Source organism: Ktedonobacterales bacterium, from assembly GCA_036557285.1.
Lineage (GTDB): Bacteria > Chloroflexota > Ktedonobacteria > Ktedonobacterales > DATBGS01 > DATBHW01.
In genome coordinates this window covers 1-57,671 of the sequence record DATBHW010000073.1, presented here as the reverse complement: position 1 = coordinate 57,671, position 57,671 = coordinate 1, and the positions used below count along the sequence as shown (strand labels likewise).

The window sequence follows — 57,671 nt, the reverse complement described above, 5'->3', positions numbered from 1 at the left end:
GCTGAGGCGCTGCGACTGGCAGCAGAGAATACCACCGCGCCCTTTGATCTCTCGCAGGCGCCCCCGCTGCGCGCCCGCCTCGTTTGCCTGGACGATGAGGAGCATCGGCTGTTCTTAACCCTCCATCACATCATCTCCGATGGCTTCTCTGTCTCGCAGATACTCCTGCCAGAGCTATATGCTCTCTACCAGGCGTATGCGACCGGCCAGCCCTCGCTCTTGCCAGAGCTGCCCATCCAATATGCCGATTACGCCTGCTGGCAGCGCGAAACGCTCGACGAAAGGGCATTGGCAGAGCATCTGGATTTCTGGAAGCATCATCTGGCCGGAGCGCCAACCGATCTTGCGCTGCCTGGCGATCACCCGCGTCCCGTCGCCTCCAAAGGCCAGATGTGCGCGCATTCGTTCACCCTGCCTGCACAGACAACCGCTGCCCTCAAAGCCCTCAGCCAGCAGGGGGGCGCTACCCTTTTCATGACTCTGCTGGCCGCCTACGCTGTCCTGTTGGCGCGCTGTTCCGGCCAGGAGGACCTCATTATTGGTACCCCTTCCGCTGGCCGCAAGCAGGAAGAAGTCCGTGGGCTGTTGGGCGTCTTCATCAATACCCTGGCCCTGCGTCTGGACCTCTCTGGCGATCCAGGCTTCCGGGCGCTGCTTCAGCGGGTACGCGAGACCACGCTCTCCACGCTGGATCACGAGGACATGCCCTTCGAGCATCTGGTCAAAGAACTCCACCCGGAGCGCGCGCCACGGCAGAACCCCTTCTTCCAGACGATGTTTACGCTTGAATCGCCGCCGCCTGCCCTGCCTTCCGGGTGGGCTGCCGCCCTGCTGCATATCGGGGCTGGCCTCGACGCCGGGTTTGACCTGAGCCTCGCCTTAAAGGAGCGGCCAGAGGATCTCAGCGGCACGTTCGATTACAACACCGATCTGTTCGAGGCGGCGACCATCGAGCGGATGGCTGGGCATTTCCAGACGCTGCTGGAAGGCATCGCGGTTGATCCCGACCAACCTATCTCCCAGCTTTTGCTCTTACCAGAGGCCGAGCGAGAGCAGATGCTGGTAGAGTGGAATGCTACCCAAGCCGATTACCCCCAGGACCAGTGTGTCCACTGGCTCTTCGAGCAGCAGGTGGCGCGCGCGCCAGACGCAGTAGCTCTTGTCAGCGAGGGGCGCCAGCTTACCTATGGGGAACTGAACGCGCGCGCCAACCAACTGGCCCATCATCTCCAAAAGCAAAGGGTGGGGCCAGAGACACTCGTGGGCCTCTGTGTGGAGCGTTCGCTGGAAATGGCGGTGGGACTCCTCGGTATTTTCAAGGCGGGCGGCGCGTATGTGCCGCTGGACCCCAGCTATCCCACAGAGCGCCTGGCCTTCATGCTGGAGGACAGCCAGGCAGCCGTTCTACTCACGCAGCAGCATCTGCTGGCGCAGCTTCCCGCGCAGAACGCTCGCGTCATTTGCCTGGATGGGCAGTGGGCAGAAATCGCTCAAGAACCCACGACGAACCCCGTCAGCGCGGTCCAGGCCGACAACCTGGCCTATGTCATCTACACCTCTGGCTCTACGGGGAAACCGAAGGGCGTTCAGATTGCCCATCGCGCGCTCGTCAACCATAACCTGGCCTTTATCAAACACTTCGATGTCCGGCCTGCTGATCGCATCTTGCAATTTGCTTCGCTCAGCTTTGATACGGCAGCAGAGGAAATCTTCCCATGCTGGCTGGCGGGGGCCGCGCTGGTGCTGCGGCCTGTACAGGTTGCCCTGACCTTCGAGGAATTGTTCCGGCTCATAGAGCATGAGCGGCTGAGCATTCTGAACCTCCCGACAGCCTACTGGCATACCTGGACCTATGAACTCGCCAAAGCAAACACACCGCTGCCGGAGAGCCTGCGCTGGGTCATCACGGGGGGCGAGCAAGCCCTGCTACAGCGTCTGACGCTCTGGCAGGAGCGCGTCCCTAAGCGCGTTCGCTGGAGCAACTGCTATGGCCCAACCGAGGCAACCATCGGCGCAACCACCTATGATCTGGTGAGGGAGGGCGAAGATCAGGAGGTTTCCACGATACTCATTGGTCGGCCTAACGCCAACTTGCAGGTTTACGCGCTTGACGCCCACCTTCAGCCTGTCCCTATCGGTGTGCCTGGCGAACTCTATATCGGCGGCGACGGATTGGCGCGTGGCTATCTGAACCGCCCGGAACTGACCGCCGAGCGGTTTATCCCCAACCCGTTCAGTCAGGAGCCAGGCGCGCGCCTCTACAAGACCGGCGATCTCGCCCGCTATCATCCCGATGGCAATCTGGAGTACATCGGGCGCGCCGACTTCCAGGTGAAGATTCGGGGCTTCCGTATCGAACCAGGCGAGATCGAGAGTATCCTGAGCCAGCATCCCCAGGTCCGCGAGGCAGTGGTCGTGGCCCGCGAAGACACCCCTGGCGAGAAGCGCCTGGTGGCGTATCTTGTGCCTGCTGCGGGCCAGTCCCCCACCAGCAGCGCCCTGCGCGGCTTCTTGAAGGAACACCTGCCAGAGCATATGATCCCATCGGCATTTGTTATGTTAGAATATGTGCCGCTGACCCCCAACGGCAAACTGAACCGGCGGGCGCTGCCTGCCCCGGAGGGCGACAGAGAACAGCCAGAAGCGGCTCTTGCAGCGCCGCGCACCCCTACCGAGGAACAACTGGCCGCGATCTGGACAGAACTGCTGGGACTCAAGCAGGTGGGCATCAACGAGAACTTCTTTGAGTTGGGGGGGCATTCGCTCCTGGCGGTGCGCGCCCTCTCGCGGGCGCATGACATCTTCAATATAGAGCTTCCGTTGTCCAGTCTCTTTGAGGCGCCAACGATAGCCAGCCTGGCTATAAGAATTGTGCAGTGTCAGGCCGACCAGATCGAAGATGGAGTAACGGCCCAGTTGCTCGCAGAGCTTGAGCAGCTTTCCGATCATGAAGCGCAAGACATCCTGGTAATTGAGAGCAAGCGAACGGAGAGATGACGTGAGATGAGTGACCTGTCAAAACGCATTGCAGACCTTTCCCCGGAGAAACGCGAAATCCTGCTGAAGCGGCTCATCGAGCAGCAAAAAGTGACGACCACCCCGACGGCGATCCCGCGCCGCAGCCAGGTCATGTCTAACCCACCGCTCTCCTTTGCCCAGGAGCCGCTCTGGTTCATTGACCAACTGACTCCAGGCAGCGCGGCGTATAATCTGCCCTACGCGCTGCGCCTGAGTGGCCCGCTCGACCTCGCCGCGCTTGAGCAAAGCCTGCAAGAAATCGTGAAACGCCACGAGTCCTTGCGTACCACGTTCCCCGCCATCGAGGGTCGCCCGGTGCAGATGATCGCCTCCTCCCTCCAGTTACCTTTTTCGGTGGTAGACCTGCGCGACCTGGAAGATCGCGCGCGCTGGCCGCGAGCCATACAGTCCATCAATGAGGAGATAACGCGCCCATTCGATCTTGCCCAGGGGCCGCTGCTGCGGACCATGCTGTTCCGGCTGACGGAGCAGGAACATATCCTGCTTCTGCTCATGCACCACATCATCTCTGATGGGTGGTCGGTAGGTATTCTGGTCCGAGAACTGACCACCCTCTACAGCGCCTTCACCGCCGGACAGCCATCACCGCTGCCTGAACTGCCCATCCAATACGCTGATTATGCCCTCTGGCGCCGCGAGTGGCTGCAAGGGGAGCGGATGGAAGACCAGCTTACCTACTGGAAACAGCAGTTGGCCGACGCTCCCGCAGTGCTGGATTTGCCTACCGATCATCCACGCCCGGCCATCCAGACCTTTCGTGGGGCCGTCCACAATTTTCGACTCTCCAGGGCGCTCACCGAGCAGATTCAGACGTTGAGTCAGCAGGAAGGCGCGACGATCTTCATGACTTTGCTGGCGGCTTTCAACGTGCTGCTTTCCCGCTATACTGGGCAGGAAGACATCGTGGTGGGTTCGCCTATCGCCAACCGCAACCGCAGCGAGGTTCAGGAGTTGATCGGGTATCTGGTCACGATGCTGGTGCTGCGCACCGATCTTTCGGGCGACCCCGGCTTTCGGGAACTGCTCAAGCGGGTACGCAAAATGGCGCTGGAGGCGTATGCCCATCATGAACTGCCCTTCGAGAAGTTGGTGGAGGCGCTGCACCCCGAACGCAGCCTGAGCCATTCGCCGCTCTTCCAGGTGGTCATTGCCGACCAGAATGCCGCGCCAACCGCTGTCGAGGCTGCCGGGTTGTCGCTCTCTTCCCTAGACGTAGAGATCAGCATGTCCAAGTTCGATCTGACCCTCTACATCTGGGAAGAGGCGGGCAGCCTGGTCGGATCGCTGGAGTACAATATCGATCTCTTTGAGGCCGCCACCATCGAGCGGATGGCCGGGCATTTCCAGACCTTGCTCCAAGACATCGCAGCCAACCCCGACCAGCCCCTTTCTCGGCTGCCGCTGCTGACAGAAGCGGAGCGCAGCCAACTGCTGGTAGCATGGAATGCCACCCAGGCAGCCTATCCTGAGAACGAGTGTGTTCACCAGCTTTTTGAGGCGCAGGCGCAGCGAACACCAGAAGGGGTAGCCCTGGTGTATGAGAAGGAACAACTGACCTATCAAGCACTGAACCAGCGCGCAAATCAGCTTGCTCATTACCTCCAGAAGCTGGGAGTCGGCCCGGATGTGCGCGTGGGCCTGTATATGGAACGCTCTTTGGAGATGGTCGTGGGCCTGCTGGGCATCCTCAAGGCGGGCGGAACCTACATTCCACTGGACCCGGCCTTTCCCCAGGAACGGCTGGCCTTCATGCTGGAGGATGCCCAGGTCATGGCGCTGGTCACACAGCAGCGCCTGACGACACAACTGCCCGCTGGCGCAGCCAAAATTGTTCGCCTGGATGCCGACGCGGCGCTGCTCAAACAGCAGAGCAGCCTCAATCCGGTCTCCCAGGCCAACCCCGAGAACCTGGCCTATGTGATTTATACCTCTGGCTCGACGGGGAAGCCAAAGGGCGTTCAGATTCCCCATCGCGCCGTCGTCAACTTCCTGCTCTCGATGCGCCAGCAGCCAGGGCTGACGGCGAATGATCGGCTGCTGGCTATCACCACGCTCTCATTCGATATTGCCGGTCTTGAACTCTTCCTGCCGCTGATCGTCGGCGCGCGGGTCATCATCGCCAGCCGGGAAACGACTGTCAACGGCGCGGCGCTGGCCGAACTCATGGCCCGTTCCGGCGCTACGGTGATGCAGGCGACACCCGTTACCTGGCGGCTGCTGCTGGCCGCCGGGTGGCAGGGCAGCCCGTACTTGAAGATTCTCTGCGGCGGCGAAGCTTTCCCCCCGGAACTGGCCGCGCAGCTTCTGCCGAGAGCGGGTTCCGTCTGGAACATGTACGGCCCGACGGAAACGACCATCTGGTCTACGCTTTCTCTGGTTCAGTCGGCAGACGATCTCTCGATTGGGCGTCCGATTGCCAACACAGAAATCTACGTGCTTGACGCCCACCTGAATCCAACGCCCATCGGCGTGCCAGGCGAACTCTATATTGGGGGCGACGGCCTGGCTCGCGGCTATCTCAATCGCCCGGAGTTAACCGCCGAGCGATTCATTCCCCATCCCTTTAGCGCCAGGCCAGACGCGCGCCTCTACAGGACCGGCGATCTGGCCCGCTATCGCGCCGATGGGCAGATCGATCACTTGGGGCGCGTTGATTTTCAGGTGAAGATTCGCGGCTTCCGCATCGAACTGGGCGAAATCGAGACGACACTGGTCCAGCACCCGGCGGTGCGGCAGGCGGTGGTGCTGGCCCGCGAGGATACACCGGGCGACAAACGCCTGGTCGCCTACGTCGTCGCGCACCAGCAGCAAGAAATCAAGGCCAATGAACTGCGCAGCTTTTTGCGTGAATACCTGCCGGATTACATGATACCTGCGGCCTTCACCACGCTGGATGCCTTCCCTGAGACGCCCAACGGCAAAATAGACCGACGCGCCTTGCCCGCGCCTGAACTGGACAGCGCGGCGGAAGAACACTATGTTCCGCCCATGTCTATGGTCCACTATCAACTGATCCATCTCTGGGAGGAACTGTTGGAGGCGCGGCCCATCGGGATCAGGGATAACTTCTTCTTCTTAGGCGGGCATTCACTCCTTGCAGCCCGCCTGGTCAATGGCATCGAGCAGGTCTTTGGCAAAAAGATTCCGCTGGCGACCTTCTTTGCGGGGCCAACGATTGAACAGCTTGCCGAGATTCTGTCACAAGACATTACCATCGCCGAAGCGCCGGTGGTGGCGGTTCAATCCGGCGGTTCCAGACGCCCGATCTTCTATATGCACGAGGATCGCATCGGCGGCGCTTACTACTGCTTCCCCCTGGCTGATCACCTGGGGCCAGAACAGCCTTTCTACACCGTCGAGCCGTATAAGTTTGATACCCGGCAGGCTCCGCCCACATTCGAGGCGATGGCGGCCACGCATGTAAGGTCAATCCAGGCCATTCAGCCGGAAGGTCCGTATCTGCTGGGCGGCTTTTGCATCGGCGGTCTGCTGGCCTATGAAATAGCCCGGCAGCTTCAAGGGCAAGGGCAGCAGGTTGATTTGCTGGTTTTGATTGACCCCACACCGCCTGCTCCGGCCTCCGACAAATTGACGCGCCGCGCGATCAGCCTGCCTGGCAAGGCGCTGCGGATCGGAGAATATCGCCAGTTCTATTCGTTCCTGTGGGTACGGCACCTCTATAAGTACCTGCGGTTTGCGCCGTACCGGCGGGAGATGAACAAGGCCGGGCGCAGGCGTGGCAAGGGGAGCGCGGCGTTTCCCAGCCTCCGCGCGATTTTCCCAACCCTGGCGACGCTTTGCCGGGATCGCTGGTCAATGACTGCCTGGATGTTAGCCGCTTATACGCCTGGCGCTTATCCTGGCAAGATCACGTTCTTCTGGGCAAAAGAGGAAGTCGCTGACTCCAGCGAATGGCGCGGGCTTGCCGATGCCGCGCAAGAAACGGAACTGCACGTCATTCCTGGCGATCATCTGAGCTGCCTCACCAAACACCTTTCCAGCCTGGCCGAAGAGTTCAGCGCCTGCCTGGCAAAAGTTCAGGAGGCCGAGCTAGAGCGGGTATGACGCTGAGCGCGCAGGAGTCCCTCTGGAGCGCGGCGCCAGAGCGACCCATCTTAGCATCCGACGAGGCGCATATCTGGCGCGCCAGGCTGAACCTGTCGGCGTCACATATGCAGGCGCTGGAGCAGACGCTCGCTGCCGATGAACGGCAGCGAGCGTCGCAGTTTCGCTTCTCACGGGACCGCGCCCGCTTTATCGCGGCGCGGGGCATGCTCAGAAGCATCCTGGGCCGCTATCTGAGCAGGGAGCCGCAGACACTGCGCTTCTCCTACAACGAATATGGCAAGCCAGCCCTCGCCGATGAAGTAGGGAGTGAGCCGCTGCTTTTCAATCTGGCGCACTCCCACGACCTGGCCCTCTACGCGATCACACGCTGCGGAGCTATCGGCATTGATCTCGAACAGATCAGCCCCGCTGGCGCAGACTATGAGCAAATCGCCACGCGGTTCTTCTCCCCCCATGAGGTGTACGCGCTCCAGGCGGTTGCTGCGCAGGACAAGCAAGAAGCCTTCCTGAATTGCTGGACCCGCAAAGAAGCCTATGTCAAAGCGAGGGGTCTGGGTCTTTCGCTCGACCTGAACCTGTTCGATGTTTCGCTCGCTCCTGGGGAGCCAGCGGCACTTCTGGCGACCAGAGAAGAGGGCCAGGATAGCTCAGATTGGTCGCTCCACGCGCTCTCTCCTGGTCCCGGCTACGTTGCGGCGCTGGCTGTGCAGGGGCAGCCTGCTTCTCTCACATGTTGGCAGCAGGCTGGCGGTTAAACCGCCTACGGGCGTCTGTACCGGTACCGCCGCCATCCCGGCGGCGGACAGGCGGCTGCCTACTTGTAGCGCCGCCTTCCAGGCGGCTAGCCGCTGCGGCTGGGCGAGCGGTTGCCCTGGAGCGCGAACGTTCCGGTAGCCCGACGATGAGCCACCTTCCAGGCGGCGCCGCAAGTGAGCGGCGCTGCAAGTACATACGCTGCGCCTATCGGGGCAGGGCTGGCGCCGCCAGGCGTCTGATGGCAGCAAAAAGCCGGAGCATCAATCCGATGTTCCGGCCAGAAGATGGCTGATTGGTAGTAGAGAGAGCGGGTTATTTCGGCTGGACGCCGACGGGCAGGCTGGCAATGGTATATGATTCAGTCAAACGGCTGAGGAGGCGCACCGCGCGCGCGTGAAGCGGGTGGCGGCTGAATCGCTGAAGCGCACGCTCGTTCTCCACGTAGACAACGAGCAGCGCGTGCCGATAGGACGGAGCGTTATTGACGCCAGAGCGCGTCTCGATGACGCCAGGAATGCCTGCCAGGAGTTCTTTCACATCGGTCAGCGTGCGATCAATCACCTCCCGATTGGTATCACTACGTAGGCGCAAGATGAGTTCATGGCGGATCATCTAATGTTCCCTCCCCCTCGTGTAAAAAACACTTCACCTTACATACTGTAACATGGTTGAGGGCTTTTGCGCAAGCTCGCCCATAAGGGCGGTTCCACCAATTATCGGGGGCCACTTGTAGCGCCGCCTTCCAGGCGGCCAACGCTGCGCCCTGGCGAGCGTTCGCCCTCCAGGCCAGCGGACCAGCAGGCCAACGCTGGCCGCCAGGAGGGACGCGCGAGCGACCACCGGGAGCGAGAGGACGGGGCAACAGCAGCGGCCCGCGACCGAGCGCAGCGAGGGAGAATGCGGGAACCTGGTTCCCGCAAGGGCCGCTCCCCGCAGGGGGAGGCAAGCGGCCCTTCCCGAAGGGAGGCGGCGCTACCAGTAACACGCCTCGCTTGCCAACACCTCAGATTTGGGAGAACCATAAGGGCAGACAAAAAGAGGTGTCAAAGCAGCCGACAAGACAAGGGCAGGCGTCCTCCACCTGTTTTGGAGGACGCCTGCCCTTGTCTTTGCTGCCAGTCTTTAGCGCAGGCCATCAAGCTGGCGCTCGGCCTCATCCATCGAGATAGCGCCGCTGCGCAGTTGTTCAAGAATCGTGCGCCGCCGCGCGTCCTGCTCGTCCTTGTTGGGCGGAGCCGCCTGCTCATCTTGCTCAATTGGCACGCGCTGCGCCTGGCTTCCGGGGCGGGGCGGTGGGGGCGGCGCGTGCGGTGGGCGCGGGGGAGGAGGAGCGCCTGGGCCACCTCGGAACTGCTCAAGCAGATGTTCCATCTCGCCCATCGCGCGCTCGATAGCACTGCGCACATCGCGGCCAACGGATTCCCAATCGGTTTCGCGGGCGCGCTTGGCGGCGCGCTCGGCATATTCAGTGGCGCGCTCGGCGGCCTTGCGCGCGGCCTGAGCGGTGCGATCACTCATCTCGCGGATGCGGCGCTCATAGTCTTCGCGCTGGGTTTCGTCCCACTCAAAAGGAAACTTGCCCTTGCGGCCACGCTCGCGGCGGATGCGCGGATCGCCTGGGCCATCAGGGTCGTCACGATAGCCCGTCGCAAAGGTAAAGCGGCCTGGTCCTCTGTCCCAACGGAGCCCAAAGCCGCGCCCAAAGCGCATTTCGCCGCCTGTAGCAGCCTCTTCCCTGTCCCCAAATGTGTCGTTATACTCGTCGGTCATGAAGTCCTCCTGGGTAGAATCGGCGGCGGTGATCGTGATGTCGCCGCCATCACTCTGCAAAGTCACAACAGCCTCGGCTCGTCCGATAGCCCCCACCAGATGCCGCCGCCGCCCGCGCTCCACCGTAAGCGGCAGGCGTGTATGGATCGTCCCCCCAAGCGTCTGCGCCACAAAGCGAGCGTGCAAGGAGCCACGCACGCGCAGCGAAATGTCGCCCGAAGCGTGAACCGTATAGGCGGCGTCTTTGAGCAGCGGAGTATCCAGACGGACATCCCCGCTGACATGGCCGGTAGCAATGCCGCCGCGCATGTCCGTTGCTTGCAGATCGCCGCCCACGTTATCCAACGTCGCCACCCCGCCGCACTGCCGCAGCTTCGCGTCGCCGTGCATGTTCTGGATATGGCAGAAACCTTCTACCTCTTCTACGTCCAAATCCCCGCCCAGGTTGCTGACCACCACACTGCCCGCCTGGGTGACGCGGCAATCGCCACGCATGTTAGAAACAGCGACATGGCCGACATGGGCAAAGTGCGCGTCCCCATTGACAGTATGCCTCAAGTTCACCTCGCCAACGACATCGTTCACCTGAAGATCGCCGTTGACCGCGCCCGTAATCTCCAGGCTCCCCAGGTTGCGCGCCACCAGATCGCCGGAAATAGCGTTCAGGCGCGCGTCCCCCTGGCAGCCTTCGAGCTGCGTATCGCCGCTGATGGCGCCCAGTTGCACGCTGCCCACGTCCTGTACCTGCACATCGCCAGCCCCCGCGTCCAGGCGCACGTTCCCCCCAATGCCACGGATCACCACGTCGCCCTTGGCACTGAGGATATAGAGGCTGACACTGCGCGGCGCGCTGATGGTCACATCGTCATGCAGACGCTCCAGCCGCAGGACGCCTTCAGTGCCTGCGTAGGGGCTGTCCTCCTCATCATGCCCTACAATACGGATAGTTGGCTCATCCCAGCCCAGCACTTCTAGCTCGCCTTCGGCCCGCCCGATTTCGATACGGTTGAATCCGCCAGAGACGGTTTGTTCGCTGCTCATAATCCCCTCCCTCTGTCGTGTTATTCGTTTTCCGCCGCCAGACGGCGGTGGGCCTCTTCGGTGGTGATTTTGCCCTGGGCCAGTTCCTGCAAGATTTCGCGGCGCTCGCGGCGGCGCTCAGGGTCAGGCATCTCTTCTTCCACCTGGAAACCCAGGCTCTCAATCACATTGTTTAGCCGCGCTTTGACGGTAGGATACGAAATATCAAGAATCGCCTCAACATTTTTGATAATCCCGCGACAACGCAGGAATACTTCAACAAACTCAAGCTGGTCGCGGCTCAGGCGTTCGAGTCGGCCAAAGTAGCTGTCGCCTTCGCCAGCGCCTCGGCCTGAACCATTCACGGTAAACTGCCCCTCCAGGGCGCTGTGGCACGTCCCACACTCCAGGCGGGTAATCGCCATTTGTCCCCCACAAACCGGGCAACGTCCGCTTACGTCGTACATATCCGCTCCTGTCCTTTCTCTGCCTTCGCGCGCTGCGGTGCAGGTCTAACTATTAAGTTTATAGCACTTTGCTTTAATAAAGTCAATAGTAATATTAAGTTTATTTGCCCTCTTTATGGACCAGGCGACTAATCAGCCCTGGTGGCATGGGTTATGCACCCTCTTAGTATGTGTAACGGTGTTGACCCTGCATACGCTCTGGTTTAAGGAGGTGAATTTCATGCAACAAGCACCAGGGTATCAGGAGCAAGAACCCTTACGGAGAGAGTATATACCCCAGCAGCCAAACGTGCCTAACGTGCCTGCCCAGGGGCAGCAACCGCCAGGGGTTTCAGCGGCCTCCAAAAGCCAGGCAGGGCCGCTGGCCTGGAGCGATTGGGTTCGCTGGGGGCCGATCTGGAGTGGATTCTTCACTATTGTTGCGACACTGGCTGTTATCGGTGCACTCGGCACCGCTATTGGGTCAACCGTCTGGGGTTCCGTACCCACTGCTTTTGTTTATGGTTGGGGTATCCTTACTGGCATCGTGGCCTACTTCCTGGGCGGCTGGGTCACGGCGCGCGCCGCTGGCGTGCGCGGCGTGGGCGCGGCCATTCTGAACAGCGCCCTGGCCTGGGCGCTTTCTCTCGTAGCCATTCTGGTTCTGGTGGTTATTGGCGCAGGCGGCATTCTTGGCTTTATGGGCGCCAATATTGCCGTGATATTGAGGACTCCGGGGGGGATCGGCGCGCCTACCATGACTATGGGTGGAAACATGGCGTCCACCGCCTGGGCGATGTTTACTGCGCTGATGATCGGGCTGATTCTGGCAGTATTAGGTGGCATTGCCGGTTCACGACCTTTGCAGGGGTGGCGCGGCAAGAGCCACGCCCTCTAGCGCACTCGCTGCGCCTCAGAGGTTAGCAGGGCCAGTTGGCAAACGGAGCGGTCCGTTTGCCAACTGGCCCCGTTTGTGCTTCGCTCTCCAGCATGTTTCAGTATTCTTCATTGGTACTCATAGCTGTTCACGCTCGCCCACTGATACTCTTGAGGCAGTTATTCGTATCAGTACTTGAGCATAAATGGAGCTTTCGATAGCCAGAAAACGTTCGACGGAAGGAAAACCAGGGAAGATCAGCGCCGATTTCCTGCGTCTCGCGCAGGTTTGCGCGCTGTACCGATGATGAGGTTAGAACTATGCAACATCGCGGCAGTGAAACGGGGGGAGTCGTCCGACACCCAGGCAGCGGCATGAGCGGCCCGCTCGGCGAAAGGCGTACTTCCGGGCCGCTTTCTCCCTCCCACGCGCTTCCGGCATCAGGTGATGGGCGGCCCTCCGGGGCGCTGTCGGCTGGCATGCGCACCTCTGGCCCGCTGCCAATGGACCCCACGTCAGGAGACCGATACCGACGCGGTACGCAAGGGCCGCCGCTTCGCCCGACCACCGTTGGGGAGACCGACCTGGACCCTGGTCTCCTTCAGGAACTGGCGCTGAAGGTGATCGTCAACGCGGGCGGGACGCTGAGCGCCACCGCCGTATCTGCCCAACTGCGCCTGCCGCTCAACGGGGTGCTGGATGATCTGCTGACCGTCTTACGCCGGGATGGGTTGATTGAGGTGGCTGCCGGGGCGACAGACAGCGCCCGCTCCATTGGGATGGGTGTCGGCGGCAGCGCCTTGAGCTTCAGACCCACTGAACAGGGGCGTATCCGCGCGCGCGAAGCGTTCGAGCGCAACGGATATGTGGGACCAGCGCCCGTCTCGTTTGTCAATTATTGTTCTGTGCTTAATGGGCAGGTGCAGGCGCGGCCCGCCGTGATGCGCGCCATTGTGCGCCAGCGCCTCAGCCATCTGGTGCTGGCTGATGATATTATCGATCAGATCGGGGTAGCGATCAGTCGCGGCGGGGCGCTTTTCCTGTGGGGACATCCAGGCAACGGCAAGACGGCGATTGCCGAAGCCATTACCACTATGTTCGCTGGCGGGGTTTTTGTACCCTATGCCATCGAGGTACGCGGCCATGTGCTGCCGGTCTTCGACCCTTCAGTCCATGTGCCGATGTCCCTGGACGGAGCCGATGGGAGCGGGCGCATTGATGAGCGATGGGTCTTCTGCCAGCCGCCGCTCGTTCACGCAGGCGGCGAACTCGTGATCAGCAGCCTCGACCTCCAATTTAATGACCGGCTGCGTCTCTATGAATGCCCGTTGCAGTTGAAGGCGGCTGCCGGGGTCTTCTTGATTGATGATTTTGGCCGCCAGCAGACCCGCCCCCAGGAACTCTTAAATCGCTGGATTGTGCCACTGGAGCGCGGCATTGATTTCATGACCTTGATGAATGGACAGAAAGTGGCCTTTCCCTTTGCCGCTATGGTGGTGTTTTCGACCAACCTGCGGCCAGCCGATCTGGTGGATGAGGCGTTTCTGCGGCGCGTCCCCAATAAAGTCTGGATCAGCGACCCAACGCCAGAGCAGTACCGCGAGATTCTGATGCGCATCTGTCGGTCTATGGGCGTGGCCTTCTCAGATACGGGGTTTCTTCATTTGTTGAGCCAGCACTACCAACAAACACGACGCTCGCTGCGCGCCTGTCACCCGCGTGACTTGCTCAGGCATGTGGTGGCGCTGGCGCGCTATTACGGCGTGGCGGCGGAACTTTCGCCCCAACTGCTGGACGCCGCCGCGCATATGTATTTTTTGGGGAGCGAGCCTGGCAGAGACAGCGCCGCCGCCCTCGGAATGGGGGCATCACACGGGGCAGCGTCAATGCGCTGACGCTGATCCAAACCATTCGATAGATCTATGCCGGGGCTGGGCGCTTCCGCCTGCTGCTCCCCTCGTCTGCAAGGATGATATGGGCCAGGATAATTGCGTGAAGTTGGATTGAGCGGCTATAATTGACACGAATTGGAGTGTGTTGCTAGGAAAGGGCGCCATACCATGAGGATTCTGATCGCTGACGATGACCGCGAATTGGTTGACATGTTGATGTATTGGCTGCGGGCGCATGGGCATCAAGTGACGGTGGCCTTTGACGGTGAGCAGACTATGAAGCGGTGGCGCGAGCAGCCCCCCGATCTGGTTCTCCTTGATATTCAGATGCCCAAATTCGATGGATTTGAGGTGGTTCGTCGCATGCGCGGCGAATCCAATGCCCTGGTCATCGTCCTGACCTGCCTGGACCGCGAGGATGATGAGGTGCGCGCGCTGGAGTTGGGGGCCGATGATTTTCTGCGCAAGCCTTTTCGTCCGCGCCAGTTGCTGGCCCGCATTCAGGCGGCGGCCCGCCGCGCCGTGAGCGTGAGCAGCCCGATGAACGGCTCCTCTATCACCATCGGCCCCATCAGCCTGGATGTCAGCCGCCATGAGGTCAGCCGCAACGGTGCACGCATGCGCCTGACGCCGACAGAGAGTCGGCTGCTGCACCTGCTGCTCACCCATGCCGGGCAGGTGCTAACCACCGATACCATTATCGAGCGCGTCTGGGGCTATAATGAGGTTGGCGACGGCGGGCTGGTGAAGACCCATATCCGCCATTTGCGCCAGAAGGTGGAACCCGAACCGGGCAGCCCACGCTATGTGCTGACGGTCCCCGGCGTTGGCTATACGTTTAGCCCGCCTATATCGGGGCCAGGACAGGATTAAACAGCCTCTCCTGATGGCTTGACAGAGAGCAGCCGATCATGCGCGTCCTAATTTCCGGCGGCGGCATCGCCGGACTCACGCTGGCCTATTGGCTCCATCAATACGCCATTCCCGCAGTGGTCATTGAACAAGCGACAGGTCTCCGTCGGGACGGATATGCGATTGACTTTTTCGGCACAGGCTACGATGTCGCCCGGCGCATGGGCCTCATTGACCGGCTGGCGTCTCAGCAGATTCCGCTGGACACGATTGCCTACGTCAATCGAGCAGGAAAGCCGATTGCGACACTGGAAAGGGCGCTCTTGCAGCGTGTCACGCAGGGAAAGTACCTGGGACTCATGCACTGGACGCTCGAAGAGGCGCTCTATGACGCGCTGGGCGGGCAGGTCGAAGTTCGTTTTGACCGCTCACTCGCTTCCATCCATACCGGCGCTGATGCGGTGGATGTGGCCTTCACCGACGGGACGAGTGAGTCGTTCGATCTCCTCATCGGCGCGGACGGTGTGCATTCCCTGACCCGGGAACTGGTGTTTGGGCCGGAAGACCGCTTTAGCCATTTCCTTGGCTACATGGTGGCGAGCTATCCGCTTGCCGACCGCTATGGCATCGGTCGTAGCTGGCAGATGTACAGCGTGCCTGGTCGCACAGTGGGCGCGTATGTCAGCCGACAGGAAGGCGAGATCATCACCTTTTTCCTGTATCATCAGGCGGAGCCGGATCGGCTGCCGCAAGAGCAGCGTCTGACACGGCTGCGCCAGGTGTTCGCGGAGATGGGCTGGATTACACCGCAGTTGCTTGCTGACGTTTCTCCCTCTGAGCATATCTTCCTCGACGCCGTGAGCCAGATTCGCATGCCTTCCTGGTCTCAGGGCCGGGTGGCCCTCGTCGGCGATGCCTGCGGCTGTCCCACGCTGGTTTCGGGGCAAGGGGCTTCACTCGCTATGGGAGGAGCCTATCTCCTGGCCGAAGCCTTGCGCGAAGCCGCCGCGTATCAGGAAGCCTTTCGCCGCTATGAGCAGCGGATGCGCCCACACGTCCAGACCCAGCAGAAGCACGCGCGCGGGCTTGCCAAATCTTTCGCGCCCACCAGCCGCGTTGGTATTCTGGCTCAGCGCCTGCTGTTGAAAGCCGTGCTGCGGGACGCCTTTACCGGCCTGCTGCGCCGACAGTTCGGCGCGGAAAGTCTGCTCCAGGCGCGCGCGATACGCCGCTGATGATCCCGTCTCCAATACCGCCAGAAAGCTCATCTCCACCAGGGGATTGAGAGTATCACCTGGCGCTTCCCGTTCTCAACCATATCGCAACATACCCTCACCCGGATTACCCCCCCTGTTCACTACACTCTTCTGTAATAGAGCTTGCGGCCAAACCGGTACTGGAGCAGCCAATAGAGAGGATTTCGCCTGGCTTGCCCAACTCTTTGCGGCGGGTGATAACAGCGCCGTGTTCACTTGCGCCACGACGCACTGCGACCCCGCCAGCCTCTATCAAGGTTCTGTGCTGTAGACAAGGAGAGCATCTGCATGGGTACAGAGGTGAGAGATTCTGTTCAGCCCCACTCGTTAGAACCAGGCCCCTATCAGGCGCTGACAGACACTTTGCGATTGTTGCTGGCGACGTGGCCGACGCTGACGTTGCTGGTGTTGGTTGGGGAGGTCTCCGCCGAGGCTGGCGCTGATGCGTGCGGCAAGGCGAAGGCTTGCATGGATGATGTTGAGCAGCTATTGATCGCCTGCTTCCGCCGATCAGATGTCGTCATACGCTGCGGCGAGAGAAGCTGCGCGGCAATCCTCCTGGGCGCTGAAGGCGATGGGGCGCTGCATGCGGTGAGGCGCTTCCGGCGCATGCTCAGTAAATGCAAGCCGCTGACCAGTTCCCTTCAGATAGGGATCGCCTCTGCGCCGGAACAGGCTGCCGAGAGTCAGACCCTGGTGGCTTTGGCATTGAAGCCGCGCCTGCGAATGGTACCCGCGACTGGCGCCGGGAAAGGCACGCTGCCCAGGCTGGATCAGCTTGTCGAGCGCGAGCCAGCCATGACGCTGGCCCAGGGCCAGCCCAGCGCCGCCCAGGAGAAGGCCAGCAAAGCGGCCACCCACCTGCGCCCCCCACTGACCGTACCCTTCGCAGCGGAGTTTTCATCTGAAGCGCGGCTGGCGCTGAGAGGCAGGGAGCCGATGCAGCGGGCCGAGCCGCTCGCGCGGGCGCGGGCGCGGACGCTGGGGGTTCCCTATATAGCGCCGCCACAGCGTATTCCAGGCAGCGTCCGCAATTTGCTCCCGGTGGAAGTGATGCGCCAACTCCAATGCCTGCCCATTGGCCGCGACCGTAACGCGCTGACGGTGGCGCTGGCTGATCCCACCGACAGCGGCGTCCTGCATCAACTGCGCGAGATCACCGGCCTCAACATTTTCCCAGTCATGACCGATCCCGATGCCCTGGAGGCGCTTGCCCAACCCACTCGCTCTCGCCGCGCTAACCAGCTAACCCCTGTGTCTGCGAGATCCTCCGGCAAGTGACGCTCTGTGCGGGCGGTATCTGAGCCTTGTATCCTCCCAACGAAATTAAAGGGAGATGATGGCGACATGAAGAAAAGATGAAAGAAATGTCATCCCAATGTTAGCGAACTACCACCTTACCTATCAGCTTCTCTACCATCTTGCAACGCGGGGATAACCCGATAGACCAGCGGAGCGGGTATTCTATGAAAGATAGGTAGATCAAGTCGGCGTATGGTAGGGAGACATTCATAGATGATACATGAAGAAGTAGTAGATCGTCAGTACCGCCCTCCATTTGGAGGAGGTGAGCGCAGACCTTCGGGGCCAACCGTCGCCATCCCCCCGGCAGCGAACACAACAACAGCCCAGAATCCGCTAGCGGCTGCTGAGTTCCACTCCAGCCGGTTTGCGGTTGTCTCCACACCAGATGAACCCGTCCAGTTGCAGCCCTGGCAGGCTGTGGCGCGAGCCACAGGCCGACCAGGCTATTTTCTCGCAAAACGCTGCCTGGATTGCTCGGTTGCTTTGATCGCCCTCATCGCATGCGCGCCAGTACTCCTGGTGGCAGCCCTGCTGATCCGCCTGACTTCGCGCGGGCCAGCACTCTTTTGCCAGAAGCGCGTCGGCTTTGGCGGACGCCATTTTGTGATGTATAAGTTCCGCTCTATGTATGTCAACTGCGATGAACGCTTACATCAACTGGCCTACGAACAATTTTTACGAGGCGAGCGATCATCTGGCAAAGTTGATGGCGCGCAGGTAGCTAACGAGCAGCCCCAGGCGAATACGCCCAGGCGCGGCGGCGCCCCGCGCGACCCTCGCGTGACGCCATTAGGCCATGTGCTGCGGCACACCAGCCTCGACGAACTGCCGCAGTTGTTCAATGTGCTGCGTGGTGATATGAGCCTGGTGGGGCCACGCCCACCCATTCCCTATGAGGTCGGCCTCTATGATTCCTGGCATCTGAGGCGGCTGGATACCCTGCCGGGGATGACCGGACCCTGGCAGGTACACGGGCGCAGCAGGGTCAGCTTCGAAGAAATGGTGCAAATGGACCTGGAATATATACAAAAGCAATCCTTCTGGTATGATCTGAAACTGCTGGCGCTTACCGTTCCCGCCGTCCTCAGCCGCAAGGGCGCGGAATAACGCGCGTTATTCCGCGCCCCGCGCCGACAACCCTCCTCTTTTCTGTGGGCTGGACAGCATCGGCTATGCTTATTTTAGGAACAGAAATTGCATCAGCCCACATGAGTCTACAGAAAGAGGAGGGTTGTTTATATGCTGAAGCGCATAAGTGCGGCTTCCAGCCTGGTGCTTTTGCTGCTCGCAAGCTGCTCATCATCATCAATCGGGCAGGCACCATCTCCACCATCAGCGGCGACACCCACAGGCAGCCCCCATACGCCCACTGCAACCGCAACCGCTCAGCCTGCCGCTTCAGGGCTTCCCAACTTCAAGCATATCTTCGTTCTCGTGATGGAAAACGAAGAATCCAGCGACGTAATAGGCAATAGTGAAGCGCCTTACATCAACAGCCTGGCCCATCGCTACAGCAGAGCCGCCAATTACTTTGGCATCACTCATCCCAGCCTGCCCAATTATCTCGAACTGCTGGGCGGCAGCACCTTTGGGATAGACAGCGATTGCGAGACCTGTTTTGTGCATGCGCCCAATCTGGTGGACCAGTTAGAGACCGCCAGAAAAAGCTGGAAAGCCTACATGGAGGATATGCCGTCGCCCTGCTTCGTCGGTGACGACGGAGACTATGCCCAGCGGCATAACCCCTTTATCTACTTTGATAACATCCGCACCAACCCGAAACGCTGCGCCAACGTCGTCCCGCTCTCTAGTTTTGCCAGCAACCTCAGAGCGCACGCCCTGCCCAATTTTGTCTGGATCACGCCCAATCTTTGCCATGATATGCACGATTGCGGCGTGGCAACCGGCGACGCCTGGCTGAAAAGCTTCCTGCCCCAGATTCTCCGCTCCCCGGACTGGCAATCGAGCGTATTGTTTCTGATCTGGGACGAAGGCAGCAGCGATGCGGGCTGCTGTCAGATCGCGGATGGCGGCCATATCCCCATGCTGGTGATTTCGCCGCTCAGCAAGCCGGGGTTTGTGTCTCATGTGGCCTATAACCATGCGTCGCTGCTGCTGACCATTGAAGAAGCCTGGGGTCTTGGCAAACTGGGCGATGCCGCCTGCTCCTGCACGCATCCCATGCGCGATTTTTTCGCTGGCGCTTAGAATGCCTCACACAACCGACGGTTGGCCCCACCCCTGCCGCCTGGAAGGACGGCGCTACAACCCCGCCCCTGCTCGTGCGGAGGTTGTGTGAGGTGCGCTTAAGCCTCAGCCCGAAGCACTCCTGACGCCGCTCCCGGCCAACGTTTTCAGCGCGCGTTGAACCTCCAGCGGGACCACCACCCGATAATCAACGTCGTGCATGCTGCGAATGACCGGCGCCAGCACGTTCTTCACCTGTGGGTTGCGCTGAGCGCGCAAAACATAAGCCGCCGTCTCCATCAGTTGGGGCGTATCCGGCGCGCGCAACAACAGGCCCAGCACCTCCTCAACCACCGGAGCGCCCATCGAAGCCAATACTCGTGCCGCCATCCAGGCAACCGCATGATCGCTATCGGTCAGCCGCTCCACCAGAGGAGCCAGGCCACGCGCGTCATGGAGGTCGCCCAACGTGCGCACCGCCTGCCAGCGCACCCAGGCGTCAGGCGCGTGGGCTGCCGCTATCAATGGCGGCACCGATGCCAGGCCAGGCTGAAGCAGCGCCTGATGCGCCTGACTCGCCAGCGCCTCATCATGAGAGTGGAAGGCGCTCACCAGCGCAGCAGCCGTCTGAGGGACATGCAGCCGCCCCAACGCTTTCGCTGCCTGCACCCGCACCGCCGATAGAGGGTCACGCAGCGCCTCGACGAGATCGGGCGCTGCCGCCGGATCGCCCAGCACTCCCAGCAGGTGCGCGGCGGTTGCGCGCACCGCCCCCTGGGGATGGCGCAGCCCGGCGCACAATACCTCTTTGACATGCCCCTCTGGCGCGCCCGAACCAGGCAAAAAGAACGTACTCACCTGCGTGCGAAAATGCGGCTGGCGCATGGCTCGTGGCACAGTAAAAGGTTTCCCTCCCCAGGTACCTACCGCCAACCACTCCAGTAACAACTTCAGCAGGCGCTGGTCTGGAAATCGCCTGATCGCCTCAATGGCCTCGCGGTTATCCTCGCCAATCCAGTGCAGCAAACGCCAGGCGGCGCCACGTTTTCCCTGGGCAGCCAGCTCCACCAGCTCCGCCGGAGGTGTCGTCCCCACTGGAGGCGGAGGCGTTTCAGGGGCCGCGTTCTGGTTCTCTGATGCGCCTGGCTCAATCAGATCGTCGGGCAGATCATCAGAAGGCCGGGAGGATACAGATTCATGACCTGACAGCATAAGAAACCTCCCCTCTGAAAGCGCAAAAGCCGGACAGAAAGAAACGGCTCTCTCCTTCTCTACCGCACAATTCATTCTATCGTAATGCGATATTTTAAGCAAGAAAAACGAGAGGGCAGCGGCCAATACGTAGCCGCTGCCCTCTCGCACACGGAAGCACACAGTAATGTACTGAAGATGATGAAGGAGCAGGTTCCGCCAATGGGGATCACCCACTCCATTGCCCTCTCATTATAGAACACTCATTCTACAGTGTCAAGAGGGCCATCTTGAACCGAACATCTCGTCATCATGGCTGGCGCTTCCAAGATGATACTTCCGTTCGCGCGCGCCAGAATCGGAAAACTTGATGCCGAAACGTCAGAACATGAGAGCGGTATCTGGTCAGCCCGCTTCAGGCGCGCCAGCTTTTGCCCAGCACCCGTAACCAGTTCTCGTGGGTGATTTTGCGCAGGGCCGCGTCATCATAGCCACGCGCCTGCAAGGCGGCCAGCAGCCTGGGCAGCCCTGAAACATCATGCAGGTCTTGTGGGGGAACAATCCCGCCATCATAGTCCGAGCCAAAACCAACGCTGTCTATACCTAGATGCTCTACCAGATACTCCAGGTGGCGAATCAGCACGTCCAGCGGGGTATCAGGGTTCTCAGCAGCGTCCTCGCGCAAATTCGCCGTCTCGAAGATCAGCCCGACCATCCCTTCGGACGCCCTGATCGCCTCCAATTGCTTATCGGTCAGGTTGCGCGTCGAGGGGCAGAGCGCGTGCGCGGCGGCATGCGTCACCACCAGCGGCGCGTCCGACAGGCGCGCCACGTCCCAAAAGCCCTGTTCGTTCAGGTGCGCCAGATCAAGCATAATGCCCAATCGGTTGCAGGCGCGCACCAGTTCACGGCCAGCGTCGGTGAGTCCTGGGCCGGTATCGGGCGAATGGGGAAACTTGAAGGGAACGCCATGCCCAAAGATATTCGGGCGGCTCCAGACGATGCCCAACGAACGCAATCCCGCCTGGTAAAAGACCTCCAGCGCATCGAGGTCCGGGGCAATCGCCTCAGCCCCCTCGAAATGCAAGACAACCGCCAGAACGCCTTCCTGAAGGCAGGAACGAAGGGCATCAACGCCGCGCACCACCCTGACCTGCCCGGCTGACTCGGCCTCCAGCCGGAACAGGCGCGCCGCCACCGCGAGCGTGAATTGCTGGGCATAGGCCGGATCGATGGCCGGGAAGGGCTGGACCTCGTAGCCGGTTTCGCTTGTGGCGAGTTGCTCTTTCATGTGCCGATTTGTCGAAGGAGCAGCCGGAAAGATAGCGAAGAAGCCTCCACCAAACCCACCGAGCCGGGCGCGAGGCAGATCAAGGTGGCCGCTTTCGCTCTGAGTAAAGAAACTCCGTCCGCCCCCGCGCTCGGCAAAATGCAGAGCCAGCAGCGTATCGTTGTGTCCATCAAAGATGGGAAAAGACTTGAAATCCGTCATTGGCGGCTTCGTCTCCTGAGTAGAAAGATGGTGTTCTTAGAAAGATTGTTTCTAATTGTACGCTGCTCGCTGCGCATTGGCAACGTGCTGCAACCCGCGCCGTTCCCTTTGCGTATTCATAGCGCCATATGCTATACTCTCACCAGTGCCTTGTAGTTCATCGTAGTTTACCTGAGCAGGCGTCAGTGTGGGCGCCGCTCCACAAACGCAGGACTTCAACCGAACGGACACCCGCGCACCCCTCGCTGGGCAGGCCCTGGCAAAAACATGCGAACGCGCGTGTTTTTGGGGTGTTTTTTGTCGGAGTACGAAAGGACCGACTGTATGAGTACCGATGGCAGTACGCTGACCACCCGCAAACTGCCCAATACCTTGCTTGGCAGCTATCTTTCCTGGTATATCGCCTGCTTCCATACAGGCAATAGTTAGCGGCCCTGTGGCCGTGTAAGGAGCGTGAAGTTGTTCGGCCCTCACCTGATTATTGATGGGAGCAAGTGCAACACCCAAAAGCTTGGCGACCGGATTCTGATTGAACAACTCCTCAACGACTACCCTCGCGCGATTGGCATGACGAAAATCGGCGGGCCGTATATGTTCGAATACCAGGCCCCCGACCCGGAATACTCCGGCGTGTCTGGCCTTGTTGTCATCGCCGAAAGCCATATCGCCATCCACACCTTCCCCGAACTCGACTACTTTACGATGGACATTTTCTCGTGTCGCAACTTCGACCACGAGACCGCCATCACCTATATCAAAGAAGCCCTTGAGGTGCAGGAGATGGATCGCGTCCTGTTGCAGCGCGGTCTCAGCTTTCATGGGCCACATCATGGTGCGTTTGGCAGCGACGCCGAAACCGGCCAACCGCTGCTGAGGGCTGCTGGCCGCCGCGCCGCAGACCTCGCATCCCTGGCAGACAAGAAAGATGGCGTGCGCGAGCATCTGGCCCGACGTGACGAGCAGTTCAATCAGACAGGTCGTATGATCTGGCCGCAATATGGGGTCACTCCCGACTACGGAACCTACGGAGCAGCAGCGCCGGACCCGGCGCACAGCGCCGACAAAGGGAACAGCAAGGGCAAGGCGCACAGAGCCAGCGCCACGCCCGCCGCTGCGCCAGAGATGCTCCCCACCGAACCGATCCAGATCAACCCAACCGCCTCGATCAGTGGTCTGCTGGACAAAATGAGCGGGCTGGGTTCCGAAGGACAGCGGCTCGCCGCCGCGCTCAACCTCTGGGAACGCATGCTGCGCGACGCAGACTCTACGATCTTGCTGGGACTTTCCGGCCCGCTGATTCCCGCCGGGCTGCGCGAACTGCTCGTCTATCTGATCGAGCATCGCGCCATCAACGGGCTGATCGTCAGCGCCGAAAATCTCTTCCATGATCTGCACGAGGCGCGCGGCTCCAGGCATTATCAGAGCGCCGCGCACGTCACCGATGTGGCGCTCTTTGCCAGCGGCTATGAACGCACCGCCGATCTGGCTGCCTCCCGCGAGGAACTGCGCCAGACCGAAACGCTGCTGATTGATTTCAGCGCCACGCTGGCGGAGGCGACCACCCTGACGACGAGCGCATTTTTTCGGCGGCTGGGCGCGGCGCTGCGACACATGGCCCCACGCAAGGGCATCATTCAGGCCGCCGCCGAGATGGGCATCCCGATCTACGCGCCCGACATCGCCAGCAGCCCCATTGGGGTGGCGCTGGCCGCCGCGCGCACTCAGGGCAAGGGACACATCCAGTTCGACACCACCGGCGACGCGCTGGAACTGGCTGGCACGCTCGCCAGCGCCCGGCATTCAGGCGTGATCCTGGTGGGCAGCCGCGCAGCCGCGCCTGCGGAGATGCTGCGCCAGGCGGCGCGGCTCAGCCCGACGCCCCTGGCCTATCGCTACAGCGTCACGCTGGGCGGAACGGAGCCATTCCCCGCGCTGGAAGCGATGCTCTCCAGCGCCGACTCGACCCTGACGCTGCCGCTGGTAGTCCATGCCCTGGCCCAACGCTGCCCAGGCATCCGCCCGGAACCGCGCCACAGCGAGGCCGCCGAGATGGTGAAAGCCAAATAGACCTGTTCAACGCTGCTTGCCAAACCTTTCAGATGGGGTCTCTCGAAAGTCGAGAGACCCCATCTGAGGTGGGGGCTGCGCCAGAGCAGTGAGGGCCGACACAATCTCTTTATCCCTATAGATGACACTCTGCAAGATACTGGCCGCCTGCCGCTGCTCATCTGTCCCACCCTGCTGCAATTGAGCCAGTATGTAGCCGCGACAGAGCCGCAAATATTCGTTCTCCAGGGCAAGCGTCTCTTGACACCAGCCGCGCAGCCGCTCACGGCCCTCTTTGCCTTCAGGAAGCCCATAGCGCCATGCCCCCTTGCAAGCGATATAGATGGTCGCCGCGAGTTGCGCCCTATGATCGTTGGGAAGATGCTCTTTGCACAGTCGGATGCTCTGAGTCTTCTGGCCGGCATAACGCCCGGTCTCCAGCGCGAGGATTAGCGTAGCGATCCATGCGGTAATAGCAACCAGCACACGCGTCCCGCGTGGGGCATCTGGCCGCGCGGGTACAGCATCATAGCCATAAAACTCACCCTCAGGATCAGGGTATGCGAGCGGCGGCGCGAGGGGTGTCATTAACGGGTAAGCGAGCGCTTCCCTCTGGCGCGGAATGCCCAGGTGGAACACCCCGGATTCGATGACATCGAGGACGTAGCGCGAGAATGGCACAGCGGGCAACTCCATCCGAAGGTCGTTGCCATAGACGAGCAGACTGGCGCCCTTGATGAGCGCGGTGAGAAAGCTCGTCTGGGTGGCTTCAGGGCGCGGCGGCTGCAACAGGTCATCCTCCGAATAGGCATGCGCGTCGAGCGCCAGCGGGCTGAGGCGTTGGCACTCCTCCACCACGCTGTGGAAGGCCGACTCCTCAGTTTCCTTGATGGTACCCCGGAAGATGACGAACAGGTCAATATCGCTGGAGTTAGGGGAACGGTTGTAACCAACCGCGCTTCCATCGCTGTAGCTGCCGCCGAGCAAGTAGCTTCGTATGCGTCCTGGGAAGGATAGCTCGAAGCGGCCAATCACCTCGCGCAAAATATTGTTAACCTGTTCAATTCCCGTTGAACTGTTCAAGGCGATGTTCACCAGAAGACTACCTCTTTCTATTGCTGGCCTGCGATTAGTCAGTTACTTCCGCTTCGTGGCGCTCAGCCGCTTGCATACCTGCCTGGACGCCTGCCGGAAGCGCCGCCTGGGCTGCGCCATCCCTGGGCTGGTAGAGCCAGCGATGCTGTTTCTCCGCCTGGCGGATCAGCAGGCCACCGATCAAGACGCACGCGCCATAGCCGATACCCATAGCGAAGAGCGGAGCGCGAAAGTTCCAGCCATAGAGCAGGCTCAAGCCGTTCGCCCCAACGAACGCGCCAAGCAGACCGAAGGTCGAATACATCCCCATAACCCGCGCCCGCGCCTGGCTGGCGGCTGCTGTCGCCACGTGCGAATCAACGGCGGGCTGGATAAAAGCATACAATGTCCCATGCGCCAGATAAAGCGCCGCTACCAGGAAAAACCAGTTTGAGAGGCCATACACCATATAGAGCGGTACCTGGCTCAAGCCAAAGACCAGCATCATCGTCGAGCGCCGTCGCCGGTCTGCAATGCGTCCGGCGAGCGGCGCCAGCAGAATCCCCGGAATCGCCCAGAAAATATAGGATGCGCCGATCCATTCCACCGACGCCCCTAAATGGTCGTGCATCCACAGGGGGACCAGCGCCAGATCAAAACCCAGGTAGAGATAGTCACCAAAGGCCAGCAGATAACTGCCAACCAGCGGCATAGTAAAGAGCGCGCGCAGCCGGACAGAGGACTCGCTTTCTTCATGCTGCTGCCGCCGCGCTGGCGCCTGAATCATCACCAGGACCAGCGCCAGCGCCACCAGACGAAAGAGGGCCGCGCCGATAAACGGCAGGGTATAGCCCAGGCCACCGAGCAGGCCACCCAGCGCCGGCCCGACGAGAAAGCCAGCGTTGAAAAAGGCGCTAAAAATGCCGTAGGACTCGCCGCGTTTCTCCGTAGGCACGGCATCCGCAATCAGCGCCCGCGCTGAAGGCAGAAACGCGGCTGCGACCATGCCCTCGGCGAAGCGCAGCACGACAAACAAGAGAGGGTCAACAATTACCAGATAGACCAGCGAGAGCGCGGCTTGAAGCAGCAGGCTGCACACAATCATCGGCTTGCGCCCCCAGCGATCCGCCAACCAGCCGCTTGGATATTGAAAGATGAAATTCGAGATCAGATAGGCTGAGGCCATCGCCCCGATGATCGCCAGAGTGGCCCCCTGAGACTGCGCGTACAAGACGCGCACCGGCACCACCATGCCAATACCAATATAAGCCGCGCAGACAGCTATCGAAACTGCGAGCAGCGTCCGGTTGCGCAACATAGGGAAATTGCTCTCATTCTATTTCTAGCCTTCCCTGCTGAAACTCATCACACAGGCAATGATGCTGCGCCCCGGCGGCGGCCAAAGAACATGAGCAGCAGCGTGGGAGCTATCGTCAGGCAGAGCGCCCCCACGATAAACGACGCCGACAGGCCCACCCGCGCCTGAAGCCAGCCACCCAGCGCCGGACCCAGGCTGTAGCCCAGGCCCCAGGTCACGGAATAAAAGCCGAAGCCGGTTGCGCGGCGTTCTTCGGGAAGCTGCTCAAGAGCGAAGGCCGAATACACCGGATCGATCAGCGCCCGCATCAGCGTGCGCGTATATTCGCCCCCTGCCGCAACAGCCAGCCAGGGCGCAAAGCCGGTAATCAGCATTACCGGAGCCGTCGCCAGTTGCAAGCTGGTCGTTGTGCGCAGTTTCCCCCAGCGTTTCACCACCAGGGGCGCGCCCAGCCCGCCCAGCCCGCCCAAAAGCCCGGCAATGGTGAACAGGCCGCCCAGCGCGCCTGGCTGCAAGCCAAACTTGAGGAAAAAGAAGAGTTGCAGCAAGCCCACCACGATGCCCTCACCAAACGTAATGAACAGATCAGGGATGAGCAGCATGGCAAACAGGACCAGAATCGAGCGCCGCGAAGCTGCCGGGGGCGTCCTGGTCTGCGCGTCCTGGCGGATTTCGGCCTGCCCCTGGCGTGGTGATGCGGGCTGTTCGCCGCTTCTGGTTTTTCGCTGCTTTCTGGCTGCTGGCGCGCGCAGCCAGAACAGCGGCAGCGCGGCCAGTACGACTATCGCCGCCGCCGCCAGCACCCCGATACGCAGCGGCACAGGATCGGTAGCGGGCTGATGAATCACCATCGCCACAAGCTCAGGGACAAAGCCTCCGACCAGGCTGCCCAGCGCGCCAAGGCCCAGCAATAAAAAGCTGTTCATCGCCAGCGCCCCGACACGCTCGTCATCGCCCACGCTTTCCGCCAGCATCGGTATCGCCGTCACCCAGTAGAACGAGGCAAACAGGCCATTGAGCAGGGCAGAAACCAGCAGCGCCGACTCGGAAGTACTGAAGGCAATAGCGACCAGGGTCAGCGGGGTAATCAGGCCGGTAAAGAGCAGCACCGGCTTTCTGCCCAGCCGATCAGAAATCATGCCCGCCGGAACCGCCATCAAGAGTCCACCCAGCGCCGACATTCCGGCAAACAGACCCACAAAATCTTGCCGATAGCCCAGGCTATAGACATACAGGTTAATCGTCACCGCGCCGATGCTCAATTGAAAACCTTTGCCCAACGTAAAGATCAACAACAGCCAGACATCGCGCCCAAAGCGCCGCCAACCCAGGCGGTCAAGCAACATGGTACACTCCTCTGATCGAAGCGTTTACTCCTCAGATTGTAACATGCCTCGCCTGGCGATACCCCGGTCAAAAGGACAGAACTAGAAGGACAGTTTATCCTAAGTTCGCTTGAAGAGGCGCGTTGTACTTGCAGCGCCGCCTTCCAGGCGGCCAGCGTTTCGTCGCAGGGGGGACGCGCTACACGCGGATTTGGTATAATAGATGAGGTTTTGAGGTGAGGAAGATGAAACTGGTAAGGAGTATGTTTGCAGCGGAGGATGCTATGTCACAACCTACCCGGCGCCTGGGCGCCGTCTTTGTTCTGCTGGCCCTGCTCATGATCGCAGCCCTGTCAGGCTGCCAATCGGATACCAGAGGCGCAAGCCAGACGCCGACAGCCGCCAGCAGCCCAGGCACTGTGGGCAGCGCCACCCCTGGCGGCACGCCCACAGTCGGCGGCACGCCATCCCCCACCCCCATCCCATTTACCGCTTGCAGCGGCAAGCTGCCCGATATTGTCATCCCCGATAACGCCGTTCAGGTCGGGTCCACCGCAATCACGGGCGCAACCACCAGCTGCGCGTATCGCATCCCCCAGGACTTGAAAACGCTGGACGACTTTTTCAAGACGCAGATGGGCAAGAACCATTGGCGGCTCTTGCATGATAACCCTGAAGGCCCGCAGGGATTGGTCCAGGAGTATTTTAAGGCGCAGCGTTTCGCTACCATCACGCTCACGCAGCACGAATCGGACACCCAGACCACAGATGTCACCATTTCTGTCGAAGCGAGCAAGTGAGGCGGCGGGACGCAATCTCAACCGCCAGCCGTTTCCCTGGCCTCAACCTCTTCGAGCATGCGATGAATCTGATGCAGCGGACGGCCTGTGCCGCCGCGCCGCAGCAGCAGCATCTCGGCGGCAATCGCCAGAGCGATCTCATCGGGCGTTTCCGCGCCCAGGTCCAGGCCAATCGGCGCGTGCGCCTGCTCCAGCCGCTCGCGGGGGATGCCCTCGTGCAGTAGCTCGCGGAAGATGCGCCGCACCTTGCCGGGGCTGCCAATCATGCCCACGTAGGGCGCGGGCGATTGCAAGGCCACGCGCAGCGCCTCTTTATCCAGGGTATGCCCGCGTGTGACCACCACAATCCAGGTGGAGCTATCGGGCTGCAACTCCGCAATCATCTGCGGAATCTCGCCAAAATGAAGCTGCGCGCTTTCGGGGAACGTCTGAGGGTTCACCAGATCGCGGCGATCATCAACCACCAGCAGCCGAAAATCCAGATGCTCGGCAAAGCGCGCCAACGCCTGGGCCACATAGCCGCCGCCAACCAGAATCAACCGCTGCTCCGGGCGCACCGCCTCGACAAACACCTCCATCGTGCCGCCGCAGCTTCCAGCCGTCTCGCCGGTATCGGCCTCGATGGTATAGCGCGCCGCGCGTGGAACGCCATCTTTCAGCGTTTCCAGCGCGTCTTGCGCGCCCCGGCTGTCCAGCAGTGGGCCGCCCAGCGTACCCACCACCCGGCCATCCAGATGCACCAGCATCTTCGTTCCTGCCGGGCGTGGCGACGAGCCAGTCGTCTTAACAATCGTCACCACCGCTACCTGTTCGCCCCGATTCAGCGCCGATTGGATGCCATCGTAAATGTTGCCCACGTTAATGACCCTTCGCTTCAACTGTGGCACGCACAATCTCAACAAACTCTGGTTTCAACGAAGCTCCGCCGACCAGCGCGCCGTCAATGTCGGGCTGGGAGACAAATTCGCTGATGTTGGCCGCCGTGACGCTGCCACCATATTGCACGCGCACCGCCTGGGCCGTCCCCGCGCCATAGAGATCGGCCAGCACAGCGCGAATCAACTGCACGACCGCCACAGCATCCTGGGCGGTTGCGGCGCGGCCTGTGCCAATCGCCCAGATCGGCTCGTAGGCTACCACCACCTCAGCGACGCGCTCCGCAGGCAGCCCACCCAGGCTTCCATGCACCTGTGCGCGAATAACCTGCTCGGTCTGCCCTGCCTCGCGCTGCTCCAGCCGCTCGCCCACGCAGACAATGGGCCGCAGATGATACCTCAGCGCGGCATGGACCTTTTTATTCACCAGTTCATCGGTCTCGCCAAAATAGCCGCGCCGCTCTGAATGGCCCAGGATGACATACGCGCACAGACCTTGCAGCATCGTGGGTGAAATCTCGCCGGTATACGCCCCCTGGGCTTCATAGAACATATTTTGCGCGCCCAGCTTCACCTCGCTCCCGGCAATCGCGCCAGCCACCGAGGTCAGAGAGACAGCAGGCGGGCACAGCACCCGCTCGACTTCATGCAGTTCATGCAGGCCAGGCAGAATCCCCGCCACAAACTCCTCAGCCTCCACGGGGCCATAGTGCATCTTCCAGTTGCCCGCGATAATCGGCGTTCTCATCCAGAACAACTCCACTCCAGTCTCGACAGCGTATGAGAAACTCTTAACCAGATTGTATCGCATCCCAAGGCAGCGAGCAAGGAAGGGCATCCTGACGGTTCTAGCAAAAAGCGGGGCCACTTGTAGCGCCGCCTTCCAGGCGGCCACCGCTGCGCCAGCGCGAGCGTTTGCCCTGCGGGCCAACACACCAGCAGGCCAGCGTTGAGCCGCCTGGAGGGACGCGCGAGCGACCAACGGGAGCGAGCATGCCGAGGCATAGCCGAGGCAAGCGGCCCTTCCCGAAGGGGGGCGGCGCTACAAGTGGCAACCCCCGATAATTGGTGGAACCCATCCTGACCCTTGACGCTGGCGGTTAGACCGGCGCCTTCTTTTCTGCTTCGCGCGCTGGCTTTTTTGGCGGGCGCAGGAGCGAAGCTATAACAGCAGCCGTGAGGACGAGAGCAATCGCTCCCAGCGAGATGCCAATGGGAATGTGATAGAGGTCGGCCAGCAGCAGCTTGAAGCCGACCAGCGTCAGAATCACCGCCAGCCCGAACTTGAGGTAGTGGAAACGCTCCACCAGATCGGCCAGCAGGAAATAGAGCGCGCGCAGCCCCAGGATCGCGCAGACATTGGAGGTATAGACAATAAACGGATCAAGCGTGATGGCAAAGACCGCCGGAATAGAATCGAGCGCAAAGAGCAGATCGGCGCTCTCCACCACCAGCAGCACCAGCAGCAGCGGCGTGATGAAGAGACGCCCCTCTTTGCGCGCAAAAAAGTGCGGCCCCTCAAAATCGGCGGTCACAGGCACGAAGCGCCGGGCCAGCCGCACCAGCGGATGCTTATCAGGGTGCATCTGCTGCTCTTGCCGCCAGGCCAGCCGAATGCCCGTCAGAATCAGGAACGCGCCAAATACGTAGAGCAGCCAGTGAAAGAGGGCGATCAATGTCGTACCCGCCAGAATCAGCAGGCCGCGCATCACAATCGCGCCCAGCACCCCCCAGAAGAGGACGCGATGCTGATACCTGGCAGGCACGCTAAAGGCCGAAAAGATCAAGACAAACACAAAGATATTATCAACGCTGAGCGACTTCTCGATCAGATAGGCGGTTAGAAAATCGAGGCCGGTGTCGGTCCCTCGCCAGAAGAAGATAAAGAGATTAAAGAGCAGTGAAAGCCCCACCCACACGGCGCTCCAGATCGCGGCTTCGCGCAGAGAAACCTCGTGCGCCTGGCGATTAAACACCCCCAGGTCCAGCGCCAGCAGAGCCAGCACCGCCAGATTAAAGCCGATCCAAAGCCCAATCATCTCTGCGCTCATGTGTTCTCCTCTACGCTCAGCCTTTGGGAAGAGCGGCATCCTACAGTCCGCTCATGGCTCTGCAACGGCTGTGCCATCCCTTCTTTCATGAGATGTATGTGAAGTACCCCACTGCTAAAGCAGGGGGCTTCTCCAGGCCCGTAGACCTGTGGGCTGCTTCCCAGCCTGAAGAATGTTGATCGCCGCGTTGTGATCGCGGTCTAGTTCGCAGCCACAGGAGCAACTATGCCAGCGTTCAGAAAGCTCTTTCTTGGCAATCGCTCCGCATTGGCTACACCGCTGGCTTGTATAGCGGGGTCCACAAACTCTACTAGGCGTCCGGCACTTGCAGCCTTGGCGACACAGAGGGTTTGGAACTGGCCCCAACCAGCATCAAGAATCGACAGATTCAAGCCAGCCTTGGCGCTGGCTCCGTTAGGCAAATACGCGCCGTCCTGGTTTGGGGCGGGCTTGGGTGCGGGCGCGGCACTCATATTCGTGATTTTCAGGTCTTCCATGACGATCAGGCCATAGCGATTGACCAGGGAGCGCGCCGCTTTGTGCAGGAAGTCATGGCGCTGGTTACGAATCTTGCGATGGGCACGCGCTACGGCCTTCCTGGCCCGTTCCCGCCGATGGGAACCACGTTTGCAGCGGGACACCTTCTGCTGCGCTAGCGCTAACTTCTTCAGTCCTTTGCGGTAGTGGCGCGGGTTTTCGATGGTTTCCCCAGTGGAGAGCGTGGCAAAATGCAGCAGGCCCAAATCCAGGCCAACCGCTTCATCACTCACGGGCACCGGTTCTTCTTCCACCTCACAGGAGAAGCAGACATACCATTGATCGGCTTCGCGCTTGATCGTGCAGGTTTTTACCTGCCCCACTAGCGGGCGATGCAGGCGCACCTTGACGTCTCCAAGTTTGGAGAGCGTCAAGCGTTCGCCCGCCAGCGCAAAGCCCGCCTGGGGATACATGAAACTATCGTAGCGGTTGCGCCCCTGAAAACGCGGATAGCCGGGCTTTTGGCCCACCTTCACGCGCCGAAAAAACCCTTGCATGGCCTTATCCACCCGACGCAAGACATCTTGCAAGATCTGGCTGTGGATGTCGGCATATTCCGGTCGCTCTTGCTTGATTTCCGGCAGTTGGTTGATTTGATGGAAGCCGCGGATAGAAACGCCCCCCATACGATAGGCATCACGGCGCTCTTGCAGGGCGGCGTTGTAGAGTTCTCGACAGCGGGTAAGCGTCCAGAGCAAGATACGCTCCTGAGCGCGAGTCGGGGAGAGGCGATACTTAAACGCCTTGCGGGTCAGCATCCTTCTTCCCTGTCCGCCGCTCAGCTTTGGCGTATTGCTCTAAGGCCCAGACCAGTTCACTGTTTAAGGACCGTTTATGTTCGGCGGCCAGGGTACGAAACTCATCAATCAAGGCAGGCGAAATGGTGATGGTCCAGCGTGGCAACTTGGGTTCGGTTGATTTCTTCATGTACGTATTCTATCATAGTTTATACATTCATGTCAACCGGAACGTGGCCGCTTCTATCCCCAGCCTTAAAAGGCGGGGTTTTACGCGGCCCCTGATAATAGTACCTTAACCTTATCATCACGAGATCACTACTGGTTCTTGATACTAGTATGGTAGACTTGAACTGCTGAGGGGCTGCTCAGCAATCAGGGCAGCCATCGCTGCGGAGATACAACCTGGCGGGTCTCAGCGTTTGAGTCATTTTACATCGTCGTTAGGAGGGCTATGCTCATGAACAGGAATAGGCGCATGAGTCGTCTCGTGACCAGGGTAGGCATCCCTGGAGCAGTTGCCTTGTCCATGCTGGGGCTTTTTGTCATGCTATTCGCCCCCGCTGCCGGAGTCCAGGCAGCCGCCGGGAACCGCTCGGACCTCAAGAACTTCCAGCATGTCTTCGTCATCATGATGGAGAACACCGGCTTCGACGCCCTGATCGGCAATCCCAACGCGCCCTGGATTAACGATGCCGCCGCCAGGTATGGGCTTGCCACCAACTACACAGGCGTCATCCATCCTAGCCAGCCCAACTATATCGCGGCCACATCTGGCGCGACGAACGGCATTCTCGATGATAACGACCATACCATCGCCGTACCCAACATCGTGGACCAGCTTGAGGCGCATGGCAAGACCTGGAAAGCCTATATGCAATCCTATTCTTTGTGCAACGGGAATATACTGGCGTCTGCCTGCGGCAATCAGCTTTACGAACGCAAGCACAACCCCTTCATCTCCTATCAGGATGTCCAGACAAACCCGGCACGCACAGCAAATATCGTTGATTTCAGCCAGTTGAGTACTGATCTGGCAAGCAAAAAAAATGTCGCCGACTTTACCTGGATTAGCCCCGACCAGTGCAACGATATGCACGGCAGAGGCGGACCCGCCACCGACCTGTGCAGCTTCGGACACATCCAGGAGTTGATTGCCGCTGGTGATGCTTTCCTGAACAATACCGTCAGCGCGATTATGAACTCGCATGCCTGGACGGGCAACTCCGTGATCTTCGTCACCTGGGACGAGAGCGACTTCACTGGCTCTCCTACCCACTCTGGCTTTGGCGACACCAGCGGCTGCTGCGACGCCGAACCGGGCAATGGCGGCGGCCATGTCGTCACGCTGGTCATCTCACACTCTGACCACGCGCCGCGCACGTCCAACGTGGCCTATAACCATTTCTCCATGCTCGCAACCATCCAGGGCGGCTGGAAACTGGGCTGCCTGGCCTTCACCTGCGACACCGCCAATGTTCAGCCCATGAGCGATCTGGTTGGCCCACGCGGCTAAGAATGCCTCACAAAACCGACGGTTGGCTCCACCCCTGCCGCCTGGAAGGACGGCGCTGCAACCCCGCCTCTGCTCGCGCGGAGGTTGTGTGAGGCGCTCTAAGGAATAGCTCAGCAACGGAATCAACCATCGAAAGAGCAGGCTTGCTGCTTCGCACCGGCAAGGCGCAGAGCAGCGAGCCTGCTCTTTCTCAGATGGTGGTGGCGTCAAGAGGGTGCTGCGCGCTGCTGTCTGGGCGCATTCAGGAGCAGGAGGCCAATCGCGCAGCACGCCGCCGCGATGCCGAGCAGATAGCCCGCTATCGTATCGGTGATGAGATGCGCACCGATATAAAACTGGATAAAGCCGACGCCAAAAGCCACCAGCAGCGCCAGCGCCATCAACGGCACGCGAATGGCCCGGCGCTTGATATGCCTCCAGCAGAACCAGCAGACCAGTATTCCTAGAAAGCTGCCGCGCATCGCGTGGCCGCCTGGATAACTCCGCGCCCTATAGTACCATTCAGAAAGCAATGGCTGCTCGGAAAGCGCGTGGATGCGCTCGACCACCTCCTGAGAAGCCGGGGGAATGTTCCACCACATCCCCGCTGCCGCGCTCAGCCGCGCCGAAGACGGCTGCGTATAGATTTGTGGGCAGCCCAGCGCCGGCATGCTCGCGCTCACCGCCTGGGGGATCGGCTGCCTCAAGACAACCTTGCCCGTACCCTCACAGACCAGGCAGATGAACAGCAGCGCCACGAGGGATGGCAGCACCGGCCAGCGATAGCCCAGGAGCATGCAGACAACCCCCAGCAGAATCGTTCCCAGCAAGATGAAGAGCGCATTCCCCACATTCCGCCACTCTAACAGCACGCAATCCGCGCGCGTAATCGGACGGCCTAAGAGCCACTGCTCCATCTGCACCGTCGAAGCGTTCAGCGCCCCCCTGGTGAGCAGGAAGGTATAGCACAGGCAGAGCAGCAGGAGTGCTGCTGCCAGGATAAACCAGGGAGAGGCCGACGAATGCCAGCCTTTACCAAAAGGGGAGAGGACGCGCGCTTTTATCACCATCACCCGTTTCATCCAGACTCCTGAATCCATCTTTTTCCAAAGTATCGTAGAAAACCTTGACAAAATCAAGGTTTAGGTCTTAACTATAGGCATGGAGAGCAAACCGATAACAAGCGCGGAGAAGCTGCGCGAGCCAGCCGTCCTGGCCTGGATGCGGCTCGCCCGCGTCTTCCAGAAGATGGATCGCGCCTCGGCAGAGCATCTGCGCGCCTGGGGGGTGAGCGTGGCCCAGTTCGACGTGATTGCCCGCATCGGTTCCGCCGAAGGCATCACCCAGCAGGAATTGGCCGACAAACTCCTCGTAACCAAGGGCAACATCTGCCAGCTTCTGGACCGGCTGGAGCAGCATGGGCTGATTCGCCGACAGCAAGAGGGACGGGTCAACCGCCTCTTTCTGACCGACGCGGGACAGCGCCTCTATCGGGAGGCCGTACCTGCTCAGGAGGGGTTTGTCGCCAGGCAGTTCTCTGCCCTCTCGCCAGAGGAGCAAACTCAACTCCTCTCCCTCTTGCGCAAGCTCGATCACGCGCTCCCCTGAGCGATGGTTCCACCAATTATCGGGGGTTACTTGTAGCGCCGCCTTCCAGGCGGCCAACGATTCGCTAGAGCGAGCGTTCGCCCTCCAGGCCAGCGGACCAGCAGGCCAACGCTGGCCGCCAAGATGGCGGCGCTACAAATAACACGCCTCGCTTGCCAACACCTCAGATTTGGGAGAACCCTGAGCGATTACCGGCCATGCGTTGCCGCGTTGGGGTGGACAACCAGGATACCATCATTCGCCCGATGGAGGGTCACGGCGCTGTTAATCAGCCCGATGTGCGTAAACGCCTGGGGATAGTTGCCCAGGTGCGCGCCGGTATCGGGGTCCACTTCCTCCGCAAACAGGCCAAGCGGGCTGGCGAAGCGCAGCAGCCCCTCAAAGCGTTCGCGGGCCTCGTCGGTTCGGCCAAGATAGCACAGATTATCAACGAGCCAGAAAGCGCAGGCCAGGAACGCGCCCTCTTTGCCTGGCAGGCCATCATCCGTCGTGCCATCTGGTTCCGAGTCGGCGGCTGAGCGATAGCGATAGACCACCCCATGCGGCCCCGACAGCGTGCGCAGGGTCTCCTCAACGGTCTTCTTGATGCGCGGGCTGTCCGGCGATAAAAACTTGACCAGCAGCAGGCGCAGGTTGGCGGCGTCCAGCGCAGTGTTCCCATATGCCTGCGTAAAGCTCTGTAATTGCTCGCTGTAGCCGTGTTTCAGAATGTCCTGATGAATCGCATCGCGGCACGTTTCCCAGCGATCCGCGTGGTGATCATGTTGATAATGACGGGCCAGTTTGCAGGCGCGATCCAGCGCCACCCAGCACATGACCCGCGAATAGACGAACGCCTGTGGGTCGCCGCGCACCTCCCAGATACCGCGATCCAGGTCTTGCCAGTGTTCGATAACATAATCGGCCACCATCGAACAGAATGTCCAGAGATCACGGTTGAACCGCGTAATATTTTTGGGGCGGAAGCCCGCGTGGCGCAGGTAGCTGTAAGCGGCGTCCAGCAGTTCGCCGTAGATGTCAAGCTGGCGCTGCTGGGCCGCGCCGTTGCCAATACGCACAGGCCGCGATCCCTGATAGCCTTCCAGGTGATCCAGTATCCGCTCTTCCAGGTGATCTTCCGATTCCCCGCGAATGTTATACATAATGCGTACATCGTCGCCGCGCCGCAGGTGCAGGTCGTGCAGGAAATGAAAGTAATGACACGCCTCTTCGTGATAGCCCAGGTTTGCCAGCGCCGCCAGCGTGAAGCTTGAATCGCGCAGCCAGGTATAGCGATAGTCCCAGTTGCGCACGCCGCCTATCCATTCCGGCAAGGACATCGTGGGCGCCGCGACAATCGCGCCCGTTGGCTCAAAGGTGCAAAGCTTCAGGGCCAGCGCCGAACGCAGCACCGCCTGCCGATAGGGGCCGCTGTAGTGGCACTTTTTCGACCAATCCAACCAGTAGGCTTGCGTCTCCTCCAGGTCTTTCTCGAACGAATGCCGGGCCAAGTGGGCCAGCAGCAGCCGCGCCTCGGCGCGATCTCGCGCGTAATTCAGCGCGGCCACCAACTGATCGCCCGCCCGCAAAGTCGCGCGCAGACGCAGCGTGTGATCCGATTGCTCAAGCGCCAGCGGCGCAGCCTGGAGACCATCCGCGCTGGCGCGTATACGCCGAACCACCAGCGCCAGGTAGCGCCCATCGTCCCAGAGCAGCGCGCCGGTCATATCGTCCGAAAGATGCTGGCGCTCGATCTGCGCTTCCTGGCGCGCGTAATCAAACGTGGCCTTGAGCGTCAATTCAACCTCAACACTCCCCTCCAGGCAGGCCGCCATCCGCTGGAGGCGATGCGACGCCGCGACATCGTTGCCCAGATCGCGCTCTATCTCCGCGCTCCGCTTCTGAGATGCCCGCGAAAGCAGCGCCACGCCCACATGGCGGGCCAGGCGGGCATTTGGCCGCCGCTTGCGAATAGGCATAAAATCCAGCAGACGCAGCCGCCCGCTGGCGTTGGTCAACGTCGTTTCCAGGATATTGGTCCCTGGTAGATAGGCCATTGCTGATTGCGCGCCGCCCGCCAGATTCATCCGAAAAAAGCCGCCTCGCTCGGCATCGAGCAAACGGCAGAAGATCGCGGGGCTGTCGAAATGCGGCAGGCAGCACCAATCAATCGAGCCATCCGGCCCAACCAGCGCCGCCGTGCGGCAATCGCCAATCACCCCATAGTCACTGATAGCCCGATAGCGCGGCTCGACACCTACTGCGCTGTCTGCTGTCACTCGCTCCACTCGACGCATAACACCTTACCCGCTTTCTTCGGTTTGCGAGGTTGGCCTCGATGCCAGCCTGACACCTTCTATTGTAGCAGACAACGCCATCTTGCCCAAGGGTTCTTTTGTCTCTTATATCAAATCCCGTTGCATGCTGGCGGCTTCGACTGGTAGCGCCGCCTTCCAGGCGGCTGGTCGCTGGCCTGTCAGTAGGTTGGCCTGGAAGGCGAACGCTCGCTCTGACGAATCGTTGGCCGCCTGGAAGGCGGCGCTACAAGTGGCGCGCTGGCGCAGCGGCTGGCCGCCAAGATGGCGGCGCTACAAGTGAAATGTTCTCAGGCGCGGCGAAGCGCCCAGAGTGAGACAGCCTGGATCGTGAGCGCGACGGCGATGGCCGCGCGAAGGCAGGCGCGATACCCACCCGCTCGATCAGCAGCGCCAGCGCCAAAAAGAACCCGGCAAAGGCAAACAGGCCAAAAAGCAGGCCGCGCAGCACCTTGACCGCCGAAGCCCCTCCCTGAAGCCGATGCGCAAAGACCGCCAGAATAGAGGCATAGAGCGGGAACGGAGCCAGCAGCCCGGTCAGCCGCGCGCCCAGGACCGGCGCAAGGCCGGTGAGCAGCAGAACAAACGCCGTCGCCACAACCATCCTGGCGGGGATGTCCCAACGCGGAGGCGGCGGCGCGGCTTTCGGCGTAGATTCAGCGCCGCGCGGCATCAGACAGAGCGCCAGGACAAGCGCAGTGATCACCAGCAGAAAGAGCCAGACCAGGGGGATAGCCAGGTTTTGCAGGGCAACGGTTGCTGCGGCGAAGGCAAGATAGCCTATCCCAAGAGTGAGCGGCCAGCCAGAGCGGCGGGCCAGCCACCCATAGGTCAGGCAAAAAGGGGCTTGCGACATGGTTCCGGTCAGTGTGCCGACAGCAGCAGCGGCAGCAAACGCCGCGCCGTGATTCAGGGCGAGAAAGAAAGCCACCGGCCCGGAAGTGAGCGGGAGGCCGACCAGCCAGCCGCTCACCGTTGACCCCCACCGCCGACCAGCCAGGCTGGCTGCCCCGATCAACGCCGGAGTCAGGATGAGCTTCAAGACCAGACTACTCATACGCCAGCAGACCCCTTCAGCTTCCACAGAGCAAAAAAGGGAGGGAACAGCGCCTGATCACAGATTTTGCGCGGCGGAAGCCCTCGTGTCTTGAGACCGGGGAGGAAGCCGCGCCCCCTTTCGCTATTGCTACCTATTGACATAATACTTCTAACTATGTTATACTGTCTGTATGAAACAGACCATGCTTTTGAAGTTAGCCCCTGCGCCATCGCAGCATCGCGCCCTCTTGGACGTGATGCACGCTTTTAACGCCGCCTGCAACGCGGTAGCAGAAGAGGCATTTACCCTGAAAAGCGCCAACAAGTTTGCACTTCAGAAGCACGTCTATGCCCGCCTGCGTGCTGAGTTTAGGCTGCCCGCTCAACTGGCGATACGCGCCATCAGCAAGACCAGCGAAGTCTACAAACGCGATAAGGCCATCAAGCCCGCGTTTCGCCCAGAAGGGGCCATCGTCTATGACCAGCGGGTGATGTCCTTCAAGGGGCTGAATCAGGTCTCGCTCTTGACGCGCGCCGGGCGTGTCCTGGTTCCCTTCCTCATTGGCGGGTATCAAGAGGCGCGTCTGCAAGCCATCCAGGGCCAGGCTGATTTGATCTACCGCAACGGCGTGTTTTTTCTGGCCGTAACCCTGGAGGCGCCAACGCCGCCCGCAGAGCAGCCTACCGATACGCTGGGTGTTGATCTGGGCATTGTCAACCTCGCCACCGACAGCGACGGAGACACCTTCAGCGGGCAAGCGGTGGAACACACCAGAGCGCGCCTCTTGAAGTTACGGGCCGCCCTGCAAAAGCGAGGTACGAAATCGGCCAAACGCCATCTCAAACGCCTCCGGCGCAAAGAGCGCCGCTTTCATACGAACACCAACCACGTTCTCAGCAAAAAGCTGGTTGCCAAAGCCAGGGCCAGTCATCGCGGCATAGCGATTGAAGACCTAAGACACATCCGTCAACGGACGGACAGCACGGTTAGAAGGTCGCAGCGTCATCGCCATGCCTCCTGGTCCTTTGCCCAACTCCGTGCCTTCCTCTCCTATAAGGCCGCGCTTGCTGGCGTCTGCCTCCATCTGGTAGACCCGCGCAATACGTCTCGCACCTGCTCAGTCTGTGGACACTGCGAGAAAGCCAATCGCAAGAGCCAGGCTGAGTTCGTCTGTCAGTCGTGTGGGTACGCTGCGCCTGCCGACTACAACGCTGCCATCAATATTTCCAGGGCTGCTGTCAAACAGCCTATCGTAGTCGCTGCTGCTTAGCGAACTGCAAGCTCCCGCTTTCAAGCGGGGGTATTTGACTGTCCCCTCTTCAGTAAAGATATGAAGAAGCACGCTTTACGGCACAGCGGTCCAGATCACTGCATCTACGCCGCTCACGTTATCAACCTGGCTGGGCGAACTCCCATCTGAATCGCTGATGGTAATGCCCCTTGCGCCTGCCAGGGCCACACGCGCACCGTCTGGCGCCCAACTCAAGGCGGTCGCCGCGTCTGAGCCAGCGAGCGGTTCGCTGCTCCCGCTGGCAAGCGCATTCCAGACATGGCTGTCCGCCACATAGAGCACATATCGGCCATCTGGCGACCAGGCGGGCAAGGGGTTCAGGGACACATTCCCGGCGATCTGGCGCTGCCCCAGCAGGGGCGTCCAGGTCCAGAGCGTACCCTTCTTCGCGCCAGTTTCGGCCACCACATACAGCGCGTTGGGACCATCAGGCGACCAGCGCACAGCGGCTATATGTCCCGAAGCCAGCCCCATCACCGCCGAGCCATCCGCATGGATAGAGCGCAGCCCCACGTTCACCTGCGCCACCAGCCACGAACCCGTACCGCCAGCCTGCGCGCTATAATCAACCATGCTAAAGGTGGCCCCTGGCGAGGTCAGCCGCGCCAGATGCGGCGTCTGGTTAAGCCGATATGACCACAGGCCCTTGATCAGCTTTCCATCCGACGTGCCGACGCTCCAGGTGATCGTCGGATTGAGCGTATCGCTGGTCCAGAAGAGGCCGCGCACAACATCCTGGGCATTGCCCCCAGGCCAGGCGCGCTGCTCCAGCATCTGCGGCGGATTAGCATCAAAGGCATAGTTCCAAATGCTGGGAGCGTCATTCCCGATCAGCACATAGGCGAGGTCCGAGCCATCCAATGCCCAGGCTGGCAATGATGGCAGCACACCAGGGGCAGCAGGGCCGCTCACAGGGCGCGCCGCTGAACCATCAGCATTGGCAACCCACAGCGCCGCGCCCGCGCCATCGCGGTCAGCCACGAAAGCGAGCTGCCGCGCATCTGGCGCCCAGGCCAGTCCGGCCAGAATCGCCCGGCCCTCGGCGCTTTGCCAGAAGGTTGCCTGGTCAGCGCCCTGCGGGGCCACGCGCCCAACCGTCAGGTCGGCGCGATCATCCGTCTGGATAATATGGAGCGTCCCCGTCTTCAGATCAATATACGCCAGGTGATGCGCCCCATTCGAGCCAGCCGCCGGAGCCACCGTCCAACCGGGAGCCACCGTCACTGATCTATCAGTCAGCGGCGAGCGAATCTGTGGGCCGTGTTCAGGCGCGCTCCAGAGCCGCCCATTATGCAGATAGACGGCCCGATTGCCAGCAGCCAACGGGCCAGTCACCGGGCCAGCCGGGTCAAAAGTGGGGATAGCAGCAACGGGAGGCTGGGTTTGCAGCAGGTTTTTCGCCACCAGCGCCGAGCCAAGGACAAGCACCAGCACCGCCGCCGCCGCCACCAGACGCAGCGCCATCCCTTGCCAATCTATCCGCCGAATATTCCGCTCAGTCCGGGCAACCGGGCGATGATGCCCATTGCCTCCCTCGCGGGCCACTGGCCCACTGGGACGCAGCACCTTCAGATGCGAATAGGCGCCATTGGCGCTAATCTTATCTCCAGCCGGTGCATGGCTTTCACCGGAGGATCGGCCCTCGGAGAACGTGTCGCCTGGATTGTTTTGCAGGCGAACCGCTCGCGCGATTTCCCGAAATTCGGGGGAGGAAAAGATGCGTTCATGCAAGGCTGCCGAGGGTTCGACCCTGGGTAGCTCAAATACTAGCCGGTCAAGATCAAGATCAGCGCGACAGGATGCGCAGTGGTCCAGGTGCGCCTGTACCTCTGCTCGGGTGGAGGGCATCAACTCGTCGCGCAGATACACGCCGAGCAATTCTCCAGCCCGATCACAGTTCATCTCAAAGCTCCTCCCTGCTCCAGCGCCCGGAAGTGTTCTCGAAACGACTGCCGCGCGCGAGAGAGGTACATCTTTACGCCGCTCTCTGCAATACTCAAGGTCTGGGCAATCTCACCATAGGAAAAGCCCTCCTGCGTATACAGTAAGAGCGCGGCCCGATACTGGGCGGGCATGCGTTTGAGCGCGCCGCGCACCAGTTCAGTAGTCCCAATGGTTTCTTGCGGGTCGGCGCTTTCCACATCGGCGGGTTCGTGATCCAGGTCTTGCCAGGGCAGCCAGGCAATCAGCTTCCGCCGACGAAGCGCATCATAGGCCGTATTAGTGGCGATGCGGTACAGCCAGGCAGACAACTTCAGGCTCGCATCCATCTTGGGTAACGCCTTGAACGCCTTCAAGAAGGTGTCTTGGGTCAGATCATCCGCCTGTTCCCGATTCCCGACCAGATGATAGATATAATTGTAGATTGGCGTTTTAAATTCTTCGTAGATACGCTCGAAGGACCATGTGGTCTCCGATTCCACCCTGGCCATACGACTGCGCCCCTTCAGAAGATAGCTAGATAAGAGCAATACGCTCCGCCCAGCCTATCAGCAGGCACACAGACGTGCTGTGTCGGTCCTCCTGATAGTGTGACGGACAACAGAGAAGTGGGTAACAAGACGCGCTAAAAAAATGGCGCTGATAAAAACAACTCAACGGGTGAAATGGTAGCATATGTCTGAGCAGTAACAAAGAAAAACGCCGGTTTGTAGGACTAAAGTCCCGCAAGTATCTTGAGAATTGTTTTTCTCTTGCCTTTTTAGTCCCACCAAACACGAGGGGTTGGTAGGCGAGACGTGTTACTTGTAGCGCCGCCATCCTGGCGGCTCAACGCTGCGCCAGGGCGAGCGTTCGCCCTCCGGGCCACGGCGCCAGCAGGCCAACGCTGGCCGCCGTCCCGGCGGCGCTACAGGTGGCTAGCCGCCTGGAAGGTGGCGCTACAAGTCCCCCCCGATAGGTGGTGGAACCCTGCCTGAGCGTCCGGCTTGTGAGGAAGCGCCACTTATCCTATAATGGAGGGGGAAATAACCCAAGCAATGGACGCTCCACTCGCCAGGAATACGAGATCAGGCGGCAAAAAATGAAAGCCCAAGCTTTCCAAACGCTCTGGTGGGAAACCGAGCCAGCCACGCAGCGCGGCGTCCTGCGCATGATCGATCAGTCGCGCCTGCCCGATGAGGTCAGCATCCTCGCCTGCCGCAGCGCAGAAGAGGTTGCTGAAGCCATCATTACACTCAAAGTGCGCGGCGCGCCAGCTATTGGCGTAGCAGCGGCCTATGGCCTGGCGCTGGGGCTGCTCAGCGCGTCATCGGCTGCGCTGGAAAGCGCCGGAGCCGCGCTGGCACGGTTCGATGAGATAGCCGCCCTCTTGCGGCGCACCCGCCCGACGGCGGTCAATCTGCCCTGGGCGCTGGAGCGCATGCGCGGCGCGGCGCAGACCGCGCTGGCGGAAGGCTGCGCACCTCCAGGGCTGCCAGCGCGTCTACTGGCGGAAGCCGAGGCTATCGCCAGGGAAGACGCCGACGCCTGCCAGCGTATGGGCGACTATGGGGCCGCGCTGATTCACGATGGCGATACGCTGCTGACGCATTGCAACGCGGGCGCGCTCGCCACCGCCGGGCGCGGGACCGCGCTGGCGCCTATCTTTGTCGCGCGCGCCCAGGGCAAGCGCGTCCATGTCTTTGTTGACGAGACGCGCCCCGTCTTACAGGGGGCGCGCCTTACCACCTGGGAATTGCAGCAGGAAGGCATCCCGCTCACGCTGATTACCGACAACATGGCCGCGCACTTCATGCGCAAAGCGGGTATCAACGCCGTGTTTGTGGGCGCAGACCGCATCGCCGCCAACGGCGATGTCGCTAATAAAATTGGTACCTATGGCCTGGCGATCCTGGCGCGGGAACATACCATTCCTTTCTATGTTGTCGCGCCGCGCTCGACCATTGATCTCTCGCTCTCTTCTGGCGAGCAGATCACGATTGAAGAGCGCCCGCCCGACGAAGTAACCCATCTGCGCGGCGTGCGCATCGCGCCGCAGGGCGTCAACGCAGCTAATCCGGCCTTTGATGTCACGCCGCATCGCTATATCACCGCCATCATCACCGATTGTGGCATTGCCCGACCACCGTTCGACCAGGCGCTGGCACGGATCAGCAGCGATCAACGCGCCGCGCTCAAATCCTGATCCAGCAAGACACACGAGGTACGCGAGGCAGAGATGGAACCCGAACTTCAGGACGCAATCACCCAATACGTGCAAGAGATGCTCGGCCCTGAAGGGCTGCTCTACGCCAGCACCATCGTCGCCAACTGTAAGATGCTGGCCGTTGACCAGGAAGACGTTGACCACGATGGGCTGGTCATGGCGGCGTATCTTCACGACATTTCCACGGGCGTCTATGGCAAAGAAGAGCATCACCGGCGCTCCGCCGAAATGGCTGCGGCGTTTCTGAGGGAATGGGGGGTGCCAGAGGAGCGCGTGGCCTGCGTGCAGGCTGCCATCATGGTACACAGCTTCGCCGCCCCCGCCGAAGAACGCGACCTCGTACCCATCGAGGGCCAAATCCTCTACGATGCCGATAAAATCAGCCGCCTGGGTGGGCTGGCCGTCGTCACTTCGCTGATTGAACTGGGCGCGAAATATCCTGATCGCACCTTTACCAACGAGGCACTCTCTGCTATCCTGCACCATATCGAGGAACGCTACGTTGAACTCTTCCAGTCGCTCTATACCGACACCGCCAAAGAACTCTGCCGCGAAAAGTTTGGGCGCACGCTGGCCTTTCTGGATGGCGTTCTGGAGCAATTGACAGGTAGCTCTGAGGTCTAAAAGCTACCTGTAGCGCCGCCTTCCAGGCGGCTGGTCGCTGGCCGCCTGGAAGGCGGCGCTACAAGTGGATGCTACAAGTGGATAAGGAGCATATTTTCATAATGGCGATTCTCGTTGTTGGCTCGATTGGCATTGATCTGGTCGAAACGCCCTTTGGCCGGGCCGAAGATATACTGGGCGGCGCAGCCGCCCACTTCTGCGCCGCCGCCTCGTTTTACGATACCGTCAACATGATCGGCGTCGTCGGCACCGATTTCCCCCAGGCGTACCTGGACTACTTCCGCAGCCGGGGCGCAGACATCGCGGGCATCCAGATCGTGGAAGGGAGTACCTTCCGCTGGGGCGGGCGCTATCACCTGGATATGAACACCCGCGACACACTCTATACCGAACTGGGCGTCTTTGCCGATTTCCACCCGATCATCCCCGCCAGCTATCGCAGCGCGCCCATCCTCTTTCTCGCCAATATCCATCCCTCGCTGCAAAACGAAGTGCTGGATCAAACTACCAGCGCGCGCCTGCGCGTGCTGGACAGCATGAACTTCTGGATCAGCAGCACGCCCAAAGAACTCAAAGAGGTGATCGGCAAAGTTGACGTGCTGCTGATGTCCGAAGAGGAAGCGCGCCAGTACGCCGACGTACCCGGCCTGGTGACAGCCGCGCATAAAATCCTGGCCGATGGCCCGCGTATGATCGTCATCAAGCAAGGCTCCTATGGCGCGCTGCTCTTCAGCAAAGATGGCAGCTTCTTTGCCGCGCCAGCTTACCCCCTGGAAGAGGTGCGCGACCCGACTGGCGCGGGCGATGCCTTTGCGGGCGGCTTCATCGGCTATCTCGCTCGCGCCTCCCAGAAGAATGGCGATCTGACGACTACCGACTTTAAGCGCGCCTTAGTTCATGGCAACATCATGGGGTCGTTCCACTGCGAAGACTTCGGCATGAGCCGCCTGAAGACGCTTTCGCCCGGAGAGATCAACACGCGCTACCACGAATTTCTGAACTTCACCCACTTTGACCCCGATTGGGTCAACGGGGCCAGATAATCTGATGACGACATTCACCCACGCCCGCTACACGGTGCGCCAGACCACCGACAAAGACCAGATCGCGGCGTTCCTGAACCGTGATCGCTTCTACGCCGGATACGCCCTCTGCGATCTGGAAGAGGGGTATTTTAGCGCCTGTCAATGGTTTCTGATCAGCGATGCCCAGGGCGAGGCGCGTGGGCTGACCATGGAGTTCGGGCGACTGGATCCGGTGGTCCTCTTTCTGATGGGCGAGCCTGGGGCCGTGTGCGCTCCGCTGGAGCAAGAGCTAACCCCCGCTTTTATCCAGATCACCGCCCAATCAGCGCATCTTCCCACGCTGGAGAAACGCTACCGCCTGCGCCACATCCGCGACATGCTGCGCATGACCGTGAGCAAGGCCGCCTTTCGGCCTGCCAGAGAGCAGGAGCGCGCCGCGCCCTTGACCGCGCGCGATCTGCCTGAACTGAATCGCATCTATCGCATGGCCTCGGCCAGCGCCTTTGCCGCCTATCAACTGGAGAGTGGCATCTTCTACGGCATCAAAGTGGATGGGCGGCTCGTCTCCACCGCTGGCACACACGTCATCTCGCCCTCGCAGCGCATTGCCGCTGTAGGCAATGTCTTCACCCATCCGCATTTTCGTGGGCGCGGCTTCGCGCAGGCCGTCACTGCCGCCGTAACAGCAGAGGCGCTGCGCGGCTTCGGGCCGGACGAACCAGGCCAATCGGAGGCGCTGGCGATCTTGAACGTGCGCGCCGATAACACGCCCGCCATTCGTGCCTATAAGAACATCGGCTACGGCGACGCCTGCCGCTTTGTCGAAGCGCATGGCAGCCGCCGCTGGGTCTCGCGTCTGTGGAACAGAGGGTAAGGCGCAGCAGCCCTATCGCTTCCGTCTCAGGTCAGCCGCCGCCTCGCACTTGACCTTGTTGCGCGAAGACGCAGGGCAGCGCAAGTACAGCCTGGCCTATTTGGCCCGTCCGTGCAATTTACAACGTCGAGGGTTCATACTGAACTCGGAGACCTGGAAATTCCTCCTCCTCCTCCTCCAATGATGAAGGAGGCGATGCTTTTGGGAATCATCGCCTCCATCGCTTGTCTCCTACCAATGCGCTCTATTTCAGGGACCGTAATGCTGAACGTTGTAAATTCTTTTTGCGGGCTCAATGGCCCGATACTGACTAGTATGCCGAGTCACTTACACTACAACATCCAGACGAGCGTCCTCCAGGCAGTTTCTGTGTGACAGGTGCTCGTGTCCCTCGGGTTCGCGCACGCTACAGTCGGTACCGTTCCATACACGTAAAACAACTGGAACGGCTTATACTTAGCGTTCGTTAGGTCAGCAACTAGCCATCCATCTACATCCGCATTCGACGCGACCACAGCGGGCAATGCTGGGTGTGCTGCCGCATCTGGCTGCGCTGGCGCAGCCAGTATGACTTCACCCTGGTCGGGCGGGATTGGCGTGCCAGCAGGACCCTGGAGCCCTAGCATGAAGTAGTGGCTTGTTCCAGCATCCAGGATTTTCGTGTCAAGATCTGCATTGTTATGTGCATGGATGTGAAACAGCCACTTGGTTGCGTCGCGTTGGATGTCCACGATCTGAAATGTCACATTGTCTGGCGAGATCAGTGAATCGCTGATATTTCCAGCTTCAGGGCCGTAATGATGTATAGGGGTTGGTTGGGATCCGGAGATACCTAGTGGTTGTGCTGTGATCGGGAGCAATGTCCGCGAGAAGAAAATCCCCACGAGGATCGCGATGATCAGCAGCACTGGAGTCCCGATTGCAACCAACAAGAATGGTAGGGTTCGTATCCGCATGGCGTGTGCAGTCTCCCTTCATGTGGCGCTTCGGCCACGCTCAACATTGCTGATGCCTGGGATGTCCAGACAGCATGTCTAGTGCAGAATGCCAAAGGATTGAGCCTCTCGTCACACTCCCCCAGCGCGTCTCGCGCGGTCTCGCGGCCTCGAACATGATGCAAATGGCTCAATGTGAGGAGTCACCCTTCTAGGGGTCACCGCATAAGCCGAGCCATGATGGCCGTCAATCATGGCTCAGGAGTCCTGTACACAAAACCAATCAAATGATTGATTGTTACTCGGATTTAAGGCCCACATACAGGCGTACAGCGGCGTCGTGAAAATTTGGCCCCAACCAATTAACTGGATAGCTAGATGCCAGTTGCAATTGCCTTGATATGTCACGTTGCCCGTTCGTCCAGACTCCGCAAGGCGATTGCTTCCAGGTGTAGTACCTTGACTGAGCCAGACATCCGCGTTTACCGTGATCGATGCACCGCATGGTTGAACCCATGCTACACCTTGTGGCGGAGTTCCGAGACAGCTTGTGCTTCCGTCGATCTCAAACCAGGCCCCCCAGTGGTTGCTCTGCCGGTAGTAACCATTGCACGAAGAGGCGTGAGCCACGGGGGTATGTCCACCGACACCAAAACTCACACTGGATGCCATCAGCGCAACCAGGCAAGTTACAAGGACGGCTATCAATCCGCGTCTGCTGCGCCAAGAAAGAATATGCCTGGCAGCTATCTTCGCAGACGCATCAGGAGTTCGCCGTGTTCCCATCCTGGGTCTCCTTTCACTATGCAAAAAGTCCGTCGCATTAAGCGATCACAAGTGTAGCTCAAGCAGGTATGCTGCCGGGAGATCGCGTCGGCAGTCTTGGCTACAAGCTCCGATCCGCCTCTTTCCTTCGCTGCATAGAGTTTAACCTGAGCATTGAGCGCGGCGCGTCAAGATAGCGTTGTAATTGCGTCAGATCTGTGTTGTGTTGGTGTGAATTGACCGCGTGGTATCAAGAGAGCGGATCGGTAATGGTGGGCGGGAAAATGCCATAGCCATGCCCAGGACGGCAGCGCAGCAGGTCAGAGGATACAGCACAGCTATCCAGTTTGCGGCGCAGGCCCAGCATGGTCTGCCGGACGGATTGCAGAGAAACCTCTGCCATACCGAGACGTTCACCAAGCAAAGCCGCCAGGTCGCCAGTCTTGTGCCATTCATAGGGCGCGCTCAGCAAGAGCAGGAGCAGGGCATTCTCGCGTGGGGTAAGCAGGATTTCCTTGCCCTGGCTCACCATCCTGGCAAGGGCTGGCTCATGCCAGCAAGCGGGGCCAAGGAGCAATGGGGCTACAGAGCGCCTATCAGGCAGGAATCCAGAAGCACCCTGGGCTGCCGGGGTGTCGAGAGCAGACATTTCTTTGCCATCCTCCGTGAAATTGCGCTCGATAGAAACACTCATTATCCAGTGCAGGGTTTGAGAAACCGGGGAAAGACCGCACGCTTCAAGGGCCACCCCTCCTTCCATTTTGGAAGCGTCAGGAAGGAAGGAAGAGCTTGTCCGTTTACATAACCTATTATAAATGGGTTGCTGCCAGAGTCAACAGTTTTGCCGATTCATTGTTCCTATTGTGGCTACAGCGGCGCCTGCCACTTTGTCGAAGCGCATGGCAGCCGCCGCTGGGTCTCGCGCCTGTGGAACAGAGGGTGAGACGAGGCTGTCTCTCTGCTCATCCGGCTAATCCAGAGGCACAAGATCATCCCTCTGAGCAACCATCGCCTGGGCAAGCTGCGCTGTGACCTCTTTTCCGGCTGAAGTGGCGATCAGCATACTCTCGTTCGTACCGACTGGCACGATGATCGTGGTAAACTCTCCAGATCGGCGCGTGTGTCCGGTAAATGAGCCGATCTGAACGGGGACACCATCGCTATCAACATTGTGAAGCTGAACTCCTGCTCGCATCAGCACATAGATATGCGTTGCAAAGTGCCAGGTTGTCAGCGTAAAGCTGAAAGGCTGGCTAAACCATGTTAAAAGACCGTTGGGGCAGACAGGCTCAGGAAATACGAGCGAACCCGATACCTTATTCCCATCGCTACAGGGCTGCCCACTGACGATAGAAGTAGCATTCGCATCCCAAGTATGCTGCTGGGAATTAACATAGAGAAAGGCGAGGTCTTGATAGAACCCCTCAGCATCGAGCCGAACCCGCCCAATGCCGAACGTCTTCCCCAGCAAGAGCCAGGTAGTTGCCGAATCTGGTAACGAGCCTGGTGTAGACCAATGCTCCAGAATAGTTCCCATCTTGAAGGCTGTATCAAGAGGCACAGAAGCATCGATCCCTTTCGCCGGAGGGTTCCATCCCAGCAGCCACTCAGGAACCACTGAAGGAGCATAATCACCAGATCGGCACCCTGCAAGGCACAGCAGCAACAGCACCGATGCTACCAGAGGTGAGCGAACCAATCTCATGAGATTCTCCCAACTACAAGCAAGTATGAGCATGACAGCGTGTTCCCAGACGCCTCATGATGTGTACTCGCGGCGCGGCAGAGCGAAACATTTTTGCTGGCAATCGCCTCATATCGGGCATACTCTCTTCGCCGTCATTCGTTACCACAAAGAGAGAACACACTCTCTCTTCTTGTCTTGCAGGCAGGGCCAGTATCATAATACACTAAACGAGATGTAGACCATTATTGTTCATTAACAGATAGTGTTCTCTCAGAACAGGAGTATTGCGTGAGCATCCCAACCAGCCGCTCCGGCGATGTCAAGGATCGCAGTCTGGCCCCGCGCGGCAAACAGCGCATCGAATGGGCCGCCAAAGAGATGCCTGTGCTGCGGCTCATCCGCGAACAATTCGCCAAAACACAGCCCCTCAAGGGCATCAAGATTTCCGGCTGCCTGCATATCACCACCGAAACCGCCAACCTGGCAATCACCCTCAAAGCGGGCGGCGCTGATGTCGTGCTGTGCGCCAGCAATCCGCTCTCCACACAGGATGATGTCGCCGCCTCATTGAACGTTGATGAGGGCATCCCCACTTTCGCCATCAAGGGCGAGGACGAGCGAACCTACTACGAGCATATCAACCTGGCGATCAAACACGGCCCGCAGATTACGATGGATGATGGCTGTGATCTGGTTTCCACGTTGCACAAAGAGTATCCCGACTCGTTCCTTAAGAACGTCATCTGCGGCACCGAAGAAACGACCACCGGCGTTATCCGCCTGCGCAGCATGGAGCGCGATAACGTGCTGCGTTTCCCGGTGCTGGCGGTCAACGAGTCCGATACCAAGCATCTCTTCGATAACCGCTATGGCACCGGCCAGAGCAGCGTAGACGCCATTATCCGCGCCACCAACATCTTGCTGGCGGGCAAAACGTTTGTCGTCGCTGGCTATGGCTGGTGTGGCAAGGGCGTCGCTTCCCGCGCGCGTGGCATGGGCGCGAACGTCGTGGTCACCGAAGTGGACCCCATCCGCGCTATCGAGGCGGTGATGGATGGCTTCCGCGTGATGCCGCTCGTCAAGGCCGCCGAGATTGGCGATCTGTTCGTCACCGTGACCGGCGACCTCAACGTCATGGACCAGCAGCATATCGAGCGCCTGAAGGATGGCGCAATTCTTGCGAACTCCGGCCACTTCAATGACGAGATCAACATCCCGGCGATTGAAGCGATCACTATCGAGCAGCGCGTGGTGCGCGATTTCGTCAAAGAATACACGCTGAACGATGGCCGACACATCTATCTGCTGGCCGATGGCCGCCTGGTGAACCTGAGCGCCGCCGAGGGCCACCCCGCCAGCGTCATGGATATGAGCTTTGCCAACCAGGCGCTCGGCGCAGAATATATGCTCAAGAACGCCACAACGCTCCAGCCGCGTGTCTACACCATCCCACACGACATTGACAAAGAAATCGCCCGGCTCAAGCTCATCAGCATGGGCATCGAGATTGACACCCTGACACCAGAACAAGAAAAGTACCTGTCATCCTGGGAATCCGGCACCTGAGCCGCCAATTGCCATACGTGTGAATTCCGAAGGGAGGAGTGGGTTTTTCTAAACCCCCAGCAGACATGACCAGTTTTATGACCAGTCCCAAAACGTTCTTCACCAGCGAAAGCGTCACCGAGGGACACCCCGACAAGCTGTGCGATCAGATCAGCGATGCAGTGCTGGATAATCTGATCGCCCAGGACGAGAGCGCCCGCGTGGCCTGCGAGACGGCCACCACCACTGGCCTGATCCTCGTCTGCGGCGAAATCACCACCACCGCCTGGGCCGATATTCCGGCTATTGTTCGCCAGACGATTGAACACATCGGCTATACCGACGCCCGCTATGGCTTCGACTATCGCACCTGCGGCGTCACCACCTCCATTGGCAAGCAATCGCCCGACATTGATATGGGCGTCTCGCGTTCCAAGGAAGCGAAAGAGCGCCAGTCAAGTGGCCCGCTCACCGATGATGAACTGGAAGAAATTGGCGCGGGCGACCAGGGCATGATGATCGGCTTTGCCTGCAACGAAACCACCGAACTGATGCCTATGCCCATCAGCCTGGCCCACAAACTGACCCGCCAGCTTGCCAGCGTGCGCCGCCTTTCTGTGGATGGCACTGGCCCGATGCCCTATCTGCGCCCCGATGGCAAAAGCCAGGTCACGGTGCAGTACGAGTTTGGCAAGCCGGTGCGCGTTGATACAGTTGTCATTTCCACCCAGCATGCCCCGGATGCCTCTCTGCAACAGATCACAGCCGACGTGAAAGAGCATATCATCAAGAAGGTCATCCCGCCCGAACTGCTGGATGAGAAGACTACCTATCATGTCAACCCGACGGGCCGCTTTGTCGTCGGCGGGCCGATGGGAGACGCCGGGCTGACCGGGCGCAAGATCATCGTAGACACCTACGGCGGCATGGCGCGTCATGGCGGCGGCGCGTTCAGCGGCAAAGACCCCACCAAGGTTGACCGCTCGGCGGCCTATGCGGTGCGCCACGTCGCCAAGAATATTGTCGCCGCTGGCCTGGCTGATCGCTGCGAGATTCAGGTAGCCTATGCTATCGGTGTCGCCCGCCCGCTCGCCATCTTCGTAGAGACGTTCGGCACCGGGAAGGTTGATGATAATACGCTGGCCCGGCTCATCCGCGAGCATTTCGATCTGCGCCCGGCGGGCATCATCCAGGCGCTCAAACTGCGACGGCCCATCTATCAGGCGACCGCTGCCTACGGCCACTTTGGCCGCACCGACATTGACGCCCCCTGGGAGCGGCTGGATAAGGTCGAAGACCTCAAGCGCGCCATCGGCGCTCCATCGAGCGTGACCGTCGCGGGCCAGTAGCAGCCATACAGCACGGATCCTCAGCCCATTCAGTTTCGTCGTGCACCACGCGACGAAACTGTTTTTACGCGTCTTCCGAGAGAGCGGCCTTGAAATGATGCTCTACCATAAGAGAGTGTGAGTGGGAAGCTTGACAACCCCTGATGTGGATGCTAGAGTCTTGAGAGCGCAAAAAGCACGCGATGATAGGAATAGCACATAACCCCTCAGAGAGACTAGCGAACAATGTACCATTTCTCCAACACGATAATTTCTCCAACACGATAAAGGAGGGCGCGCAGGCTTTCCGCCTGCGCCAGACAAACCATAATGCAATCAGATCAGCCATTTCAATCCGGCCCCCCAGGCGGGGGGAACAGTGACGATGAGTCGCCGACGACGCGAGTGAGACCCCCAACGCCAGGGCAGACGCCCACGCCAGGCGCGCCCTATGGGCAGCAGCCGGATGGATTTCCGCCGCAGCCATCCCAGCCAGGCTTTGGCGCGCCGCCTCAGTTCCCGCCAGCGCAGCCCGCGCCGCCGCCGGGCTATATCCTGCCGCAGCCAGGGGGCATGCCTGGCCCGCAGTTCCCGCCATCACAACCAGGCTTTGGCTCAGGCACGCAGCCGGGCTATGGGCCTCCGTCGCAGCCTCCTGGCCCACAATTTCCACCACCGCAGCCAGGCTATGGGCCGCCTCCAGGCTTTGGCAGCGCGCCACAGGGCGGCTTTCCACCGCCGCAGCCGGGATACCCTGGGACACCGTTTCCACCGCCGCAGCCGGGATACCCTGGCGGGCCAATGATGCCGCCGCCCAAAAAGGGCAGGGGCGGCCTCATTGCGATCATTGCCATTGTCCTGCTCGTTGTGATCGCGGGCGGCATCGTCGCTGCCATCGCACTCACCGGCAAAAAACCAGCCACCAGCACCGGCCCAGGCGCCTCCACGCCTACCCCAAGCATCCCGGCAGGCTTCAAGAAGTTCACCGGCAGCACCTTCAGCATTGCCTATCCCAGTGATTGGAAGCCAGTCGGAGACGCTCAGGGTACGAGCGGCGAGGAATTCACCAGTGACAGCGGCCAGGTCTTCCAGGTAACGATTAGCGCAGGCGCGAGGTCTGGTCAAGAAGACCTGTTCAATACAGGCTTCTGTAGTGTCGTGGGGAATGCGTCTGACGCCACCCCCGCAGCCGTCACCATTGGCGGCCAGCAGTGGCATCAGTTGGACTGTGGCGAGAAAAGCAGCCTGCATGCCGTCGTGGAGTCGTTGGTCTATAAAGGAACCCTCTTCAGCCTGAGCTACCTTTCGCCTATCACGACCTTTGACAGCGATAAAACACAGTTCTATACGCCGATGGAGCAGAGTTTCGCTTTCCTCACCTGACCATCGGCTGGCGGTTACAACCCCGCCTAACCTTATACCTGTAGCGCCGCCTTCCAGGCGGCCAACGATTCGCCAGCGCGAGCGTTCGCCCTCCAAGCCAACGTACCAGCAGGCCAGCGTTGAGCCGCCTGGAAGGGACGCGCGAGCGAGCGCAGCGAGCGAGAGTGCCGAGGCCCAGCCGAGGCAAGCGGCCCTCCCCGAAGGGGAGCGGCGCTACAAATAGGCGCTTGCCTGCTTCCCTTGACAGCAGCCGCTCCGTTGGGACACAATGAGAAGACATTCGATATACCTGCATGATGCCTGCATGGCAGCCTGTGCTGCGGCCTATTCTTCTGATGTAAGGAGTGATGCGTGTCCTCGTTCTGGCAGACCCTTCCACAGCCCATCATTGCCCTGGCCCCTATGGACGGGGTAAGCGACGCGCCTTTTCGGCAGGTTCACGCCGAAATTGGCCGCCCCGACATCGTGTTCACCGAGTTCACCAATGTAGAGGGACTCTGGCGCGGTGATGTGCGGCTGCTGGACGCCTTCCTGTTCGATGACGCGGAGCGTCCGGTAGTCGCGCAAATCTTCGGCGCGACGCCGCAGGACTTTTATCGCTCCGCGATCATGGTCTGCGAACTGGGCTTCGATGGCGTGGACATCAACATGGGCTGCCCCTCCAAATGTGTCACCGGCAAGGGCGGCGGCGCGGCGCTCATCCGCGAGCCGCTGCTGGCGCAAGAGATCGTGCGCGCCGTCAAACGGGGCGTGGAGGATTGGGCCAACGGCCAGACATTGGAAGGCATCGGCCTGGCGTCGGAACGCATCGCGCGCATCCGCCAGATGAACGCGGCCCGGCACGCGCCCACTGCGCGGCGGCTTCTGCCAGTCTCCGTCAAGACACGCCTGGGCTATGACTCGATTGTCATCGAGGATTGGGTCAAGGTGCTGCTGGAGGTGGAGCCGGTAGCGATCTCGCTCCATGGGCGCACGCTGCGCCAGATGTATACCGGATCAGCCAATTGGGACGCCATCGGACGAGCAGCCGCCATCGTGCGCCAGACGCCTACCCTCATCCTGGGCAACGGAGACATCCACACCGTCGAAGACGCCCGCCGCCGCATTCTGGAAACAGGTGTGCATGGCGTCCTCATTGGCCGCGCCAGCATGGGCAACCCCTGGCTGTTCCGCGACCTGCGGGCCATGCGCGCCACCCTGGCGGCCCCCCACCTGGGAGCCAGCGGCACGGGCGCTCTACATGACGGGACGCTCGCTCCAGCCGCGCGCCCTACCAGCCAGGAACGCTTGCGCACCGCCCTCTATCACGCTCGCCTGTTCGCCAGGCTGCTGCCCGGCCACCGCTGGGTTGAACTGCGCAAGCACCTTTCCTGGTACTGCCGCGATTTCTTCGATGCTGTCTCGCTGCGCCGACAGCTTGTCCAGACCAACAGCCTGACCGAAGTGGAAGACCTCATCGGGGACAACCTGAACCACGAAACCAGCCAGGAAGAGCGGGCGCTGCTGCTTACGTCGCGGGGTTCGCGCTGATCGTGACGCTTCCTTTCTATCGAAGTCTATTGTGGTCTACTGAGAAAGCTGAGGTCTGATGGGAGATGGGCCGCAGCGGCCCAGGCCACATCCACTTGATAGCCTGCCGCAAAGGTGTCGCTGAACCGCTGGACGGCATCAGCCCTGGATTCTTCTCCGAGATCATCCCGGAAAAACACTTGCCCAGCGTCCTCGATCAGGTCTGTAATAACCCGTTCCCAGCGATAATACGTGAGCGCGATCCAATCTATCTCCGTCTGCCCGTACCCTTGAAAAAAAGGGGCGGTGTCCTCTCCCGCTGAGCCATCCGCTGGCGGTTCCCCCACAAAGAGGAAATCGCGCTCTTTGGGGGCCAGCATTACATCCTCCCAATCAATCACAAAGACCTGGCCGGTCTGGTCACGGATCATATTGCCTGGATGCAAGTCAGCGTGGCAGATGACGCGCGGCCCTGATCGCCTTTGCAGCACATCTGCCAGCGTTTCCAGAGAAGTCACTGCCGCCTGAATCGTGGGCTGGTGCGCCACCCAACAAGCACGAAGCGCCTGCTCAACTCTGCTGCCCCCTTCAGCACGCGCTTGCTGTGTTGCAAATGATCGTACCCAACGAGCATACTCCGTCGGGTCAAACGCCTCTTTACGCAGAGACGGAACGCCCTCAGCGGGCAGCATGGCCCCGTGAATCTGCTTGAGGGTCGTTCCCGCCGCCCTCCACTGCCCATCGGTCATGCCTGGGTTCCAGCCTGTTTCCCCCTCGATAAAGGGGTATACAATCACCGTCCATTCCCCTGCCTGGGTCCACAAGGCGTTTCTCTGCGTGGGAAGGGGAGCTACCACCGACGCGATTCCTTGATCTCGGAGAGAGCGAGGAACCAGACAACTGGGTTCGTAGAACGATCCAGCCCTGGCTTTGAGTAAATAGGGAGTCCCTTGCTCGCTCACCACGCGATACACCCCCGACCTGCTGTCCAGCCCCAGGGGCAAAAACTCAAGCGTGGCGGCTGAAAGATGATACTGTTCCTGCAAGCAGGCGCGCAGGTCTTTCTCTTGAATGCTCGGTTTTTCCCGCATAGGGTTTTATTATAGCTGAAGAAGCGTGTTTTTGATACACCTTCGTGGCGTATGGTTTCACCAACTATCGGGGGTTGCCACTTGTAGCGCCGCCTGGAAGGCGGCCAGCGTTGAGCC

Annotated in this window: 47 protein-coding genes (1 of these 47 running past the window's edge); 24 read left to right on the top strand and 23 right to left on the bottom strand. The window is 60.4% G+C overall.

The annotated features are described in order from the left end of the window. The 3 genes in view from VH599_20225 to VH599_20215 are tightly spaced (at most 6 nt apart) and all read left to right on the top strand, a layout consistent with a single transcriptional unit that may run on beyond the window. On the top strand, window positions 1-2,997 hold the 3' portion of the coding sequence (locus VH599_20225) for an amino acid adenylation domain-containing protein (protein ID HEY7350648.1). 396 nt of this gene lie to the left of the window's left edge; the window shows 2,997 of its 3,393 coding nt (coding positions 397-3,393); its start codon lies off the left edge, out of view; its stop codon occupies window positions 2,995-2,997. 6 nt (window positions 2,998-3,003) lie between these two features. Next, window positions 3,004-7,104 carry an amino acid adenylation domain-containing protein gene (locus VH599_20220; GenBank protein ID HEY7350647.1) on the top strand — a complete coding sequence of 1,367 codons (4,101 nt, stop codon included), beginning with the start codon at window positions 3,004-3,006 and terminating at the stop codon, window positions 7,102-7,104. Beyond that, window positions 7,101-7,862 (top strand): 4'-phosphopantetheinyl transferase superfamily protein, encoded by a 762-nt coding sequence (locus tag VH599_20215; protein ID HEY7350646.1) that lies wholly within the window; start codon window positions 7,101-7,103, stop codon window positions 7,860-7,862. Before VH599_20220 ends, VH599_20215 begins: the two co-directional genes overlap by 4 nt. 313 nt (window positions 7,863-8,175) lie before the next feature. Here VH599_20215 and VH599_20210 read toward each other — a convergent pair whose 3' ends face one another. The 3 genes from VH599_20210 to VH599_20200 all read right to left on the bottom strand — a co-directional run bounded on the left by VH599_20210 (window position 8,176) and on the right by VH599_20200 (window position 11,120). Beyond that, window positions 8,176-8,475, bottom strand: a complete 300-nt coding sequence (locus tag VH599_20210) for a Dabb family protein (protein HEY7350645.1) — start codon at window positions 8,473-8,475, stop codon at window positions 8,176-8,178. A 510-nt stretch (window positions 8,476-8,985) separates the two neighbouring features. Further along, the gene (locus VH599_20205; GenBank protein HEY7350644.1) at window positions 8,986-10,674 is read right to left on the bottom strand and encodes a DUF4097 family beta strand repeat-containing protein; all 1,689 of its coding nucleotides are present in this window, start codon (window positions 10,672-10,674) and stop codon (window positions 8,986-8,988) included. A gap of 20 nt (window positions 10,675-10,694) precedes the next feature. After that, entirely contained in the window at window positions 10,695-11,120 is a 426-nt protein-coding gene (locus tag VH599_20200; protein ID HEY7350643.1) for a DUF2089 domain-containing protein, read from the bottom strand. A gap of 220 nt (window positions 11,121-11,340) precedes the next feature. Between VH599_20200 and VH599_20195 the strand changes: the two genes are divergently transcribed. The 7 genes from VH599_20195 to VH599_20165 all read left to right on the top strand — a co-directional run bounded on the left by VH599_20195 (window position 11,341) and on the right by VH599_20165 (window position 19,489). Further along, entirely contained in the window at window positions 11,341-11,997 is a 657-nt protein-coding gene (locus VH599_20195) for a hypothetical protein (GenBank protein HEY7350642.1), read from the top strand. Window positions 11,998-12,296: 299 nt separating this feature from the next. Continuing rightward, window positions 12,297-13,871 (top strand): hypothetical protein, encoded by a 1,575-nt coding sequence (locus VH599_20190; protein ID HEY7350641.1) that lies wholly within the window; start codon window positions 12,297-12,299, stop codon window positions 13,869-13,871. A gap of 165 nt (window positions 13,872-14,036) precedes the next feature. Beyond that, entirely contained in the window at window positions 14,037-14,741 is a 705-nt protein-coding gene (locus tag VH599_20185; GenBank protein ID HEY7350640.1) for a response regulator transcription factor, read from the top strand. Between the two features lie 38 nt (window positions 14,742-14,779). Beyond that, window positions 14,780-15,955: an FAD-dependent monooxygenase gene (locus tag VH599_20180; protein HEY7350639.1), complete on the top strand. Its 1,176-nt coding sequence runs from the start codon at window positions 14,780-14,782 to the stop codon at window positions 15,953-15,955. A 309-nt stretch (window positions 15,956-16,264) separates the two neighbouring features. Then, the gene (locus tag VH599_20175; GenBank protein HEY7350638.1) at window positions 16,265-17,257 is read left to right on the top strand and encodes a hypothetical protein; all 993 of its coding nucleotides are present in this window, start codon (window positions 16,265-16,267) and stop codon (window positions 17,255-17,257) included. Between the two features lie 234 nt (window positions 17,258-17,491). Then, on the top strand, window positions 17,492-18,388 hold the full coding sequence (locus VH599_20170) for a sugar transferase (protein ID HEY7350637.1): 897 nt from the start codon (window positions 17,492-17,494) through the stop codon (window positions 18,386-18,388). Between the two features lie 132 nt (window positions 18,389-18,520). After that, window positions 18,521-19,489 (top strand): alkaline phosphatase family protein, encoded by a 969-nt coding sequence (locus VH599_20165; protein ID HEY7350636.1) that lies wholly within the window; start codon window positions 18,521-18,523, stop codon window positions 19,487-19,489. Between the two features lie 105 nt (window positions 19,490-19,594). On the opposite strand, the gene VH599_20160 is transcribed toward VH599_20165, so the two are convergent. Together VH599_20160 and VH599_20155 are read right to left on the bottom strand one after the other, a co-directional pair. Beyond that, window positions 19,595-20,680 carry a HEAT repeat domain-containing protein gene (locus VH599_20160; GenBank protein ID HEY7350635.1) on the bottom strand — a complete coding sequence of 362 codons (1,086 nt, stop codon included), beginning with the start codon at window positions 20,678-20,680 and terminating at the stop codon, window positions 19,595-19,597. A 394-nt stretch (window positions 20,681-21,074) separates the two neighbouring features. Next, window positions 21,075-22,151 carry a dipeptidase gene (locus VH599_20155; GenBank protein ID HEY7350634.1) on the bottom strand — a complete coding sequence of 359 codons (1,077 nt, stop codon included), beginning with the start codon at window positions 22,149-22,151 and terminating at the stop codon, window positions 21,075-21,077. A gap of 459 nt (window positions 22,152-22,610) precedes the next feature. On the opposite strand from VH599_20155, the gene speD reads away from it, so the two are divergent. After that, entirely contained in the window at window positions 22,611-24,218 is a 1,608-nt protein-coding gene (speD, locus tag VH599_20150; GenBank protein HEY7350633.1) for an adenosylmethionine decarboxylase, read from the top strand. A 6-nt stretch (window positions 24,219-24,224) separates the two neighbouring features. On the opposite strand, the gene VH599_20145 is transcribed toward speD, so the two are convergent. Genes VH599_20145 through VH599_20135 form a run of 3 tightly spaced genes read right to left on the bottom strand, consistent with a single transcriptional unit; the run spans window position 24,225 to window position 27,935 of the window. Next, entirely contained in the window at window positions 24,225-25,292 is a 1,068-nt protein-coding gene (locus tag VH599_20145; protein ID HEY7350632.1) for a nucleotidyltransferase domain-containing protein, read from the bottom strand. Between the two features lie 34 nt (window positions 25,293-25,326). Then, on the bottom strand, window positions 25,327-26,589 hold the full coding sequence (locus VH599_20140; GenBank protein HEY7350631.1) for an MFS transporter: 1,263 nt from the start codon (window positions 26,587-26,589) through the stop codon (window positions 25,327-25,329). Window positions 26,590-26,636: 47 nt separating this feature from the next. Next, window positions 26,637-27,935 (bottom strand): MFS transporter, encoded by a 1,299-nt coding sequence (locus VH599_20135; protein ID HEY7350630.1) that lies wholly within the window; start codon window positions 27,933-27,935, stop codon window positions 26,637-26,639. A 263-nt stretch (window positions 27,936-28,198) separates the two neighbouring features. Here VH599_20135 and VH599_20130 point away from each other — a divergent pair, with 263 nt between their 5' ends. Further along, window positions 28,199-28,714 carry a hypothetical protein gene (locus VH599_20130; protein HEY7350629.1) on the top strand — a complete coding sequence of 172 codons (516 nt, stop codon included), beginning with the start codon at window positions 28,199-28,201 and terminating at the stop codon, window positions 28,712-28,714. A 17-nt stretch (window positions 28,715-28,731) separates the two neighbouring features. On the opposite strand, the gene VH599_20125 is transcribed toward VH599_20130, so the two are convergent. The 7 genes from VH599_20125 to VH599_20095 form a co-directional block, all read right to left on the bottom strand. After that, window positions 28,732-29,601, bottom strand: coding sequence for an XdhC/CoxI family protein (locus tag VH599_20125; GenBank protein HEY7350628.1), 870 nt, complete (start codon window positions 29,599-29,601; stop codon window positions 28,732-28,734). Continuing rightward, the gene (gene tpiA, locus VH599_20120) at window positions 29,573-30,337 is read right to left on the bottom strand and encodes a triose-phosphate isomerase (protein ID HEY7350627.1); all 765 of its coding nucleotides are present in this window, start codon (window positions 30,335-30,337) and stop codon (window positions 29,573-29,575) included. Before tpiA ends, VH599_20125 begins: the two co-directional genes overlap by 29 nt. Window positions 30,338-30,437: 100 nt before the next feature. Further along, on the bottom strand, window positions 30,438-30,668 hold the full coding sequence (locus VH599_20115) for a hypothetical protein (GenBank protein HEY7350626.1): 231 nt from the start codon (window positions 30,666-30,668) through the stop codon (window positions 30,438-30,440). A gap of 21 nt (window positions 30,669-30,689) precedes the next feature. Next, on the bottom strand, window positions 30,690-31,640 hold the full coding sequence (locus VH599_20110; protein HEY7350625.1) for a TerC family protein: 951 nt from the start codon (window positions 31,638-31,640) through the stop codon (window positions 30,690-30,692). Window positions 31,641-31,754: 114 nt separating this feature from the next. Further along, the gene (locus VH599_20105; GenBank protein HEY7350624.1) at window positions 31,755-31,898 is read right to left on the bottom strand and encodes a zinc ribbon domain-containing protein; all 144 of its coding nucleotides are present in this window, start codon (window positions 31,896-31,898) and stop codon (window positions 31,755-31,757) included. Then, on the bottom strand, window positions 31,841-32,935 hold the full coding sequence (locus VH599_20100) for a transposase (GenBank protein ID HEY7350623.1): 1,095 nt from the start codon (window positions 32,933-32,935) through the stop codon (window positions 31,841-31,843). The genes VH599_20105 and VH599_20100 overlap by 58 nt, the downstream gene beginning before the upstream one ends. Beyond that, the gene (locus VH599_20095) at window positions 32,913-33,104 is read right to left on the bottom strand and encodes a hypothetical protein (protein HEY7350622.1); all 192 of its coding nucleotides are present in this window, start codon (window positions 33,102-33,104) and stop codon (window positions 32,913-32,915) included. Before VH599_20095 ends, VH599_20100 begins: the two co-directional genes overlap by 23 nt. Window positions 33,105-33,392: 288 nt before the next feature. Here VH599_20095 and VH599_20090 point away from each other — a divergent pair, with 288 nt between their 5' ends. Then, window positions 33,393-34,430 carry an alkaline phosphatase family protein gene (locus VH599_20090; GenBank protein ID HEY7350621.1) on the top strand — a complete coding sequence of 346 codons (1,038 nt, stop codon included), beginning with the start codon at window positions 33,393-33,395 and terminating at the stop codon, window positions 34,428-34,430. 206 nt (window positions 34,431-34,636) lie between these two features. Here VH599_20090 and VH599_20085 read toward each other — a convergent pair whose 3' ends face one another. Then, window positions 34,637-35,491, bottom strand: a complete 855-nt coding sequence (locus VH599_20085) for a phosphatase PAP2 family protein (protein HEY7350620.1) — start codon at window positions 35,489-35,491, stop codon at window positions 34,637-34,639. A 79-nt stretch (window positions 35,492-35,570) separates the two neighbouring features. On the opposite strand from VH599_20085, the gene VH599_20080 reads away from it, so the two are divergent. Next, window positions 35,571-36,017 (top strand): MarR family transcriptional regulator, encoded by a 447-nt coding sequence (locus VH599_20080; GenBank protein ID HEY7350619.1) that lies wholly within the window; start codon window positions 35,571-35,573, stop codon window positions 36,015-36,017. A 188-nt stretch (window positions 36,018-36,205) separates the two neighbouring features. Here VH599_20080 and VH599_20075 read toward each other — a convergent pair whose 3' ends face one another. Together VH599_20075 and VH599_20070 are read right to left on the bottom strand one after the other, a co-directional pair. Then, window positions 36,206-38,293, bottom strand: a complete 2,088-nt coding sequence (locus VH599_20075) for a glycoside hydrolase family 15 protein (GenBank protein HEY7350618.1) — start codon at window positions 38,291-38,293, stop codon at window positions 36,206-36,208. A gap of 244 nt (window positions 38,294-38,537) precedes the next feature. Next, complete coding sequence (locus VH599_20070; protein ID HEY7350617.1) at window positions 38,538-39,368, bottom strand: hypothetical protein; 831 nt, start codon at window positions 39,366-39,368, stop codon at window positions 38,538-38,540. 190 nt (window positions 39,369-39,558) lie between these two features. Here VH599_20070 and VH599_20065 point away from each other — a divergent pair, with 190 nt between their 5' ends. Next, entirely contained in the window at window positions 39,559-40,620 is a 1,062-nt protein-coding gene (locus tag VH599_20065) for an RNA-guided endonuclease TnpB family protein (GenBank protein HEY7350616.1), read from the top strand. A gap of 75 nt (window positions 40,621-40,695) precedes the next feature. Here the strand turns inward: VH599_20065 and VH599_20060 are convergent, their stop codons facing one another. Beyond that, window positions 40,696-42,543: a zf-HC2 domain-containing protein gene (locus tag VH599_20060; protein HEY7350615.1), complete on the bottom strand. Its 1,848-nt coding sequence runs from the start codon at window positions 42,541-42,543 to the stop codon at window positions 40,696-40,698. After that, complete coding sequence (locus VH599_20055; GenBank protein HEY7350614.1) at window positions 42,540-43,073, bottom strand: RNA polymerase sigma factor; 534 nt, start codon at window positions 43,071-43,073, stop codon at window positions 42,540-42,542. The genes VH599_20060 and VH599_20055 overlap by 4 nt, the downstream gene beginning before the upstream one ends. A 306-nt stretch (window positions 43,074-43,379) precedes the next feature. On the opposite strand from VH599_20055, the gene VH599_20050 reads away from it, so the two are divergent. From VH599_20050 to VH599_20030, 5 genes are all read left to right on the top strand, one after another. After that, complete coding sequence (locus VH599_20050; protein HEY7350613.1) at window positions 43,380-43,559, top strand: hypothetical protein; 180 nt, start codon at window positions 43,380-43,382, stop codon at window positions 43,557-43,559. Between the two features lie 104 nt (window positions 43,560-43,663). After that, window positions 43,664-44,767: an S-methyl-5-thioribose-1-phosphate isomerase gene (gene mtnA / locus VH599_20045; GenBank protein HEY7350612.1), complete on the top strand. Its 1,104-nt coding sequence runs from the start codon at window positions 43,664-43,666 to the stop codon at window positions 44,765-44,767. A gap of 33 nt (window positions 44,768-44,800) precedes the next feature. Beyond that, window positions 44,801-45,412, top strand: coding sequence for an HD domain-containing protein (locus VH599_20040; GenBank protein ID HEY7350611.1), 612 nt, complete (start codon window positions 44,801-44,803; stop codon window positions 45,410-45,412). A 101-nt stretch (window positions 45,413-45,513) separates the two neighbouring features. Then, complete coding sequence (locus tag VH599_20035) at window positions 45,514-46,455, top strand: PfkB family carbohydrate kinase (protein HEY7350610.1); 942 nt, start codon at window positions 45,514-45,516, stop codon at window positions 46,453-46,455. Between the two features lie 4 nt (window positions 46,456-46,459). After that, window positions 46,460-47,311, top strand: a complete 852-nt coding sequence (locus VH599_20030; protein ID HEY7350609.1) for a GNAT family N-acetyltransferase — start codon at window positions 46,460-46,462, stop codon at window positions 47,309-47,311. Between the two features lie 1,950 nt (window positions 47,312-49,261). On the opposite strand, the gene VH599_20025 is transcribed toward VH599_20030, so the two are convergent. Beyond that, window positions 49,262-49,759: a winged helix-turn-helix domain-containing protein gene (locus tag VH599_20025; protein HEY7350608.1), complete on the bottom strand. Its 498-nt coding sequence runs from the start codon at window positions 49,757-49,759 to the stop codon at window positions 49,262-49,264. Window positions 49,760-49,981: 222 nt separating this feature from the next. Further along, window positions 49,982-50,572, bottom strand: a complete 591-nt coding sequence (locus VH599_20020) for a hypothetical protein (GenBank protein ID HEY7350607.1) — start codon at window positions 50,570-50,572, stop codon at window positions 49,982-49,984. A 414-nt stretch (window positions 50,573-50,986) separates the two neighbouring features. Here VH599_20020 and VH599_20015 point away from each other — a divergent pair, with 414 nt between their 5' ends. From VH599_20015 to VH599_20000, 4 genes are all read left to right on the top strand, one after another. Beyond that, entirely contained in the window at window positions 50,987-52,264 is a 1,278-nt protein-coding gene (locus VH599_20015; GenBank protein ID HEY7350606.1) for an adenosylhomocysteinase, read from the top strand. 65 nt (window positions 52,265-52,329) lie between these two features. After that, complete coding sequence (metK, locus tag VH599_20010) at window positions 52,330-53,592, top strand: methionine adenosyltransferase (protein HEY7350605.1); 1,263 nt, start codon at window positions 52,330-52,332, stop codon at window positions 53,590-53,592. Window positions 53,593-53,901: 309 nt separating this feature from the next. Continuing rightward, a complete protein-coding gene (locus VH599_20005; protein ID HEY7350604.1) occupies window positions 53,902-54,954 on the top strand; it encodes a hypothetical protein in 1,053 nt (350 codons plus the stop codon). A gap of 351 nt (window positions 54,955-55,305) precedes the next feature. Further along, a complete protein-coding gene (locus VH599_20000; protein HEY7350603.1) occupies window positions 55,306-56,484 on the top strand; it encodes a tRNA-dihydrouridine synthase in 1,179 nt (392 codons plus the stop codon). A 26-nt stretch (window positions 56,485-56,510) separates the two neighbouring features. Here VH599_20000 and VH599_19995 read toward each other — a convergent pair whose 3' ends face one another. Then, window positions 56,511-57,554: an aminoglycoside phosphotransferase family protein gene (locus VH599_19995; protein ID HEY7350602.1), complete on the bottom strand. Its 1,044-nt coding sequence runs from the start codon at window positions 57,552-57,554 to the stop codon at window positions 56,511-56,513. Window positions 57,555-57,671 lie beyond the last annotated feature (117 nt).

Bases quoted from the DNA above. Each gene is read 5' to 3' on its own strand.
- VH599_20220 (HEY7350647.1), top strand. From the start codon at position 3,004: ATGAGTGACCTGTCAAAACGCATTGCAGACCTTTCCCCGGAGAAACGC.
- VH599_20215 (HEY7350646.1), top strand. From the start codon at position 7,101: ATGACGCTGAGCGCGCAGGAGTCCCTCTGGAGCGCGGCGCCAGAGCGA.
- VH599_20210 (HEY7350645.1), bottom strand. From the start codon at position 8,475: ATGATCCGCCATGAACTCATCTTGCGCCTACGTAGTGATACCAATCGG.
- VH599_20205 (HEY7350644.1), bottom strand. From the start codon at position 10,674: ATGAGCAGCGAACAAACCGTCTCTGGCGGATTCAACCGTATCGAAATC.
- VH599_20200 (HEY7350643.1), bottom strand. From the start codon at position 11,120: ATGTACGACGTAAGCGGACGTTGCCCGGTTTGTGGGGGACAAATGGCG.
- VH599_20195 (HEY7350642.1), top strand. From the start codon at position 11,341: ATGCAACAAGCACCAGGGTATCAGGAGCAAGAACCCTTACGGAGAGAG.
- VH599_20190 (HEY7350641.1), top strand. From the start codon at position 12,297: ATGCAACATCGCGGCAGTGAAACGGGGGGAGTCGTCCGACACCCAGGC.
- VH599_20185 (HEY7350640.1), top strand. From the start codon at position 14,037: ATGAGGATTCTGATCGCTGACGATGACCGCGAATTGGTTGACATGTTG.
- VH599_20180 (HEY7350639.1), top strand. From the start codon at position 14,780: ATGCGCGTCCTAATTTCCGGCGGCGGCATCGCCGGACTCACGCTGGCC.
- VH599_20175 (HEY7350638.1), top strand. From the start codon at position 16,265: ATGGGTACAGAGGTGAGAGATTCTGTTCAGCCCCACTCGTTAGAACCA.
- VH599_20170 (HEY7350637.1), top strand. From the start codon at position 17,492: ATGATACATGAAGAAGTAGTAGATCGTCAGTACCGCCCTCCATTTGGA.
- VH599_20165 (HEY7350636.1), top strand. From the start codon at position 18,521: ATGCTGAAGCGCATAAGTGCGGCTTCCAGCCTGGTGCTTTTGCTGCTC.
- VH599_20160 (HEY7350635.1), bottom strand. From the start codon at position 20,680: ATGCTGTCAGGTCATGAATCTGTATCCTCCCGGCCTTCTGATGATCTG.
- VH599_20155 (HEY7350634.1), bottom strand. From the start codon at position 22,151: ATGACGGATTTCAAGTCTTTTCCCATCTTTGATGGACACAACGATACG.
- VH599_20140 (HEY7350631.1), bottom strand. From the start codon at position 26,589: ATGTTGCGCAACCGGACGCTGCTCGCAGTTTCGATAGCTGTCTGCGCG.
- VH599_20135 (HEY7350630.1), bottom strand. From the start codon at position 27,935: ATGTTGCTTGACCGCCTGGGTTGGCGGCGCTTTGGGCGCGATGTCTGG.
- VH599_20130 (HEY7350629.1), top strand. From the start codon at position 28,199: ATGTCACAACCTACCCGGCGCCTGGGCGCCGTCTTTGTTCTGCTGGCC.
- tpiA (HEY7350627.1), bottom strand. From the start codon at position 30,337: ATGAGAACGCCGATTATCGCGGGCAACTGGAAGATGCACTATGGCCCC.
- VH599_20115 (HEY7350626.1), bottom strand. From the start codon at position 30,668: ATGGGTTCCACCAATTATCGGGGGTTGCCACTTGTAGCGCCGCCCCCC.
- VH599_20110 (HEY7350625.1), bottom strand. From the start codon at position 31,640: ATGAGCGCAGAGATGATTGGGCTTTGGATCGGCTTTAATCTGGCGGTG.
- VH599_20100 (HEY7350623.1), bottom strand. From the start codon at position 32,935: ATGCTGACCCGCAAGGCGTTTAAGTATCGCCTCTCCCCGACTCGCGCT.
- VH599_20095 (HEY7350622.1), bottom strand. From the start codon at position 33,104: ATGAAGAAATCAACCGAACCCAAGTTGCCACGCTGGACCATCACCATT.
- VH599_20090 (HEY7350621.1), top strand. From the start codon at position 33,393: ATGAGTCGTCTCGTGACCAGGGTAGGCATCCCTGGAGCAGTTGCCTTG.
- VH599_20085 (HEY7350620.1), bottom strand. From the start codon at position 35,491: ATGAAACGGGTGATGGTGATAAAAGCGCGCGTCCTCTCCCCTTTTGGT.
- VH599_20080 (HEY7350619.1), top strand. From the start codon at position 35,571: ATGGAGAGCAAACCGATAACAAGCGCGGAGAAGCTGCGCGAGCCAGCC.
- VH599_20075 (HEY7350618.1), bottom strand. From the start codon at position 38,293: ATGCGTCGAGTGGAGCGAGTGACAGCAGACAGCGCAGTAGGTGTCGAG.
- VH599_20070 (HEY7350617.1), bottom strand. From the start codon at position 39,368: ATGAGTAGTCTGGTCTTGAAGCTCATCCTGACTCCGGCGTTGATCGGG.
- VH599_20060 (HEY7350615.1), bottom strand. From the start codon at position 42,543: ATGAACTGTGATCGGGCTGGAGAATTGCTCGGCGTGTATCTGCGCGAC.
- VH599_20055 (HEY7350614.1), bottom strand. From the start codon at position 43,073: ATGGCCAGGGTGGAATCGGAGACCACATGGTCCTTCGAGCGTATCTAC.
- mtnA (HEY7350612.1), top strand. From the start codon at position 43,664: ATGAAAGCCCAAGCTTTCCAAACGCTCTGGTGGGAAACCGAGCCAGCC.
- VH599_20040 (HEY7350611.1), top strand. From the start codon at position 44,801: ATGGAACCCGAACTTCAGGACGCAATCACCCAATACGTGCAAGAGATG.
- VH599_20035 (HEY7350610.1), top strand. From the start codon at position 45,514: ATGGCGATTCTCGTTGTTGGCTCGATTGGCATTGATCTGGTCGAAACG.
- VH599_20030 (HEY7350609.1), top strand. From the start codon at position 46,460: ATGACGACATTCACCCACGCCCGCTACACGGTGCGCCAGACCACCGAC.
- metK (HEY7350605.1), top strand. From the start codon at position 52,330: ATGACCAGTTTTATGACCAGTCCCAAAACGTTCTTCACCAGCGAAAGC.
- VH599_20005 (HEY7350604.1), top strand. From the start codon at position 53,902: ATGCAATCAGATCAGCCATTTCAATCCGGCCCCCCAGGCGGGGGGAAC.
- VH599_19995 (HEY7350602.1), bottom strand. From the start codon at position 57,554: ATGCGGGAAAAACCGAGCATTCAAGAGAAAGACCTGCGCGCCTGCTTG.